The 57,671-nt window shown below is 64.6% G+C and carries 50 protein-coding genes and 2 pseudogenes (2 of these 52 cut by a window edge); 26 read left to right on the top strand and 26 right to left on the bottom strand.

Features of this window, described 5'->3' with window-relative positions; translation table 11 throughout:
• A protein-coding gene (locus BM349_RS17210) for a hypothetical protein (RefSeq protein ID WP_091708705.1) crosses the window boundary here: on the top strand, positions 1-97 show its 3' portion. The gene continues 356 nt to the left of window position 1, outside the view; only the last 97 of its 453 coding nucleotides appear in the window; its start codon lies beyond the left edge, outside the window; it ends in the stop codon at positions 95-97.
• A 233-nt stretch (positions 98-330) separates the two neighbouring features.
• On the opposite strand, the gene BM349_RS17205 is transcribed toward BM349_RS17210, so the two are convergent.
• From BM349_RS17205 to BM349_RS18640, 7 genes and pseudogenes are all read right to left on the bottom strand, one after another.
• Positions 331-1,011: a hypothetical protein gene (locus BM349_RS17205; RefSeq protein WP_139230975.1), complete on the bottom strand. Its 681-nt coding sequence runs from the start codon at positions 1,009-1,011 to the stop codon at positions 331-333.
• Positions 1,012-1,646: 635 nt separating this feature from the next.
• A pseudogene (gene rpsB / locus BM349_RS17200) lies at positions 1,647-2,399 on the bottom strand (30S ribosomal protein S2); the annotation flags it as partial.
• Entirely contained in the window at positions 2,399-3,175 is a 777-nt protein-coding gene (locus BM349_RS17195; protein WP_091708700.1) for a hypothetical protein, read from the bottom strand. The gene BM349_RS17195 and the pseudogene rpsB, both read right to left, overlap by 1 nt.
• Before the next feature lie 268 nt (positions 3,176-3,443).
• On the bottom strand, positions 3,444-4,016 hold the full coding sequence (locus tag BM349_RS17190; RefSeq protein WP_175525349.1) for a hypothetical protein: 573 nt from the start codon (positions 4,014-4,016) through the stop codon (positions 3,444-3,446).
• 490 nt (positions 4,017-4,506) lie between these two features.
• Positions 4,507-5,271 (bottom strand): zinc metalloprotease, encoded by a 765-nt coding sequence (locus BM349_RS17185; protein WP_091708694.1) that lies wholly within the window; start codon positions 5,269-5,271, stop codon positions 4,507-4,509.
• Between the two features lie 441 nt (positions 5,272-5,712).
• Positions 5,713-6,834: a hypothetical protein gene (locus tag BM349_RS17180; protein WP_139230973.1), complete on the bottom strand. Its 1,122-nt coding sequence runs from the start codon at positions 6,832-6,834 to the stop codon at positions 5,713-5,715.
• An 83-nt stretch (positions 6,835-6,917) separates the two neighbouring features.
• On the bottom strand, positions 6,918-7,238 hold the full coding sequence (locus BM349_RS18640) for a hypothetical protein (RefSeq protein WP_139230972.1): 321 nt from the start codon (positions 7,236-7,238) through the stop codon (positions 6,918-6,920).
• Positions 7,239-7,381: 143 nt separating this feature from the next.
• Here BM349_RS18640 and BM349_RS17175 point away from each other — a divergent pair, with 143 nt between their 5' ends.
• The 4 genes from BM349_RS17175 to BM349_RS18625 all read left to right on the top strand — a co-directional run bounded on the left by BM349_RS17175 (position 7,382) and on the right by BM349_RS18625 (position 9,791).
• Positions 7,382-7,885: a DUF1990 family protein gene (locus BM349_RS17175; RefSeq protein WP_091708690.1), complete on the top strand. Its 504-nt coding sequence runs from the start codon at positions 7,382-7,384 to the stop codon at positions 7,883-7,885.
• A gap of 144 nt (positions 7,886-8,029) precedes the next feature.
• Positions 8,030-8,629, top strand: a complete 600-nt coding sequence (locus BM349_RS18635) for a hypothetical protein (protein WP_139230971.1) — start codon at positions 8,030-8,032, stop codon at positions 8,627-8,629.
• A 171-nt stretch (positions 8,630-8,800) separates the two neighbouring features.
• Positions 8,801-9,178 (top strand): hypothetical protein, encoded by a 378-nt coding sequence (locus BM349_RS18630; protein WP_139230970.1) that lies wholly within the window; start codon positions 8,801-8,803, stop codon positions 9,176-9,178.
• 160 nt (positions 9,179-9,338) lie between these two features.
• On the top strand, positions 9,339-9,791 hold the full coding sequence (locus BM349_RS18625) for a hypothetical protein (RefSeq protein WP_139230969.1): 453 nt from the start codon (positions 9,339-9,341) through the stop codon (positions 9,789-9,791).
• A gap of 100 nt (positions 9,792-9,891) precedes the next feature.
• On the opposite strand, the gene BM349_RS17160 is transcribed toward BM349_RS18625, so the two are convergent.
• Positions 9,892-10,635, bottom strand: coding sequence for a hypothetical protein (locus BM349_RS17160; protein ID WP_139230968.1), 744 nt, complete (start codon positions 10,633-10,635; stop codon positions 9,892-9,894).
• A 393-nt stretch (positions 10,636-11,028) separates the two neighbouring features.
• Between BM349_RS17160 and BM349_RS17155 the strand changes: the two genes are divergently transcribed.
• Entirely contained in the window at positions 11,029-11,967 is a 939-nt protein-coding gene (locus BM349_RS17155; RefSeq protein WP_091708681.1) for an IS481 family transposase, read from the top strand.
• Here the strand turns inward: BM349_RS17155 and BM349_RS17150 are convergent.
• The 6 genes from BM349_RS17150 to BM349_RS17120 all read right to left on the bottom strand — a co-directional run bounded on the left by BM349_RS17150 (position 11,962) and on the right by BM349_RS17120 (position 16,741).
• Positions 11,962-12,321, bottom strand: coding sequence for a WapI family immunity protein (locus BM349_RS17150; protein ID WP_091708679.1), 360 nt, complete (start codon positions 12,319-12,321; stop codon positions 11,962-11,964). The two genes, BM349_RS17155 and BM349_RS17150, sit on opposite strands and share 6 nt — an antisense overlap.
• A 134-nt stretch (positions 12,322-12,455) precedes the next feature.
• Positions 12,456-13,955, bottom strand: a complete 1,500-nt coding sequence (locus BM349_RS17145; RefSeq protein ID WP_091708677.1) for a hypothetical protein — start codon at positions 13,953-13,955, stop codon at positions 12,456-12,458.
• Between the two features lie 179 nt (positions 13,956-14,134).
• Positions 14,135-14,425 carry a hypothetical protein gene (locus tag BM349_RS17140; RefSeq protein ID WP_091708675.1) on the bottom strand — a complete coding sequence of 97 codons (291 nt, stop codon included), beginning with the start codon at positions 14,423-14,425 and terminating at the stop codon, positions 14,135-14,137.
• A gap of 409 nt (positions 14,426-14,834) precedes the next feature.
• Complete coding sequence (locus BM349_RS17130; protein ID WP_091708673.1) at positions 14,835-15,359, bottom strand: hypothetical protein; 525 nt, start codon at positions 15,357-15,359, stop codon at positions 14,835-14,837.
• 208 nt (positions 15,360-15,567) lie between these two features.
• Positions 15,568-16,326, bottom strand: a complete 759-nt coding sequence (locus BM349_RS17125) for a YidC/Oxa1 family membrane protein insertase (protein WP_091708671.1) — start codon at positions 16,324-16,326, stop codon at positions 15,568-15,570.
• Positions 16,327-16,429: 103 nt separating this feature from the next.
• Complete coding sequence (locus BM349_RS17120; protein ID WP_139230967.1) at positions 16,430-16,741, bottom strand: DUF6412 domain-containing protein; 312 nt, start codon at positions 16,739-16,741, stop codon at positions 16,430-16,432.
• A gap of 178 nt (positions 16,742-16,919) precedes the next feature.
• Between BM349_RS17120 and BM349_RS17115 the strand changes: the two genes are divergently transcribed.
• From BM349_RS17115 to BM349_RS17110, 3 genes are all read left to right on the top strand, one after another.
• Entirely contained in the window at positions 16,920-17,288 is a 369-nt protein-coding gene (locus tag BM349_RS17115; RefSeq protein ID WP_091708667.1) for an SdpI family protein, read from the top strand.
• Between the two features lie 1,147 nt (positions 17,289-18,435).
• A complete protein-coding gene (locus BM349_RS18620) occupies positions 18,436-19,026 on the top strand; it encodes a hypothetical protein (RefSeq protein WP_139230966.1) in 591 nt (196 codons plus the stop codon).
• 459 nt (positions 19,027-19,485) lie between these two features.
• Positions 19,486-19,887, top strand: coding sequence for a hypothetical protein (locus BM349_RS17110; protein WP_139230965.1), 402 nt, complete (start codon positions 19,486-19,488; stop codon positions 19,885-19,887).
• A gap of 321 nt (positions 19,888-20,208) precedes the next feature.
• Here the strand turns inward: BM349_RS17110 and BM349_RS17105 are convergent, their stop codons facing one another.
• From BM349_RS17105 to BM349_RS17090, 4 genes are all read right to left on the bottom strand, one after another.
• Positions 20,209-20,751, bottom strand: a complete 543-nt coding sequence (locus BM349_RS17105; protein ID WP_139230964.1) for a hypothetical protein — start codon at positions 20,749-20,751, stop codon at positions 20,209-20,211.
• 199 nt (positions 20,752-20,950) lie between these two features.
• Positions 20,951-21,523 (bottom strand): hypothetical protein, encoded by a 573-nt coding sequence (locus BM349_RS17100; protein ID WP_091708661.1) that lies wholly within the window; start codon positions 21,521-21,523, stop codon positions 20,951-20,953.
• 233 nt (positions 21,524-21,756) lie between these two features.
• A complete protein-coding gene (locus tag BM349_RS17095) occupies positions 21,757-22,338 on the bottom strand; it encodes a hypothetical protein (protein WP_091708659.1) in 582 nt (193 codons plus the stop codon).
• Positions 22,339-23,001: 663 nt separating this feature from the next.
• Positions 23,002-23,406, bottom strand: coding sequence for a hypothetical protein (locus tag BM349_RS17090; RefSeq protein WP_139230963.1), 405 nt, complete (start codon positions 23,404-23,406; stop codon positions 23,002-23,004).
• A gap of 279 nt (positions 23,407-23,685) precedes the next feature.
• Here BM349_RS17090 and BM349_RS17085 point away from each other — a divergent pair, with 279 nt between their 5' ends.
• On the top strand, positions 23,686-24,675 hold the full coding sequence (locus tag BM349_RS17085) for a hypothetical protein (RefSeq protein ID WP_175525348.1): 990 nt from the start codon (positions 23,686-23,688) through the stop codon (positions 24,673-24,675).
• A gap of 139 nt (positions 24,676-24,814) precedes the next feature.
• On the opposite strand, the gene BM349_RS17080 is transcribed toward BM349_RS17085, so the two are convergent.
• The 4 genes from BM349_RS17080 to BM349_RS17065 all read right to left on the bottom strand — a co-directional run bounded on the left by BM349_RS17080 (position 24,815) and on the right by BM349_RS17065 (position 26,821).
• Complete coding sequence (locus tag BM349_RS17080; RefSeq protein WP_091708651.1) at positions 24,815-25,276, bottom strand: SRPBCC family protein; 462 nt, start codon at positions 25,274-25,276, stop codon at positions 24,815-24,817.
• Positions 25,276-25,608 (bottom strand): ArsR/SmtB family transcription factor, encoded by a 333-nt coding sequence (locus BM349_RS17075; protein ID WP_091708649.1) that lies wholly within the window; start codon positions 25,606-25,608, stop codon positions 25,276-25,278. The genes BM349_RS17080 and BM349_RS17075 overlap by 1 nt, the downstream gene beginning before the upstream one ends.
• On the bottom strand, positions 25,583-26,257 hold the full coding sequence (locus tag BM349_RS17070; protein WP_091708647.1) for a DUF998 domain-containing protein: 675 nt from the start codon (positions 26,255-26,257) through the stop codon (positions 25,583-25,585). Before BM349_RS17070 ends, BM349_RS17075 begins: the two co-directional genes overlap by 26 nt.
• A gap of 150 nt (positions 26,258-26,407) precedes the next feature.
• A complete protein-coding gene (locus BM349_RS17065; protein WP_091708645.1) occupies positions 26,408-26,821 on the bottom strand; it encodes a nuclear transport factor 2 family protein in 414 nt (137 codons plus the stop codon).
• A 371-nt stretch (positions 26,822-27,192) separates the two neighbouring features.
• On the opposite strand from BM349_RS17065, the gene BM349_RS17060 reads away from it, so the two are divergent.
• Positions 27,193-27,546, top strand: a complete 354-nt coding sequence (locus BM349_RS17060; protein ID WP_091708643.1) for a PASTA domain-containing protein — start codon at positions 27,193-27,195, stop codon at positions 27,544-27,546.
• A gap of 129 nt (positions 27,547-27,675) precedes the next feature.
• Here BM349_RS17060 and BM349_RS17055 read toward each other — a convergent pair whose 3' ends face one another.
• Complete coding sequence (locus BM349_RS17055; protein WP_091708641.1) at positions 27,676-28,053, bottom strand: hypothetical protein; 378 nt, start codon at positions 28,051-28,053, stop codon at positions 27,676-27,678.
• A gap of 375 nt (positions 28,054-28,428) precedes the next feature.
• Here BM349_RS17055 and BM349_RS17050 point away from each other — a divergent pair, with 375 nt between their 5' ends.
• The 9 genes and pseudogenes from BM349_RS17050 (at position 28,429) to BM349_RS17010 (ending at position 43,849) form a co-directional block, all read left to right on the top strand.
• The gene (locus BM349_RS17050) at positions 28,429-29,130 is read left to right on the top strand and encodes a hypothetical protein (RefSeq protein WP_217645693.1); all 702 of its coding nucleotides are present in this window, start codon (positions 28,429-28,431) and stop codon (positions 29,128-29,130) included.
• A 133-nt stretch (positions 29,131-29,263) separates the two neighbouring features.
• Positions 29,264-32,164, top strand: a pseudogene (gene recC, locus BM349_RS17045) (exodeoxyribonuclease V subunit gamma); the annotation flags it as partial.
• 1 nt (position 32,165) lies between these two features.
• Positions 32,166-32,666 carry a hypothetical protein gene (locus BM349_RS19120; protein WP_368086683.1) on the top strand — a complete coding sequence of 167 codons (501 nt, stop codon included), beginning with the start codon at positions 32,166-32,168 and terminating at the stop codon, positions 32,664-32,666.
• Positions 32,663-35,926 carry a UvrD-helicase domain-containing protein gene (locus tag BM349_RS17040; protein WP_091708633.1) on the top strand — a complete coding sequence of 1,088 codons (3,264 nt, stop codon included), beginning with the start codon at positions 32,663-32,665 and terminating at the stop codon, positions 35,924-35,926. Before BM349_RS19120 ends, BM349_RS17040 begins: the two co-directional genes overlap by 4 nt.
• A 44-nt stretch (positions 35,927-35,970) precedes the next feature.
• Positions 35,971-37,824, top strand: a complete 1,854-nt coding sequence (gene recD, locus BM349_RS17035; RefSeq protein ID WP_217645692.1) for an exodeoxyribonuclease V subunit alpha — start codon at positions 35,971-35,973, stop codon at positions 37,822-37,824.
• A 454-nt stretch (positions 37,825-38,278) separates the two neighbouring features.
• Complete coding sequence (locus tag BM349_RS17025) at positions 38,279-38,914, top strand: hypothetical protein (protein WP_091708631.1); 636 nt, start codon at positions 38,279-38,281, stop codon at positions 38,912-38,914.
• A gap of 19 nt (positions 38,915-38,933) precedes the next feature.
• The gene (locus BM349_RS17020; RefSeq protein WP_091708629.1) at positions 38,934-40,097 is read left to right on the top strand and encodes a helix-turn-helix domain-containing protein; all 1,164 of its coding nucleotides are present in this window, start codon (positions 38,934-38,936) and stop codon (positions 40,095-40,097) included.
• 396 nt (positions 40,098-40,493) lie between these two features.
• On the top strand, positions 40,494-42,164 hold the full coding sequence (locus BM349_RS17015; RefSeq protein ID WP_217645691.1) for an ATP-dependent nuclease: 1,671 nt from the start codon (positions 40,494-40,496) through the stop codon (positions 42,162-42,164).
• The gene (locus BM349_RS17010) at positions 42,161-43,849 is read left to right on the top strand and encodes a UvrD-helicase domain-containing protein (RefSeq protein ID WP_091708624.1); all 1,689 of its coding nucleotides are present in this window, start codon (positions 42,161-42,163) and stop codon (positions 43,847-43,849) included. Before BM349_RS17015 ends, BM349_RS17010 begins: the two co-directional genes overlap by 4 nt.
• A 77-nt stretch (positions 43,850-43,926) precedes the next feature.
• Here the strand turns inward: BM349_RS17010 and BM349_RS18865 are convergent, their stop codons facing one another.
• The 3 genes from BM349_RS18865 to BM349_RS16995 all read right to left on the bottom strand — a co-directional run bounded on the left by BM349_RS18865 (position 43,927) and on the right by BM349_RS16995 (position 47,631).
• The gene (locus tag BM349_RS18865) at positions 43,927-44,067 is read right to left on the bottom strand and encodes a hypothetical protein (RefSeq protein WP_254773971.1); all 141 of its coding nucleotides are present in this window, start codon (positions 44,065-44,067) and stop codon (positions 43,927-43,929) included.
• Positions 44,068-44,376: 309 nt separating this feature from the next.
• Positions 44,377-46,434, bottom strand: a complete 2,058-nt coding sequence (locus BM349_RS17000; protein ID WP_091708620.1) for an SIR2 family protein — start codon at positions 46,432-46,434, stop codon at positions 44,377-44,379.
• Positions 46,435-46,980: 546 nt separating this feature from the next.
• Positions 46,981-47,631, bottom strand: a complete 651-nt coding sequence (locus tag BM349_RS16995; protein WP_091709470.1) for a TetR/AcrR family transcriptional regulator — start codon at positions 47,629-47,631, stop codon at positions 46,981-46,983.
• Positions 47,632-47,813: 182 nt separating this feature from the next.
• On the opposite strand from BM349_RS16995, the gene BM349_RS16990 reads away from it, so the two are divergent.
• The 6 genes in view from BM349_RS16990 to BM349_RS16965 are tightly spaced (at most 50 nt apart) and all read left to right on the top strand, a layout consistent with a single transcriptional unit that may run on beyond the window.
• Positions 47,814-49,325 carry an MFS transporter gene (locus BM349_RS16990; RefSeq protein WP_175525347.1) on the top strand — a complete coding sequence of 504 codons (1,512 nt, stop codon included), beginning with the start codon at positions 47,814-47,816 and terminating at the stop codon, positions 49,323-49,325.
• The gene (locus BM349_RS16985) at positions 49,322-51,340 is read left to right on the top strand and encodes a hypothetical protein (protein WP_217645689.1); all 2,019 of its coding nucleotides are present in this window, start codon (positions 49,322-49,324) and stop codon (positions 51,338-51,340) included. Before BM349_RS16990 ends, BM349_RS16985 begins: the two co-directional genes overlap by 4 nt.
• Before the next feature lie 49 nt (positions 51,341-51,389).
• Positions 51,390-53,894 (top strand): family 78 glycoside hydrolase catalytic domain, encoded by a 2,505-nt coding sequence (locus tag BM349_RS16980; RefSeq protein WP_091708615.1) that lies wholly within the window; start codon positions 51,390-51,392, stop codon positions 53,892-53,894.
• Positions 53,891-56,329 (top strand): glycoside hydrolase family 2 TIM barrel-domain containing protein, encoded by a 2,439-nt coding sequence (locus BM349_RS16975; RefSeq protein WP_091708613.1) that lies wholly within the window; start codon positions 53,891-53,893, stop codon positions 56,327-56,329. The genes BM349_RS16980 and BM349_RS16975 overlap by 4 nt, the downstream gene beginning before the upstream one ends.
• The gene (locus BM349_RS16970) at positions 56,326-57,336 is read left to right on the top strand and encodes an SDR family NAD(P)-dependent oxidoreductase (RefSeq protein WP_091708611.1); all 1,011 of its coding nucleotides are present in this window, start codon (positions 56,326-56,328) and stop codon (positions 57,334-57,336) included. The genes BM349_RS16975 and BM349_RS16970 overlap by 4 nt, the downstream gene beginning before the upstream one ends.
• A 50-nt stretch (positions 57,337-57,386) precedes the next feature.
• On the top strand, positions 57,387-57,671 hold the beginning of the coding sequence (locus BM349_RS16965) for a glycoside hydrolase family 30 protein (RefSeq protein WP_254773969.1). The gene runs 1,671 nt beyond the window's last position; only the first 285 of its 1,956 coding nucleotides appear in the window; its start codon is at positions 57,387-57,389; its stop codon lies off the right edge, out of view.

Below are 57,671 nucleotides of genomic sequence, written 5' to 3'. Positions count from 1 at the left end.
GGGCCAGCCGCCGACCGGCTTCAGGCTCGGCGCCGATGACCAGGACTGGCTACACGTGCAGCGGGTGCGTCGGCGGCTCGGCCTCGCACCGCGGTAGCTCCTCGACGGGCGACACACGGTAGCCGGCGCGCCTCAGGCTCGCCTCCGTTCGGAGCGGGGATACCGCCTGCCGCCGCACGATAGCCCGACGCACCCTGAGAGAAACCCTCCTGGGTGCAATGCTCGTATCGGGATGGCGATCGCACGCACGGGCGACCGTCCGCCACGCTCCCCTATCGCGCGGCGCCCGCATGAGGATCGTCGATCTGTTCCACACCCCCGGCTACTTCGTCAATAGTCACTAACCTCGAACGGGTCGATGACAACTTGCAACCCATTCGTCTGAGTCTCCCTGGTTTCGCGGTCGGCGGCAGCCGCCGCGACAATCCCGTCCCATCCCGGGGGTGGCTCCGGAGCGGGACCTTTGGTGCCCATAATGACGCCAGGCACGTCGGCGAGGTGTCCCATCGCCACGCGCGTCCATGACCTCAGGTCATCGGCCTCCTCCCACACTTCCTCTGCCGTGCCGAGCCAGTGCGGCGAGATGATCCACAATCCACGGAGTCGGTAACTGCACTCCCGAAGCCCACTCGCGCAATCGACGATTTCTCGCATCGGCCGCGGCGAATGCTTGCGAAAAGCCGAGTGCACGTCATCGGTTCGCCCCCTACCCATCACGAGCAGGTCATGGACCAAATCGCGCCGGTACTGATGCCACTTCCGGGTGGTGTCGAGCAACTCCAAAGCGATCTCGCGGAGGTCATTCGGCACTTGTGGCATCGCAAATGCGTCGCGAAGCCGCGGCAGCAGCCTTCCGAACATGTGAGGCTGCTTCCCCGACACGAGATGAGCACGCTCCAACTCCCGCCAGACCACCCGTGCCTCGTGCTCGGCGAAACTATCGCTAATCACGATCTCGCCCGTGTAGTAGTTGAGCCGTTGCTCCTTGGGCACGTCCTCAAACTTCACCATGACCACACGCTAGAGCTCACCACCGGCGCGGCCTGGGAGACCTGCGGGCGCACAGTCCGCCTACTGATCGCCAGGCGGAGGGAATCCGGCAGTTAGCGCCAACTCCAGTCAGATTCCGCCTCGGCCGCTTCTGCTGCCGCCTCCGCAATAGCTTCCTCGGCACCTTCGCCGATCAACTCGCCTTTGAGGTCAGCTTGCCTCGGCAACTCCTGAGACGGCACGCCAGACGGCTCCAATTCCTCATGCAAGGAGCTGAAGAGCCGAATGATCCTGGTGCGCAACAAACTGGAACCTCTAGGATCCACCAGTTGAATCTGGTAGCCCTGTTCATCGCCCGATCTGCGAGTTGCTCGGATCACCACGGGGTGCGCCGTGTCTCTGCCAAATACGCTCGACCCGAGGACCCACTCGTCGGGGTCATTAAGTGTCCAGAAGGTGATGCCTAGCCGCTGTTCGAGCAATTCCTTGACTGAACCATCGATCGGTGACTCCGATTGGAAGAGGGTGACGATGGGCTCGTCGCTTACTTCAACGAGGTGGCTGAGCCAGGGCATCGGAACTCGGGCTGCGTCAGGGTTGGCGTGCTGGATCGGAACGTCGCCGATAACGTCCAACACACCTGGCGCAGTCGTCTGCTCCAGCAATTCCCGCTCCCAATCAGCCAGCGGCTCGGCCTCGGCCGACTTCACCAATGGATGGCGGCGCTGAATGAGCCCCTCCGCGGCAGCGTCGGCGATGATGCGGGTGAGCAGAGCCACCGAGCGGATCGCGTCGTCGTTGCCGGGAATCGGGTATTGGAACTCATCCGGGTCGATGTTCGTGTCGAGAATGCCGATCACCGGGATGCCGAGCTTCGTCGCCTCGTTCACCGCGAGGTGCTCGCGCTTGGCGTCGACTACCCAGATCGCCGACGGGGTCTTCGACATGTTGCGGATGCCGCCGAGCGACTTCTGAAGATTGTCGAGCTCGCGCTTCTTCAGCAACAGCTCCTTCTTGGTGAAGCCGCTGTCCGCCGGGTTGTCGTAGTCGAGCTCCTCCAGCTCCTTCATGCGCGCGAGGCGCTTGGAAACCGTCTGGAAGTTCGTGAGGAGGCCACCGAGCCAGCGCTGGTTGACGTAGGGCTGGCCGACACGAGTCGCCTGCTCGGCGATGACTTGCTGCGCCTGCTTCTTCGTTCCGACGAAGAGAACCGTGCCGCCGTGCGCGACCGTCTCCTTGACGAACTCGTACGCCTTGTCGATGTACGTCAGCGACTGCTGCAGGTCGATGATGTGAATGCCGCTACGCTCCGTGAGGATGAAGCGCTTGACCTTCGGGTTCCACCGGCGGGTCTGGTGTCCGAAGTGCACGCCGCCGTCGAGGAGCTGGCGAATGGTGACGACGGCCATCATGAGCCAAACGCAGGCGAAAACAGGATCCAGTCGTCATCGTTCCGGAAATGGCTCGACAACTCCCCGAACTCATCTCGAACATCCGGGGGCCCTCCCCCGTCGAAGACCGCGACAGTGACCGGCCGGCCCGCAAGTTCGCACGCGTTCGCAGCCCACTGCGCGAGATACGCCAGCTGTGACGAGTACTCCTTCTTGACGAAGTTGTAAGTGGGCTTGTTCACGCGCAGATCTGTCGGCTCAACGCCTCTTCTCCGGATCTGTGCCCGGACCTTCTCCACCAGAATGAAGCTAGAAATCTGGACGTCGTAGTCGCTCGCCTCGTTGTGCACTCCGACGCGATAAAGGGCATCGAAGGGCCTGGCCTCCGGCCGATGAGCGCGATCTGGCCAGTGCTTCGTCAAGCCCTCGACAATCGAGTTCAAAGAGTACGCAGACAATGGGGACTTCGCGCCATTCGCCTTGAGATACTCATCCTCGATCTCGTCCCGATCCCATGGCATGGACTTGTGGTGGCCAGAGAAGAATTTCACAGAGCTGCCTTGGATCCGCACATCGGCATCTGTCGCCCCCTCATCATGCAGGGCGCCGCGCAATGATTCGACAAACTCCTGGTAGACGCCCGCGCTCATCCCCAGCGGCAGAGTTCTGCTCTTCATCGCATTGGCCTGGTCGACGGTGAGACCAAGGAATTCCAAATCGTTCAGCGTTATCGCGTACCCTGCACGGTCGACAATCGACGGCACGCCGTTGGCGATCCCTGTACCCCCAGTCATATGCGGATAGTAGCGCAACGATACCCATCGGCCGCCTCCCGATCTGCGCACGCGGGCCCGCGGAGGGTCGGAGCTCCTTTCAAGTGACAGGCGACCTCGTTCAACAGGAGGAGAGATTGCGGCGGACCACCCTCGGCACGGTTAGGTCCCGTCACCGCGCACCGCACGAACAAGGATGCCCTCCGCACGCGCCCGCGCCCGCCCCCGTCCATGAGCGAGCGGTGCGCGAGTAGGGATGCCGCGGGGCCGGCCCACGAGCCGCGGTTGATCAGGGAAGGATGGATCGCCCGACGCGGTGCTTCATGAGCACCTCAGCGGATGGCCACGTTCCTAGCCCCGGGAAGTATCGGCCGGTCTCCTGCAGCCACCGGTCGAAACTGGGGATCCGAACTCTGCCCGCGCGTCGCGTGGACGACTCTTCGCGCCAATAGCCGACACCGGCGAGTACGAGGCTGAGATAGTCGGCGGCGAAGTCAATCCAAACGCGGTCGGGATTGAAGAACTCGCGATAGTCGTCGACCGAGATTCTGTCAGCATGGCCAAGACCATTAGCTTCGCCTAGCGCTGCCCGCAAGCTGCCTTCTAGGTGCGCCCACTGCCGCGGCATCGCGGAGCGCTCAGCCTGCACGGTCGTCATGCAATTGATGCCGGCCGTCGCCCACGTCGCGGTGTCCGTGGCGATGTCCCACTGCTGCAGCAGTCGACTGATCGGTAGTAGCGAATGGATGAGTGCCGTCCCGCTGGCATGGCGGCGGCTCCACCGAAGCTGTGACTCCGTCATCTTTCCTGAAACGAGCGCAGCCGAGAGGGATCCCGCTGCGGATATGACGTCTGTCATCATGACCTCCCGAGCGAATCCTGCATCGGACTTCCGACATCTGCGTCGCGTCGCGTCAGAGCAGCATGGAGTAGGAGCGACATCGCATCGGCACCGCTCGCGGAGGCGCCTTCCACGTGCATCGCTCGTTTAGGGATCGTCCAAAGCCGACAACCGCGCTGCCCATGGCGGCCTCATCCGACGCAATTGCGGCACGGTGGCGTTCAGCCCCGTCTGGGACTGGAGAGCCGCCGACGACGTGTGCGCCCACCTCGAGCGCAATCACATCCCGGTCAATCCGGTGTACGCGCAGCTTCGTCACCTCGGTGCTCCCGACTACCCTTTGCGGGTCTCGGTGGTCGTCGACGCGAACTCGCGCGGCTACGGGCGCATCACTCGGCTCCGGCACGGGTGGCCCGACCTGTTCGACCGGCTGGTTCAGGAACTGCCACGGCTGCGCGAACTGACCGAGACGGCCAAACCTCCTGAGCGACCTGACCCTCTGGAGAACCGGTCACCACGGCCACATGTAAGTGACGTGTTGGCTACCGCGAATCCAGTACTGCTGGTAAGCGACAAATTTTGATCTCGGCGGGACTTGAGAGTCGCTATTCATCACGTTGTCCTTGCTCGGAAAGTGCGAAGTCAAGCTCAGATCGAGAACATGCCCGATTTCATGAGCGAGTGTCACTCCGTCTGCATCCGCCTGGTTGTTGCGGGTCATCCAATCCTTGCCCACGTAGGCGTACGAGCCGAAGAAGCCAGCTACTGCGCACCCCCCGTGGCCGCCGACTGTATTAACAATGAAGACGGTGATCGGAGAGCCGATGCCGGCAAGGGCTCCCCCGATGTTCTCTACGCGGTGATCCCTGAACCACGCACCTACCTCGTTGAACTGGCTGGTGACGAAGTCAGACTTGTCGCCGCAGGGAGGGAACAGCACGTACTCCGGAGCCGGTTCCGGCACGACGGTGACGATAGGGCCACCCCCCGCGCCGACCATGCGGATCTTGGCTTCGGCCCAGTAGATATCGACAGCGGTCTGCACCGCCGTTTCGACATCGTCTCGTGCGGCCACCAACGACAGACCGTTGGTGTTCGGGTCTCGCTGAATCAGAATTTTCACACTCAGCCGTAGTTTCTTGGCGGGCATGATACCGATAAATGTGGGCAACTCCAGGACGCCTCCGACAAGGTGCCAGAAAGCGCCTTTTGCAAACGACCACAACCCGGATGCGGCACCCTTAACACCGTCCCAAACGTCACCGATGAAGCTCACGAGCGACTCCGAACACACCGATGCGGATGGTTGCGCCGTTGGCAGAAGCGGTGTTGCTCTTCCGCGTCGACGCCGACCTCGAACTTCACTGGCATCGGTGCCTCCCATGTTGGGACGATTTGGGCGCCTTCTAGGATCGCCCATACCGGGCGGATCGCGCATCTCCCCGATTCGAGCCAACCCTCAACGCCGCCTTGCAAACCCTCGAGTACCAGGCGAAACCCAACCTGAACACTGTCCGGTGAGCGATCCGATGCGAGCCCGCGCACGGATGAGGATCGCAATCACACCCGCTGACGGCGCCCGCGCCGGACCTCCTACGTGCAGGGGCCGATTAGGGATCGTGCGTGGCGAGTCGGTCATTCTCGGGCTCAAGCCGGCTACGGTTTGATAGGTCGCGGCCGGTTCCGTTTGGTGGAAGGACGTCTGGTCGATCCAGGGTCACGAGTCTGGCGCACGCCCGAGCAGCGAGTCGGGTACGACGTTGAGAATGCCATCGCCGGGCGGACGGGTGCCGGCATCTCCTGCAATCCAATCGTGCGGGAGTCGAATCGTGGTTCTTTCCCCGCCGAGTCGAAGGGGGTACACCCCGAAACGGTCGAGCACCTGCCACTGCAGTGAGAGAACGGCGCCCTGCACAACTGCCATCCCGTTCGCCAACGGCGCGATGGCGGGCCTCCAACCCTGGCGCCGAGTCGTCGATGCATCCCGCCAGACTGCCTTGTTGAAGAGCACGTCACGTGCGGCGAACAGGATCCTTGGAAGCACTGGAATGACGTCAGATGCAACTGCAAACTGCTCCCGCCGATCGGCATGGGTTGCCAGGTGGCGCAAGTTGTCGAGCCAAGCCGAGACCTCATCAACGGAGACAGCCAACACTTCATACTCCGAGAGGAACTCCGACAATGGACCGACGAGCGCATGCGGTCCCAGTCCGAAGGCTCGCTCAAAGAGTCTGCAGAGCTCTCGAAACTTGCCCGTCGGGTGATCGGATGACAGCGCCTCCGCCAAAAGGCGAACACCGTCTGACCGATCGCTAAGGTCGATCGAAACCAGATCACGGAGATTGGGGCTTTCACCTCCGTCCCGAGGGCGGACTACCTGCCAGTTGCTGTCGAGGCGAAGCTCACCCAAACCGTTGATGAACGCTCTGTCATCACCAGTGAGGTCGAAGAAGCCAAACTCGGGCTCGAACGACGAGACAGCCGGCGCTTGTCCGCTCGCGATCGTAAGCAAGTCCACAACCTCGGCAATGACAGCTTCGAGAGCGCGGATTTGTCGCAGCGGGACGAGGCCATCGCCGTTCACATCGACCAGCGCGTTTCGCTCGGATTCCATAGAGGCTAGGACAATGAGACGGTCAGTAGTGTTCGGCTCTGGATCAAGAGAGACAACTATGCCGTCGGTCTCGAGCAAGAGCTGCCCCTCTTGCGCGTGGAGAAGATCTCTCACCGCTGTGCCTTTCAGGGTCACGAGCGCAAACCTGGCTATCCGCATGACGGAACCGTATCCCTTCGGTCGGTGACGGCCGTGGGAGTCGAAGGCGCCGCGTTCATTGATCACGACGGCTCATCTGGTAGCACAAACGCGCAGTGCCCGTCGAAGGACCGGCCGGCGGGCAGTAGGCCGCGTATGGCTGGGACCGGCTAATGGACTGGATCGTTGAGCAGTTCGCCGAGGGCGACAAGCCGAACGGATACAGATTCCAACCCGGCGTCGGCGGCGCGGACGCTTAGCGTCGCGCAGGTCAGATGCATCACACTCCGCAACGCTATGCCGTCCGCCCCGCGCTCCCAAGTTCGCGATCCGGCAAGATCCGCTTGCAACTGATCTACGTCGACGAGAACGTTCCAAGCCTCAGGACTAACCATCAGGTGGGATTCACTGATTGGCGGCAGGCGGTAGCCGTCGAGCAGAACCTCTGCCGACCGGTTGCTCTCGCGCGCCATGCGTCGAAGAACGCTCACATGAACATGATGTCAGCGGCGCCGGTGCCTCTACGTTCGAGGACCGCGTTGTGGTCGCCAGGCCGCGGCGCGGCCAGCGCATCTGAGCGCACAGCGACCTGACGACAGATTCTCTCTTCGCTCCGGGCGCTTAGCCTGGGCGGATGCCCATCGTCACATACCCGGAAGTTGGCGCCACCGCTGGCGTGCTGCCGCCCGGGTATCACCACTTGCGAGTGGAACGCGTAATCGGACACGGTCGGGAAGCGTTCGAGCAAGCCGCGGACGATCTACTCACCGGAGCTGTTCAGCGTCGTGCCGGCGCAACCGTTCACCTCTCCGAGGTGCCGCTCCGGCAAGGCACCCAGGTGCAGATGAGATTGCGGGTCGGCCCACTCCGGTTCAACATTCCCTGTGTTGTGGTCTGGGCCGAACGGACTGCCGACTCATGCGGCTTCGCCTACGGCACCCTGCCCGGTCACCCGGAGCGTGGGGAAGAGCGCTTCGAGGTCCGCCTCACGCCGTCCGGCGAAGTGACCTTCAGGATCGTGGCGTTCTCTGCACCAGCCCGCTGGTTCACTCGCCTCGGCGGCCCGGTGGCTCGACTGGTACAGACGAAGACCACCGACCGCTACCTTCAGGCCCTCGACCAGACCACTGCCCGTTGAGCTACGCCCACCCAGCGACGGAGTGTGCCGCGTCTTCGGCTGACCAGCGGTCGCGCGCCCGCCAAATTTCGTCCCGAAACGAAGGCATGTCGCAGTGCCGGGAGACAATGGGAGTGCGCAACGGCATCACGGCTGGAGGCAATCTTGAAGGTATTCGAACTGGCGAACCTCTACGACGTCCCAGTTAGGGACGTCCAGCTCGAGGGTCGATTCATAGGGTTGAAGGATCTGCGGCCGAACTCAGACCTCGCCCAGTACCAAGCCGATGAGATCGGCAGGCGAATGATCCTCAGGTCGAAGGCCCGTCGGCCTTCGATTGCGCCCAAACTTGACACGCCGCGAACCGAAACCGAATTCCGTGGCCTGTCTCCCATCGAGCAGCGAGTTATGGCGATTCTTGAGCGGCCGAACCGCACTGATGAGAATCCAGTCGTCTCACACATCAACCTGAAGTTGCTGCGCGAAGGCCTCGGCATGAGCCTGGAACTCGCTGCTGGAACCATCGGAGTCAAGGCTGCAGACCTTGGACGATGGGAAATCGATCCTTCAACTCCACCGTGGCAGGTGTGCGACCTCCTGGCTTCGTACGCCGTCCACATGGCGGCCATGTGGGGTTTTGCTCAGTTGAGACTCAATGCGCAGAACTTTGAGGAGATTGTTCGCGTTCCCAAGCCGTCAGATATACCCGTGTCGACGGCCCCTCAGCGCAGAAGACCTTCGCGACAGTCGGCGAGGACTCGATAGACCCGAAGCGACTCTAGAGGTTCGCAAATTTGCCCCGCGGGCCAACCCCAACAGGCCAAGGATGTTGGTGAAAGACCACATATGAGCGTCCGCTCGCCCACCGCTATGTGCGCGAGTCGGGTCCGTGTGCGGTAGCCACAGTGGTCCGTTCCGTTGACGTACGATGACAGCGTGTCGCGCCTTCTGTTGATCTTGTGCGGCGGCTTTGCATTGGGTGCAATCGTCTGCGCGATCCAGTATGTGTCGATTCGCACGGGCCGTTTTCGTCGCAACCCTTATTTAGGACTCCCCGGGTATGCACGCGAGTCCGATCAAGTATGGAAGCAAGCTCACGAGGCCGCGGCACCTTGGATTGGACGCGCAGGTGTGGTTGCCGCCATCGCCGCAACCATTGCGGGCGTGGGCATCGCAATCGATGCCGGGCTTGATGGGTGGGACGCAATCACTGTGGCCAGCGCCTTGATCGGCGCGGTTGCGGCCGGGCTCTACCTGTTCGGCGCGAACACCGCGGCCGACGAAGCCACCAAGAGAATGAGGCGACGCCGCTAGCTCCTCGCCCCCGATCGTCCTGCGCCGACGCTGAGCTACTCACCTACCGGACTGCGGGGTCGGCGAGCAATCCCACGCTTTGCCGCCCAAACGCTCGCAGACGGACCGGCTTGCGGCCGTCCACCGAGCCCTATTGGGCGCACTGGATAGACTCCAGCGCGTGACGATCGTCAGCGCGTTTGGCGAAGAATGGACACCAATAGACGCGCACCTGTTCGGACCCGAGGGCCCACGAGTGCTGGCATACCTCACTGCCGTATGGAATTGGACAAGGTCGGACTGGGACAGCGCCTGGGTTGCCGGCAAGGTGGCCGGCGGTTTTGACGACTGGCGCCGCGCCAAAGCAGAGGCGTCGGACTTGGCGTCCAGAAACGGGCGCGCCGAGGCAGCACGCTTTGCTGTGGACATCGCAGGATGGCCAACGGGGAACTTGGCGGAGTGGGCCAGCGACGCCGACCCCGCGCGGGCCGGAGCACTGGCGCTGACCGCATTCGACCTGATGGAAACGGCCCGATTCCGACGGCTGTTCGACCCTGTCTATTGGGTGCTTATCCAGGATCCGACGTACGAACTCGTAACTCGGCTCGTCGATCAGCGACCATTCTCAGAGTAAGCAGTCGACCTCTCGAACCGCTCGCTTTCGTGCGGACAGCGACCGACCTATGGGCTCGCAGGCTCCTCCTGCGCATCGCGGCGGCGGCGGCGTGGCCGAGCTATTCGTCGTCGGCAGGCAAGTGTGGGGCTCCGATCAGGATCCGAAGTCGAGGTGCCGGCGCCCGGATGTGAATTTGGCATGGGATTACTCCCACAATCGTTATCCCCTCGGGTCGCCGCTCAATCGATTCAAGGATTAGGACGCCAGTGCCCGCCTCATCGTCCACTCCAAACTCCGTCGCGCCGTCGATTGTGAGACATACCGGCGTCCTGACGTCTCGGATCTGTCCCCGGTAGCGATGCCGCACCTCGCGTGTCCATCGCCAACCGTGGGGCACGTCCGGATCCATGAGCGCAAGGCTCTGCCGCCAGTCGAGACGACGGTGGATGACGAACCTGCCCGCAGTGAGTTGCGCCGACTCCAGACTGAACTCAGCATCGTCGATCTCGTCGACGTCTCCTTCCCTCCAGCCCTCTGCCGACAAGGACTCTTGCGCTGGATCTGTCAGGGCAACTTCCCTATGCCTCCTTTCGCTGACGGCACGCTGTACAACTGCTTCGTCGGTCGACCACTCGATGTCTAGAGCCGTGGTGATCAGGTCGATGAAGCCGCCTTTGTCAGGCGGTCGGATGTCGTCATAGGCGCCGTCATCCATTAGGTACGTGCCATCCAGCGTGAACAATTGCCGGTGGGGAAGTTCGAGGATGTAGCCGAGGATCCGACCAGTGGCGTCGTCCGGGTTACGCGTCGGATCCGCGTAAACCCACTCTCCCCGGTGCGGACCTCGCCCGATCTGACCCACGACGCCCTGGTACGGCCAACGGGTCGCGGGGGGGACTCGAGGATCAATGGGGATGCCCTCGCCCTCCGGCGTTTCGCGCGTTCCTCTCCGCCGCATGACGCAACACTATGACCAGTCCGAACAGCCGCTAGCTGCCCAGGGGCCACTAACAACCACCCTGCGTGCGGGAGGACCCGCTGAGAGCAGGTTCGCGCGCCCGGAACGCGCCCGCTACCGGGGTGGGTGCGCGGTGAGATCGCTTTCCCATGCATTGGCGGCAACACGTAGTGCGTCCACCGACGTGCCGATTGTGAGGACGCAACCCGGCCCCCATCTTGTCTCGTCGGAGGCGCTAGGTCTAAAACTGACGGACGTTGTTGACAGTTGGGTCTTCCTGATGGGAAGGAAGACTGCATGTCGTCGTCTGAACGCGAGCTCGAGCGTCGAGCCAAGCACAAGCTGGCCGTGCTGCGTCATGCCGAGGAAGTCTCCGGCAGCGTCGCGGCCACGTGCCGCTACTACGGGATCACCCGGACCTGTTTCTACAAATGGCGCCGACGATACGAGGACGAGGGCTTCGAGGGTCTCAAGGACCGCTCCAGCGTCCCGCATCATCAGCCGAACAAGACCGACCCGGAGGTGATCGAGAAGATCCTCTGGCTGCGGCAGCAGTACCACTTCGGCCCGCACAAGATCGCGATGTATCTGAAGCGGTATCACGACATCACGATCAGCCCGTCCGGGGTCTGGCGGATCCTGAACAAGGTCGGCATGAGCCGGCTGCCGGCCTCGCAACGCTACAAACGCACCCAGACGCGGTGGAAGCGCTACGAGAAGCAACGACCCGGCCACCAGCTGCAGGTCGACGTGAAGTTCATTGAGCCGCTCGGGCAGACCGGCCGGAAGAAGCGGTACTACCAATACACCGCGATCGACGACTGCACCCGACTCCGGGTACTGCGCGCCTACCCGCGCAACGACCAGAAGATCGCGATCCAGTTCATCGACCACGTCCTCTCGAAGCTCCCATTCCAGGTCGAGCAAGTCCAGACCGACAACGGCCAAGAATTCGGCCAGGCGTTCCACTGGCACCTGCTGGACAAGGGCATCAACCACGTCAAGATCCGCCCCCGCACACCACGCCTGAACGGAAAGGTAGAGAGATCCCACCGGATCGACTCCGAAGAGTTCTACCGACTCCTCGAAGGCGAGGTCATCGACGACGCCAACCTGTTCGCCGAACGCCTCCAACAATGGGAAGACCACTACAACTACGATCGACCCCACGGAGCCCTCGGCGGACAAACACCCTACGAACGACTCAAACAGAAAGCACAAGACCCGCTGTCATAGCCCTCCGTCAGTTGCACAGCTAGGCGCAGCCGCCTCACCCCTGAGCGTGACGACAATGGTCGCCACAAATCCGTCGTTCGAGTTGGCGTCGAACGCGAGATTCGGCTCGGTGAAGTCGATGCCTTCGGGAGTCGATTCGACCGTGCGTCGAAACCAGCCCAGCAGCTCCTGCGCTTCCCAAGTGGTGAGGCATGGATCCCGGAAGACCCATGACTCTGCACCCCACCTCACCCGCCCGGAGATCTGCAGCCAGTTCTCGTCCCAGCCGCCCGTCGAGGCGGAGGACGAGTGGCCGAACTGATAGCCGTCGACGGAAAGCTCGACGAAGTCCCCAGTCGGCGATGAGAGCAGCACGCATCAAACTCTAGGAGCGAGCGCGGCATGCGCCATCCACTCGGCTCCCTCTCGCCCCCGGCGGCAGCCATCGCGTGCGCAGAGGGACCGGCTCTAGTGCGTGGGGCGGGGGTCACCAAGTCCGACTGGCGCCTCTAGACGTCAAGTTGGCCGCGTGCCTTCGATCCCGACGGCTTATTGTCATGGCGGCAGTCGACAACAACGACCGAAGGGTCGTCGTCCCGACCGAGGTCGAGGAGTACCCGTGCCACCTGGCTGGCATCTCGAGCCGTGTAGTTGAAGATGACGAAGATGTGGTGCTCCGTGTCGCTGGCCGCGGCGTACGTTTGCGCCTGACTTTGAAGGTTCTTCTTCAAGCTCGAGGATCCACCCAGCTTGAACTCGATGACCGTCTTATCGGATTTCCCGGCGCTGATCACGAAGTCAGCTGGGCCCCGCCCGTTGTTGACCTCGCGATCCATTGAATAGCTCGAGTCAACCCAGAAGGGCACGAACATTCGCTGGATGTCTTGCTCCTTCGCTGACGGTCCCCCGGGTTTGTTGAAAAGCGCGTATCCATCTTTGCGTTCAATCCAGTGCTTCAATGCCGTCAGGAGGCGATGAGCCTCCTCATAGCTCGTTCTCGCCTGAGACGACTCAGCGAGCGCCGCCCGGAGCACCCGCTGGACTTCCGGGGCTGCCTTGTTGAAGACCTCGAGGACCTGCGTGACTTCGCGAGTGCTCCTTTGAACAGCGCCGTCACCTTCGGCCTCCCGCAGCGCGATGTAGTAGTCGATGAGGTCTGGGAAGCGCTCAACGGTTGCACGAAACGCAGTCTTATAGTCGGCGGCTGACGGTCTATCGCCGAGCTGCTCGTGGAAGTAGCTGTTTACCTGTCCACGGAGCTCGTCATTTGGGATCGCGTCAGGGATCCGTTGGAAGCCGTGCGCAAAGTCGTCCGGACTGATCCAGGTGTCGCTCTTCGTGAGGATGTCTCGCGGTGTCAACAGCACATAGTCGCCTCGGTACTCGGGGAGCGTGAAGGTGCCAGGCATCCACCTCCCCAATCGATACGAAAACAGGTCGTGATTCACCGACCTTTCCTGCAGCAGGGACGCATCGATGTGCTGCAGGGCGAACGCTTGTGTGTACTCAAGGAGATAGTGGTGGATGAGGTTGACAGTGAAGTCGCTGATCGTGTCACGACCCACCCCTGGCGTGACGATCGCCACCTTCTCGAGATGACTCGACTCAGTGAGCACCTCGCTGCCGAAGTTGCGAAGAGACTTGAGGAACTGCTGGTTTAGTGCACGGGCGAACGAAGGACCGAGCCCTCGGCCTTCGTTGGTGCCGAGACTAAATCCCAACCAGTTCTGCTTTATCTCGGGGAATCGATAGAGAGCATTCATCAGTCCCTTGTCCAACGTCAGGGACGCACGAGACTTCAGGAAGCTTAGGTAAGCGACTATGCCCTCGTGAAGCTCCTGGTACTCCGGCTTCTCGCTGTAAAAGAGCAGGAACGGGTCCACGAACAACGGAGTGTCCGTGGAAAGGCTGATGTCGACAGCTCCGTAATCATCGATGGTCTTGGGCGCGACTCCAAAGTAGTCGCTGAAGAATGTCCCGTCGCCAGCAATTGCCTCCATCTCGCTCATGGTACTAATCGACGATGTGCGTACTTGCGCGAGCCGCGAGTTGACTCGCAGTCCCAGCGCACCAGTCGCGTATGCGCGAGGTGTCCGGATCTGCGGCACTCCAAACACGAGATGAGACACATCCGGCGTATCGCACGATGGAGGACCGACCTGCAGACAGGTTTGACCCCCGTGATTGCCTAGTTCTCTCCGACGTTGCGGTTCCGCTCGTTTCTGAGGTCGCGGCGACGCACCGCGGGAGCGACGCGTTCGCGAATCTGACGCAATTCGGCCCTCTCCTGGGACTCCCGCGTCTCGCGCTTAGCGGAAACTCGCCATATGACCAGGTAAACGACGAATGCGATCGCCAGGCCACCGACGATCCCGAAGACCTTTGCGAATACCGGTTCGGGACCGAACGCTATGACCAGCGCAACGAACGCGATAGGTATCCCGACGAACCTGAGGAAACCCCCAGCGAGATTATTCATTCGCCATCACACGCCACCTGCCGCTGACCGTTCGAACCTGATCATAGGTTGTTCCGTCTCATGAGTTCGCGCCACGGCGGTGAGGCACCGATCAAAAGGGAAGTGCGGTCGACGCCGCACTGCCGATTGATCGCAAAGCGGCCGACGCGAGCGACTCGTTGAAAGGCTCGAGGAGCGTGCGGGACTCGAACCTCCGTTCACGGCTTTGCAGGCCGCTCCCTAAACGCTCGGGCAACGCACCAATCAATCTCGACTGTACGTTTTCAGCTCGTCAAACGACTGGATGTGTCAATCACAGCGCGCGTGACCGGTCTGTTCTCGCGCATCGTCGCATTTCAGAGTGCACCTCAGACATGCTGGGTCCTCCGAAAATTGCGGCGGAGGCGGCGACGAAGCGGGTCTGGGGTGATTAGGTGGCGATCGGGGGTGTCATCCGACGATGACGGCGCGTGAGGTCGACGGCGCCGAGCGTGAGCGCGGCGAGGAGAGCGAGCAGGCTCGTCAGATAGAGCGGGAGTGCCCACGGGGAGTAGTCGGCGCCGCCGATCATGTACGTGTCGGCAAGGCCCATCCCGGCGCCAAACGACGCGATGAAGTATGCCGGCGCTCCGAAGGCCAGCAGCACGAGGTACCCGAACATCGCGGCCGTGCGGGTCACGTCGCGGCGCACGGCGATCAGCACGAACAAGAGGATCGCTAGACCGATACCGAGGCCCAAGACACCGACTGCGACAGGGGCGTTCAGCGACTCGCCGACCGCTGCCATGTCCGCGTGAATTTGGTTGAGGTCTATGCCGGGTGCCGCGGCAAGCGGGTTGAGGACGAGAATCTGCAGCGCGGCCAGCGCAGCGTACGCGGTCACCAGAACCGTGCCAGCGGCCGAGATGAGCACGGCTCTGCGATGATCTGATGTCCTGCTCGGCGACGGGGTCATCCATCAAGTGTCGTGTCTCGTCGTCTCACGCACCATCTGGGTCCACGCGCTCCGCTCGACTGATGTTCGGTACCGGGTCCCTCTTCGAAGCGGAGGCGTCCAGCGCGATGAGCACTTCGCGAGGTGGGTCGCCTTGGGGCGACCCACCTCGGCTCGATGGCGCTCTTGCGGGGACCGCGCTGCGAGCCGCACTGGACCCCTCGGCTACTTATACGTGGCCGGTGGAGGGTTCGGTGGGAAACTTCCGTCGCAGGATCACCCTTTGAGCGAGTGTCCACGCGACCGTGACGAGGAGGTAGAGTCCGGCGGCGAGCGGGACGAACACGGCTGCGACCGCAGTCCCGAACTGCAGGAGGCCGACCCAACGGAGAGTTCGCTGCCCACCTGGAGTGGAAGCCAGGGTGGTGGGATCCGGTCGCAGCAGCCGACGCGTGACTTCTGCGACGGCCACGATCAGAAGAATGACGACGCCGAAAACGGCAACGGCCGGTAGCGTCAGGGATCCATTTCCGATCGAACCGATGAGGCTGGATCCGAGGGGAACACCGAAGAGCTCCTCGGCAAGGAGGTCGTTGGTGTGCCCTGCGATGACTGTGTGCAGGAACAGTGCGTAGACGATGCCGACCACAGGGGCTTGGAGCAGCACGGGCGCGCAGCCCGCGAACGGTGACGCCTTCTCGTCGGCGTAGAGCTTCATCGTTTCGCGTTGCAGACGTTCGCGGTCGTTCTTGTGTCTGCGCTGGAGGGCGTGCAGCTTGGGCGCGAGACGCGCACGCGTCTGATCAGCCTTAACTTGCGCGATCCCGGTAGGGATCAAGATCGTCCGCACCACGAGGGTGAGGATCACAACGGCGACAGCAGCGGACGCGCCGCCGGCGATCGGTTGCAGCAGTGACGCCAACCCCATGAGCAGCGCGTACGCCGCATCCAGGATCGCCGCGATAGGTGGGAATGAGAACAGGTCCATGAGGTGTCCGTCCGTCGATGTCAGAGGTGGTCGCAGAACGGCCACGACAGACATCGACGAACACAGACATCACCCCGGAACAGGGTGAAGGAGCGTCGACGCGCTACGCGGCCAGAGCCGCGATATCCGGTGCGCGCGAACGCGAATGCCCCGCAGCATCCGGATCACTCTGCGCGACCGCCACCGAAACGTCGATCGCTCCGCGCGGTCGGACGAGCGAGGCCCGCACCGACCTCGGCGAATCCACGGCGCAGAGCAGGACGATGACCACAGCCGACGCCAGCACGACAACCCACATCGATGCCGAATCACCCTCAGCAGCACCGATGACAGCCGACGAGAACAAGAGGACCTGCAGCCAGGAAGTCAGAACGTCGATCACCGCCCCTGTCACCTCCCCGCCGAATGCGCCCACGGTAGCACCCACCGGTCCCCGACCGGCGGCGAAGCGAGAGGCTCGTCGACCATAGGCCACCGCTGTTCGGTGAGGGACCGGCTCTCGGTCATGAGACGGCTTCTGTCCGCCGGCCCGGCGGAGTACTCGTACGTGTAGCTCCGACACCGATGGACGCGAACGAACTACGCTCGCCCTGATGGATATCGCGTTAGCCGGCTGCATCGGGTTCAGCATCGTCGCCGTCCTGGCCTGGCTGATCGTCATTCTCATCCGGTTGGGACGCTTCCGTCGCAACCGGTGGCTGGGGATCAACACCGAAGCGACACAGGCGTCGGACGAGGCATGGGACAGGGCGCATGCTGCAGCCGCGCCGTGGATACTCGGCGCTGCGATCGCCGCGACGGCCGGCGCGCTCCTGTGCGGCGTCGCGCTCGTGGTTGGCCCGGAAACATCTGTCGGCACCCTCTTCGGAGCAGTCGGATTCTTCCTCGGGGTCGCTGGCGTCGCCGGTTTCTCTCTTCGAGGCTTCAGTCTTGCCCAGCGTGCAGTGCGTATTGACTACTGACGCGGGCGACGCTGTCGCCGCCACAGGCTCGGCTATCCCTCGTTTCGGCTCCATTGAAATCGAGGGGTGTTAGTGGCCTTCGCACTGGAAATGCCGTTGCGCATCCTTGCCGCCGCTGGGCTCGTCGTCGTGGTCTCGGTGGCTGCCGCTGGGATGATCGCTCTCTCACCCGCCGAGTGGTGGGTGTATGCGGGGCTGAGCGCAATCGCGGCCGCTGCCGCGTGGCTTCTAATCCGGGTGTGGGGCATTCGGGTCAGCTACGACGCAACGCATCTGAGGGCGGTGGGGGCAATGTGGTCGCGCCGCATTCCGCGCGGCCACATCATCGCAGTCGACCGCGAACCCGGGAACGCATGGGTGACCTGGCGAAGTCCTTCGGGGCGCATTCGTATGACCCCGCTCACGGCAGTATGGGCAAACAACTGGGGCTGGCTTCCCGAGACAGGAAGAACGCGTCGGCGCGAGTTCTTGGCACACCTTGCGAGGTGGGCTTCCCGCTGACCCACGAGCACGTCTTTGGAGCGTGCCCCGCTCTCGCTGCGGGACCGGATGCGTCACGAATTGCGCTGCGGTTGAGGCGATCAGTCTTTTCGGGGCGGATATCGGAACCCACGGAACCGGAACCACGGACCTCTGCCACTCTCCGCAGCAAGAAACCCCGACCGAAGCCGGGGTCCCTTGTGCTCTGCCATTTGAGCTACGCCCCCATGAGTGGAGGCGACGGGGCTCGAACCCGCAACTCTACGAACGTTGTCTTGACAGTAGCGCCGATGATCGCTCCGCGCGACTAGCGTTGCGCCGCCGCTTGCAGCGGAAAGTCGGCTCCCTCCCAGACACACAGCGGCGTCGCATCGGTCTGCGTCGATATCGCCCGGATCCCCTAGAACGGTGGGCAGTCCCAGCCGAACGGGGCGAGCAGGACCAGGTAGCTCAGCACTCAGAAGCCGGGAACCGCAAACGCGGCGACGCCGGCGCTCGCGCGGGTGAAGGGACCCCGCATCGCCACAGCCACAAGTACACCGGCGCACATCAGGCTCATCGCGACGATCGCGGGAAGGGGTGACGCATGAGACTTGGATTCCGGGGCATGACGCTCGACAACGCGGCGGAGGTGCCGTGCCGTAAGAGCGTTGGGCGATGATGAGGTGTGCCGAATAGGAAGAAGCTTCGCAGGTCGCTCGTGACCGCGACCGGGAGCGGTGAGATCGTGCGACTTGACCGAGTCTCCCGGCCCGGACAGCAGTTCGCTGGCTTCGTTGTGGCGGTGGGTCGGCGGTGGGTGCTCCTGGCGCGAGTGATGGACGGCGGCTTCTTCGACGGCCACGTCGCCGTTCGACTCCGTGAGATTGCCAGGGTCCGTCCGGATCGCTCATTTGAGAGGGCGTTTGCCCGAACTCAGCCCGAGTGGCCACCCGCGCCACCCGACGTATTGGGTGTTCTCGACTTGGATTCGACTGCCGGCGTGCTCACCTCGCTACTGGAACCAGGCGCGATCTTCGGCATTGAGCAGGACAGAAAGTACGACGCGGTCTGGATCGGTGTCCCTCACAAGCTCACGAAACGCTGGCTGTACATATGGGAAGCACGACCTGACGGGACGTGGCATGACGAACCACGCGGCTACCGGCGGAATCGGATCACTGTGGTCGTGATGGGCGACCACTATCAGGTAGGTCTGTCTGGGATCGCGGGACCTCCGCCTGAAGGCGCATCAGACGCATCCTGGGCCGCTCGTTGATCCAACCCTTCGAAGCGGATCCAATCTGCGCTCGGACTCGCACGCTGGGCGCCCCGGTTGCGGACTGCAGGAGCCAGAATCTGGGTCGGCCGCGGCTGCCGCCCGACTACCGGCATCAACCCGGTGGAGGTCCCGAACGTTCATCGAAGCCGATAATCGTTAGGTGAGCGTCCTGATCGTCGTCGTAGGAGTACTCGCGATGGTCATGGGGATCGTCATGGTGCGCGATCGGAAGCGAGCTGCGGAGAGGATGGCCAGAGTTCCAGGGGCAAGACCCTGGAGCAGACCGTCAGTCTGGGCTTCGTCCGGCCTACTCTTGCTCGCGAGCGGTGCGTTGGCTGCGGGCGTCGCGGTATCTCGTCTAGCGGGTTGGCTGGGCGACTAACGCGCTAGGTGGTCAGTCCCGTTGGCCCGCTGCAGGACCGTTCCTCGGCCGGCGAGCGACCATATACTCCACGGGTGAGGCAACCCGCGCGCGACGAGACCCGCGATCTGGTTGGGCGGCGTCTCTATTCAGTGGTCTTCGTCGAGGACTACATTCAGTTGCTGTTCGATCCGGATCCAGACCAGGACGGCGCTCCTCCTCATCTGGACTTCTTCGTCTTGCCGACGGTGGTGCTAGCGCAGAGTTCTTTCGCGCCCACCGACGAGCGTTGGGCGCGGGCGCTCACCGCACTGATCGGCTCCACGGTCCTCGCCTTTCGAACAAGTCCAGAGGCCGGATTGGAGCTTCGACTGGACACCGGCACCGTTTCGCTGCAGGCCAATCCGGAATTTGATGCCGCGGTCGAAGTGGCGTTGCTGGATGTGCACGGGACCTGGGACGTGTGGCGGCCAGGCGAGCGGCCCTTCAAGCGATAGCGGCAGTCAGCAGGAGAGCATTAGGACCGGGTCTCGTCCCCGGATGCTCACGCCGGGGGCTTCGTACCGCGCCCACGCGAGCGGGCGGAGCTCTCGGAGTCCCAACCTGTCGTTCTGGAGGCACGTGCCCTCCCCTCACGCCCGGGTAGCGACCGTCTGCGGGCCTATACGGCCGATTTCGACTGTCGTCACGAACGGGACCGCGACGCTGATGGTGAGGACATCAACCACTCCCAACGTCCGGGCCGCGTTGCCCAGACCCGGCGCTCTCGCCGCACGGGATGGCTCGCCTACCCGGCTCCCAGCGGTTTCGGAAACCAATCATCCATTGGGCGCATCCTTGACACGGCTATTCAGGAAGTCAGCCAGGCGTGAGCCGACACGCGCGCCGGACATTGTCGCCGGCAGCGGCACATCGCGTCCGTCCTCAAGCGCGACCTCGATCATGCGAAGGCGCAGGTTTAGCCAACCATCCACCCCCGAGAATCGGTTCCATACTCCGGAGTACGGCAAGTCGATGAAGGTGATTACTTCGGAGAATCGGAATTCAAACGTCGAGAAGTAGGACCGGACGAAAAGCGAGTCCTCGGTCGCCCAGGCCTTCACCGGCAGTGCGCATACCGCCACTGCAATCGGCAACACGGCGAAGACGACCGCCATAACGACATTTCCCGAAGCGACCCACCCCGCCCACACCACGACGAGGAACAGGATGGCAACGACTGCGTTGAAGATGCGTGGCAGTCTCCCGACGCTCTTCAACTCGTCGTTCAGCGAACGCAGCGACGCTACAGAATTCACAGCGCGCGCGCTCCTTCTCCGACCTATCTCGCTCGAACGCAGGTACCGCGTCAGGCCAGTCACATATTCACGATAGACGCCTCAGGCAGCCACCCCGCCCTGGCAAGGAACCTCGTGAACAACGCTGACTGGCACGTGGCAGGACCCGTCTGCGGACGGGGCGGCCGGGGCGAGTGCACGAGTGCAACAGGCCTCGGCGCACAGGGCGGGCGCGGGCGGTGCGGTTCTCTCGCTAGAGAGGTCCGCGCTGGTCTTGGTTTCGCTATTGCGGGTGCTCGCCAGTACGCGCGGAAGGCGTCGACGTCGCGTTGGGTGGATCGATATCGATCGCTTCGCTGACCGGGCTGGTGTCCGTCGCAGCCTCAGTGATCACATAGACGACCCAGCCCACCATCGCGACCAACCCTCCGCTGACGAGTACTGCTCCCAACGGGCTCACATCAAGGCCGCACGGCCCATCGCCGAAACGGGGGACACCCTCCAGGGGCACGCCTTCAGTCCAATAGTCGTAGATGGTGTACCCGAGACCGAGGTAGGGCGCCACCCAAGCTGCAGCGCCGAAACCGACGCAAAGCGCCGCTGCCGCGGTTCCACCGCCACGGCCCGTGCGCTTCAGCCAGAGCGCGCAGCCCACCACCCACAACAACGCAATCAACGTGGTTACGACAATGGTCAGCCGATGATTCGCCCACACTTCCGCCCGCACCACGCCCGAGTCGATTACCGCCCACCCACACGCGGGAACGGTCGACACGAGCAGCGCGGCCGCGGACAGCCAACCGAGCGCTGCTGTCCCGATCGTCCACGCCAGGATCCACGGCCACGTCCGTGTCATGCCGCACCCGCGTCCACCGGCCACCCCAAGGATCCGTGGAGTGCGGCGAAACAGGAATCGCCCATTGACCCCCTCCGTCGACCCGCGCATAGGCGAACGCAAGTAGCCAACCCAGCCTAGGTTCTGGCGTGGCAGAAGACGGTCGCCGCGGTTCGAACAGCGATCGGCGAACGCGCGAGCATGTCGAACGCGGGGACACCGGTCAGACGCGCGCCGCGCCCACGAAAGGTGCCTCAGCTGGACTCTTCGTTCCAGCACTCGGGCCCGCGCTGTGTGGTGAGCACAGGAGACCAATACGCACATGCGCTTGTTTCGTTCCACCGCAAGATCGCCCAGTGGTCGTCGTGTGGGACGACGTCGTAGGAGTACTCAACAGTGACGTGTTGCGGTTCCGACAGTTGGATGTCATCGGGGTCGCGTTGCACCGTAAAGCGCTCTTGGGTCGTCACGGTGTATTGATAGTCCGGCCCGCGGATGTCGGTGACCGCGAATTCAATGTCGGTGACGGTCCGAGCGAACGCGCGTGCCCTCGCCTCGAAGGTCGCGCAATCGGTGATACCCGCGCGCTCCTGCTCGCGCTGGGTGGTTATCGCGAGGTAGGTCGCACAGTCTGCGTCGCGCCAGGCATGTACGAACGCCTCGACTGTTTCGGTGACTTCGCGCTTGTCCACCTTCAAGAACTCCGGCTCCGTGAGAGGGGCCCGCGCGGGAGCGACAGTCGCCGCGACGACCACAGCCATGGCTAGGACGGCGAGAACAGCGAAAACAGTTCCCCACACCCAGCGCAACCTGACGAGGCGAAGCTGCGCTCCCATCGCTCTCCTCTTCGAGCGGAGACCCGGCTCCGTCGAAGTCACTTTACGCAACGGAGGGAGCTTGCCCCGAACGGACAGCGACCGACTTCCGAGCGGGGCGAGCAGAGATTCGACGAAAGGGGCATTTAGAGCGCGAGAAACGGCGAGTGATTGTCCACGGTGTGGCCGCGCGCTCGACGGCGTTAACGTTGTTCAGTGTCCGGGCCGACGATCTTCATTCTTGTCTGGAGTGTGTTGGCGATCAGCGCAGGGCTCTGGGCTGCGATCAATCCCGAGGCGATGTGCGGATCGCTGAGAGTCAGCGCAGGCGCCGACAGCCCCCACCTCACACCCGCCCCTTCCGCATCTGGTGGAACCGAATCGGTGGCTTGGTCTTCGTCGGAATCGGTATCACGTTGATCGTGCTAGTAGTCCTTGGGATCATGCCACCGCGATAAGTTGGCCTCTGGTCATCCGCGGGCCAATGAAGCAACTCAGCATTGCTGGCGGGATCCGGGCATTTGAGCCGCTTGCAGCCGTTCGCCGGCGCGTAGACGCACCGTCGTCCGGGCGGCGCCGGTGTCCCGCGGCGCAAGCGCTCGCCGGCACGCTGAGGACGATGCGAAGGCAATGGATGCTGCGGATCAACGGGCGACTCGCTCCCAGGACGTTCGCGAGCGCCCCTCATCCCTTTCGGAGGCGAGCCAAGAGCTGATCGCGCCCATCGCCGCTGACCCAACGGAGGTCCACGTCAGTCTCGGTGCGACCCGACGCGTCCGGCACGGTGGTCGGGTCGAGGCGAGCAAGTGCAACGGTGTACTTGCCGGCGTCAAGTTGCGCGAACTGTGCCTCCGGACCCACGTTGTCGCCTGCGTATGATTCCACGGCGCCGTCGGGTCGTATGAACCACTCCTCCGTTTCGACCCACGCGTCCCGCGCCTTCGACACCCGCCACCATCGACTCGGACTCCACTCGAAGCCACTGACCGAGGCGCGAACATACACGTACCCCACGGTGCGGCCCGAGACCAATAGTTCGCCGAACTGCGAGTCCCATCGATGGGGCGGTTGCTCAGGGTCGTTGCTCATCGACTGACCTTACCGAGAGCCGATTGGCTCGCTCGGTGAGGGACCGGCTCGCGTACGCTACAAACCCGGCGCTCGTAGCCTCCGACGCGGCGTCCCGGCAGTTACGTCGACGCCGCGCCGAGTCAACTGCAGGCTGAGGGCGCCGTCCAGTCGATACACGACGGCGAGCGGGCGAGTGCATAGAGTGACGGCGTGCGCTTTCGGGCTGGGAGTCAGGTGTCGGGTGTTGTTCTGCGGTCGCTGGCGGTGACGGCCAGGACGCGTGTGGAGACCTTCCGGATGCTGATCGATGGCAAGTCCATTGAGACGTGGGACCTCCCGAGCGAAGATGAGGCGCCGCTTGGACAGTTTTCGTTCGCCGGTGTCGTCGGGCAGCCGATACTTCTCTGGGACGCGCGAGCCCCCGTCCTGGACGCGACTAAGACCCTGACCTTCTTTGCAGGGAACGTGAACGGCTATGCGCCGCCGGAGTGGGTGGAGATCATTGCAACCGCGACAATCCCGCTCTCGGAGGGTGAATTCTGGTCCGTCATCGACACGCTCGGGCGTCGAACGTGGGAAAAGACGATCGACCACGCTGCCGCGGTCCTCGCCGGGCGCGGCGAGATGTTCGCGCAACGGTGGGAGCAGTCCGCCGCGTTGAAAGCGCTGCCGCTAGCTGACCTGTTCCGCGCGGCGGGTGTCGAATTGCAAGATCAGCTTCACTACATCGGCGCAACCCTCGGCCAAGGCGCCGACGCATACGCGCGCGTGCTCGAAGATCCCACGATGTTCGACGGCGCATGGCTCGCGGATCTCTCCGCCCAGGTCCTCTTTCTCGGTTCGCGCGCCTTGGACCGCTTGGCGCCAAGATCCCAACACATCGCTGTCCGGACGTCCTTCACCGACCGACACACCGAGATCATCGCGGCATCGGTCGCCGAGGCCGAGGCGTATCGCGTGTCCCTCGGGTTTCCCCCCGGCCGCCGCGAACCCCACTATCGGATCGCCCGCACACTCGTCGAGTGCGAGGACGGCTACCGGGAGCGGCTGTTCCTCTTCGACGGTCACGGGATCGACGAGGGTAACGTCGCGCGTGTCATGGCGATCTCGGACTCCTTCGGCGGGAGAGCGATCGCAGGCCCGGAGTTCAGCACCGCCGCGGGTCTGGGCGATCTCTTCAACGATGAGGTCTTCGAGATCAAGCGCCGCAGCACTCTCGCGATCGACGACTACCTCCGACGCTATGTGTCGACACCCGAAGAGACGACACAGCCACCAGCCCAGTAGGCACGCGAACAAAGGTCACCCCCAGAACTGGAACCCGGATGCTCCGAAGACGCAAGGGTCCATGCGCCGATCCCGCACGGTCAAGGACCGCCCAGCGTTCGTTACTGTGTCGGTCTGCGGCTGATGGTGGCGCGCGTGGTCACCGGTTCTGTTGAACGTAGGCCGTGAGACGGGCTAGCGCTCCGTTCCATACTTCGTCGACGAAGAAGTCTCGGATCTCGGGCATCGGGAAGCCTGTTTGCACGATCGTCATGCGGGTGCCGTCGCCTTCCGCTGCAAAGTCGATCGCGATGCGCGTGGTCATGGTCATGCCGTCGGGGCTCGTTCCGGTGGACTCGGTCACCAGCCGGCGCGGTCGGTCGATCTCGAGGAACGTCTGTGTCTCGCGGAACAGCGTGTCGACATCCGGACCCCACACGGCGGTTTGCGTGCCGCCGATGCGGAGGTCGACCTCGATCTCGACGATGCCGGGTCGCTCATCGAGGATGCTGAACCAGATCTTCTGCTTCTCGGCGTCGGTGTACGCGTCGAACACCTCGTCGGGGGACGCGGGTATCACGCGGGAGATCCGCAACTCCAGCGGCGTGGTCGTGTCGGCCATCAGTGCGTTCCTTTCAGCGCGGTGAAGTATGCGTCGAGTCCGTCGAGGCGGCGTTCCCACAAACGCTGGTAGTAAGTGATCCACGCCATCGCATCATCCAATCGTTCGCCGCCGAGTCGGCACTGCCTGGTGCGGCCGATCTTCTCGGTCGTCACCAGCCCGGCGTCTTCGAGGACTCGAAGGTGCTTAGCCATTCCGGTGACAGTGATCCCCGCGGCATCCGCGAGCACGGACACCGGCGCCGGCCCGTCCCCGAGGCGCTGCAGGACGTTACGACGCGTGCCGTCCGCCAGCGCGGCGAAGGTTCTATCGAGTTCGGCTTGTTGAACCATGAGGTTCAGGATAGGCCGCCACGCTCACCGTCCGCAGGTCGCGCAGAGCATGCGCCGCGAGCGCGGAGATCAGGCCCAATTCGATCGCCGAGCTGATCACGAGGCGGATCGCGAGGCTCTCCGGGCTGCCAAACGCGGCGATGACCAGCGCCGCGACGAGGGCGGTGAAGCACACGACCGCCCACCCGCGATTCCGGTTGCGCGCGAACAGCACGATGAGCACCACGGCCGCGGCCGTGAACGCGAGCTGAGTGAGCACGAACCCGACTTGATGCACCGCGCCGTGCCAGGACATCTCCGGCGCACCCTCAGGCGCGCCCGCGGGAAAGCCTGCGCCGGCGTCGGTGACGAAGATCCCGGCGATCACGAGACCGCACCCCATCACGATCACGAGCGCCCCCGCCCACCGCGCGAGCCTGCCCGGTCGGAGGGTTCGCCCCAGCCCGATCCCGCCGCCGACGATCAGCAACCCGGTGACGATGAAGTTCGCGACCTGCACCCAGCCCCCATCACCCAAAGCCAGCAGACTCATCGGATGAAATGTCGGCCGGAACCCGTCGCGAGTGAACGCTTGGAAAGCCCACACCACGACGAACAATGGCGTCGCGACAACGGCACCGGTGAGCAGCATGCGGGTCGAACCGTTCATAACGCCTCCCAAGACTGAACTAATCGGTTCAGTATTGCATAGTGAACCGGATAGTTCAATCTCTCTGTGACAGCGTTCCTCCGACGTGACATCGGCAACCGTGCCGCGCGCTCAGCCGCCGTGGCGCGTACGCGGACGCCGTTGTCCGAGTCAGGGCGACTCGAGCAGAACCGTGAGGGCGGCGTTGTCGACCACGTGCCAGTGCTCGGTGATCCGCCCGTCGATCAACCGATAGACATCGGCGAATCCTGCGCCCTTGTCGTCGACTTCCAGACGTGAGAGCACCGACACGAGGTCGCCCGCGGCGATGATCACCGACGGCGCATACCGGCCCGACGGGACAGCCTGCCACAGTGCGGCCAGCTTTGCGACGACCCCCGCAACCCCATTGTCATCACCCGCCGGATCGTGGTCCACGAAACCGGGATCAAGGAAGCTGTCGACGGCTGCCGTTTCGTGGCTCGCGCCGAGCACCTCGCTGAAGAAGCGAACAACCACCGCAGCGTTCGAACGCGCAATCGCGGAATCAGCCACAATCACCGGCGCACTGAGGTCCATTACCATCGAGTTCCCTCCCTTGATCCGGCCACTACCTAGGGCCGATGTTCCGATGTGTCCCGCCGGCCCGCTACCTCCGGTGGCGGCGGAGGTAGCGGCCCGCCCGGAGGAGTGGCCTGGAGCGCGGAGAACACGCACATGAGAAAACTCACCGCAGCTCTGGCGACGCCGCCCGCGACTCCCGCGGCACGCCTCCACCGCTTGCCGCCGCTCATGACCCAATCGTCGCCGCTCCACCCACCGATGTATAGGCAACGCGGTCACGGGTCAAGCATCGGTCGACTGAGCCGCGCGCGGGGCTACCGCGCTGCGCGCGGACGGCGGATGTTGGCCTACAAGCGTCGACTCAGCGGGTTGGGAGGCGTACCGTCGGGTCCATGGCCGAGCGAGCAGCGGACCGCGTCACGGTGCCCGACGTCGTCGACATGCCCTTCCACGTCGGTCGCGACATCGCATCGGCAGCCGGCGTGACACTGGCCAATCCTGACCCCGATGGACCACCCATCGGCGCTCTGGCGTGGCCGGGACTGTTCTACATCACCTCTCAACGCCCTGAAGCCGGCACCCTTCTCTACCGATGGGACTCGGTCGTCGTGGAGATCGTGGAGCACGGCGATGCAGAGTCGAACGCACTCCGTGATAGCAGCGGACCGCCACCTCAGGACACGGCGCACGCCGCGCCGGCACACGACCTGCACATCGACCTCACCGACCGCCCCGACAACGCCTAGGCAGACGTTACGCGGAGCGGCCGACTGCGAACGTTGAGCGACCGGCTTCCGGCCGCTGTGGTCGAACCGACGGAAGCCAATAGTGCTGGCCGGTCCGTTGCTACGAGCGGGTCGCTGCGCGCCCATCACTCACGATTCGCAAGGAGTTGTTGTGACCTGTCCGTTCGGGTAGATCCAGAGCCCGTCGGTGTACTCGGAGAGCCCGTCAGTGTCGAAGACGCCGAAGATGAACTTCAAGTCATCGAGCGATTGCCCGCCGTAGACGTGCACCTGAGTGAAGTCCTCCGTGATGGGCACCGCTTTTGATTCCGAGTAGGTCACACCTGGTGGCGGCTTGGTCACGGAGAACTGTGTGCCCGGGGCGACTCGATAGGACCCTTCGCCGCCAGCGGCGATCTGAAGCTCGCCGTCCAATTCGGTTGTCCGGTACTCGATAGACAACGCCCTCATGCGCGCAGTCGGCTTACCGCACCACTTGAACGTCAGATCCCCGTCGATCACGGTCATCGCAAGAGGTGTGTCCGTCGGCCTTGTCGGAAAAGGGAAGGGCAAACACGACGCCATCGAGATCGCGAGAAGGCCGCAAGCCACCAGCGCCAGAAGACCCCATAGCCGTCGATCGAGCGCTGAGCTCAAACGCACACCCCTCCCCGGACATAGACCTTGACATCGCGCTTCTCAGGACCTGAGCCACAGCCGCACACGCTATTGACTGGTCGCAAAGGTAGCGCGAATCCGCTCACAGCGACGGCTTGGAATTCCCTCTGTGCACTTGCACCGGTGAGCGACCGGCCCACGGGCCGCGGGGTGCGTTGCAACTTCTTCCGGCGGCACATCTTGGACCTTGGCGGCGAGTTGCGGCGAGCGTGGCACCATGTGTTGGTGGGAATCACGAAGCGGCTTATCTTGCGCGCGGCTGTGTTGATCCCGATCGGGGCGGTGCTGATCTGGACCGGCTTGGTGGTGTTGTCGTTGGTTCCCGAGCTGACGATCGACAACGTGGACGAGCTGCTCGATGACCGGCGATACGTGGTTCTCTCTCGATTTTGGCCCATCCCTTTCGGGCTCGGTGTGTCCTTCCTCCTCGCTGCCGGGCTGCTCGCGTTGCGTTCGTGGCGGATGTCGCTGATCAAGGCCGCGAATCCCTCGGCAGTCATTTTGGAAGTCGTGGTGTCGAAGAAGAGCAAGAAGGAGTTTGCCCATTCCGCCCCGCTGCTGAGTTCCGGATGGTCGCACGTTCTGATGATTCGCGAGGACTCGGTGTCTCTGTGGTCTGGGCCGCCGCTTCGACAGAAGGAATACATCGATGCCGCCAACGTCCGAACACTCGAGTACGTGGACACGCACGAGCGCGGGGCCGTGAGCGGTGGTCCAATCATCCTGGAGTGGACGGACGTGTTGGAGTGGAAGACTGCAGATACCGATCGCCGACTGGAACTCGTCCCCATCGGTGGGGGTCCGCTCGGCAACTCCGCGCTCCCGCCGCGGATGACCGCGGACGCGATCTGGCGAGCAGGTGCACTGATCCCCACATCGCTGACAGACGGAAACCTCGGCGGATCGCGAGGGTCGGCTCAGTCCTAGACGAGCCGACCGCTGAGGCACCGGCTTGCGGGCGGACTCACCTCTACTCAAAGTGGGCGGCCGGGATGGTTCGGTCCGGACAAGTGTTAGACGCCAACTCAGCACCCATTACTCTCACAGGTAAGGGGTGAGCATGTTTGTCGTGCATCGAGCAGAGACCGGGATAGTGCTCGCGGAGGAGCTCGCGCGGTTACTCGCCGACCCCCTGGAAGATCCCTTTGCGCCCGAGATCGTCGCCGTACCTGCGAAGGGCGTGGAGCGCTGGCTGACGCAACGCCTTTCACTGCGCCTAGGGACGTCCGGATTCGACGTCATCGCGCCCAGGGACGGGGTATGCGCGAATGTCGCCTTCCCCTCCCCTCGGCAAATGCTCGATGATGCAGCCGCCGAGAGCTCCCCCATGATTGGGCAAAGGTTGGCGGCCTGGGCGCCATCACGTCTGACCTGGTCGGTCCTTGCCGCTCTGGACGAGAACCTCGACGAGGACTGGTGCCGACTGCCGCGCCAGTACCTGTTTCCGAACGGCGCAGGCCAACGAGAAGTGCCGGATCGACGGTTAGGTTTCGCGGCTCAGGTTGCTCGGCTGTTCGACGCGTACTCCCACTCTCGGCAGGAGATGCTTAAACGGTGGGCAGCCGACGAGTATGTCCTGTCGGAAGGTTCGCCGATTGCTGCTGCTGAGCGGTGGCAACCTCGACTTTGGCGAAGCGTGATGGACAAGCTCGGGGGCACATCTCCTGTCGACCTGCAAACTCAGCTTGTCGAAGATGTGAGGGCTCACCCCGAGCGGGCAACGCTGCCGCGCCGTCTGAGCGTGTTCGGCCCGAGCCGGGTGACCCGACGCGACCTCGAGATGCTCTACGCCCTCGCAGAGCACCGGGACGTGCACGTATGGCTGCACCACAGTTCCCCTGCTCTGTGGGAGTCCGTCTGCCGCTCAGCCGTCGCTGTGCGCCGATCTGAGGACGTCACGTCCCTCTCCAATCCGCTTCTACGCAGTCTGTCGCGTGACGTTCGTGAACTGCAGATGCTGATGCGCACCTATGCGCCTGCCCACACGTCGATCCACCACCCCTCACCCGCGCGGACCGGGAACACCGACCTGCTGAGAAGGGTTCGGGAGGACCTAGCCAGCGACATCGTTCCCGAATCACCCACCGTCCTGGCTGCTGCAGATAGCAGTGTCCAGGTGCATGCCTGTCACGGTCGCACCCGGCAGGCGGAAGTGCTCCGCGAAGTCGTGGTCGGATTGTTGGCGGATGATCCCACTCTCGAACCACGAGACCTCCTGGTCATGTGCCCCGATATCGAGACCTTCGCGCCGTTGTTATCAGCGGTGTTCGGGCCCCGATCCCCGGGTCTCGAGACACACCCGGCGGAGCAGATTCGAGTGCACATCGCCGATCGTGCCCTCCACCAGTCCAATCCCGTGCTTGCCGTCCTGGACGCGCTCCTCCAGTTCGGCACGGCACGCCATACCGCGAACGAGGTGCTCGAGTTCGCTGAGCTGCCGGCGGTTGCCCGACGTTTCCGCTGGGATGACGAAGCCCGCGAGCAGCTGCGCGCGTGGACGCGCGCATCGAATGTCCGGTGGGGACTAAACGATGCGGATAGGAGTCAGTGGCAACTGTCCATGGTCACTGACGGCACCTGGCGGAGAGGAATGGACAGACTGCTGCTCGGCGCCGCATTCGATGCAGCCAGTGACGACGCACCCACCGTGGCGCAACTGCTCCCCGCGGACGACATCGACTCCGCTGACCTGGACCTGCTGGGACGGTTCGCCGAGTTCCTCGACCGGGTCGATGCCGCACAGACTCTGCTCACACAACCGCACACCGCGGCGGAGTGGGCGGACATCCTTCGCCAGGTGACGATCGGCCTGACGTTGCCGGACCCGGACGCGCCGTGGCAGGGTCTCCAACTTCGCGAGCTACTGCAGGAGGTGCTCGTCGACAATGCTGGCGGAGCCGCCCCACGTTTGATGTTGACCTTGCAGGAGGTCCGCCCGGCGCTGCGGGAGGCGTTGGCGGGACGTCCGACCCGGGCCGGGTTCCGTACCGGCGCTCTCACGGTGTGTGAGCTCGTACCGATGCGGTCTGTTCCCCATCGTGTAGTGATTCTGCTGGGGCTGGATGACGGGGCCTTTCCTCGTCAAAGTGTCCGCGAAGGAGATGATCTGCTCGCCCGCGACCCGTGGATCGGCGACCGCGACCCTCGCAGCGAGGATCGCCAGCTGTTCCTGGATGCAATCGGCGCAGCCAGCGAACGGCTCATCGTCATCTACACCGCGCACGATCAACGCACCGGCGCCCCGGTACCCCCAGCCGTTCCGTTGAGTGAACTATTCGATGCCCTCGACCGCACCGCGATTGGCGCCGACGGACGATCAGCGCGGGAAACGGTCACTACCCACCATCCGCTACAACCTTTCGATGCGCGTGCATTCATCACTGGGGCCTGGGCGACCGCGCGCCCGTTCAGTTTCGATCCGCGCGCATATGCCGGTGCGATCTCGTCGGCGCAGGATCGTTCTGCCCCTCCCCTGTTGACAGATGAGCCATTGCCAACACTGGCGCTCGCCGATGTGGCGTTGGAGGACCTCGTGGCATTGCTGTGCCATCCTGCACGGGAGTTTCTGCGTCAACGACTGCAAATCAGTACCACCGAGGTCGATGAGGGACTGGAAGACACTCTCCCGCTTGAGCTGACCGCTCTTGAGCAGTGGGCGTTGGGGGATCGGGTGTTGCGTGAGCTTCTAATGGGGAGTGACACCGCCCGGATCCGTGACCGTGAGCTCGCCCGAGGTACCCTCCCACCTGGTCCGCTTGGCACCCAAGTGCTGAGTGTCGTCGGGTCCCGCGCAGAGGCGATCGCCCGCGCTGCCGACGCACCGCTTCTCGAAGAGGCGGAGTCCTACGAGATCGACGTCGACCTGAGAGACGGAACCCGGCTACTTGGCACTGTCAATAACGTGCGCGGTACCTGTCTCACCGGTATCGGGTACGGAGCCCTCAGTCCCCGGCACCGGTTGAGTGCGTGGCTGCCAGCTCCTCGCCCTGACCGTGACCTTCCCGAACCAGCCTTGGCAGGCCGTAACGCTCGGTCTCGACCGAGACCGGACGCAATGCGCCCGCAGCACACTGCGGCCTGTCAGCGCCGAAGTAGCAGGCCGGCTCATCCGCCAATATGTCGCCCTATACCGGGACGGGTTGCGGGCGCCTCTCCCAGTTTCCCCGCGCAGCTCCGAGGCGTACGCTGCGCGGCGCTCTAATGGGACGCCACCGCCTCTCGCCCGCTCCGAAGCTGCACGACAGTGGAACGACGCGTGGAATGTCCCAGGGGAACAGTCTGACGATGCTCACACGCTGCTGTTCCGCGCTGCCGCACCGTTCGAGGTGCTGCTACGAGAAGCCGCCAGTGACGACGACTACTTTCAAGGTTGGCCTAGGGACGAGGAGGGCGACCGCTTCGGCGTGCTGAGCAGACGCCTGTGGGGTCCGCTACTGGGATACGAAACCCGGGACACCATATGACCGCACCCTCACACTTCGATGTCAAAGGACCGCTGCCCACGGGGACGTCGGTGTTGGAGGCGAGCGCCGGAACCGGAAAGACGTACACCATCGCTCGCCTGGTGTCTCGCTACATCAGCGAGGGGCACGCTCGGATGGACGAGCTGTTGGTTGTGTCGTTTAGCGAAGCGAGTTCTCGGGAATTGCGAGACCGGGTGCGTAGCCGGCTCGTCCAGGACCGTGATGGGGCGATCGGTGTCGCGCGCGATCGGCTCGAGCAGGCACTGGCCGATTTCGACGGGGCGACCGTGACGACCACCCATGGGTTCTGCTATGCGATGCTCCGTGAGCTGGGGACTGCGGTGGACCACGACACCGACGCATTGCTGGTCGAGGACCTCTCTGCGATCGCCGCGGATGTTGCCGACGACCTCTACCTACGCAAGTGGGGGTTCCCCGGTGCGGAGACCGCAGCTCTCGCCCCCGCAGAATTCCACGAACTGACGCAGCAGGTCACCCGTGATCCGGTCACCACTTTGGTCCCCCATCCCGGTCAAAACGTGCCGGCCGACGTGCAGCTCCGGGCGCGGATCGGCACTGCGATACGCGGGGAGGTCGCACGACGGTTGCGCGCCGGACGCCTCCTCACCTACACCGACATGGTCACCCGCCTCGACTCGGCGCTGCACGACACGCACACCGCGGACGTCGCAGTCAGTCGCCTGCGGGCACGGTATTCGATCGTGCTGGTCGACGAGTTCCAGGACACCGATCCTGTGCAATGGCGCATCCTGCGAACCGCGTTCCACGGCCACTGCACCCTGGTCCTCGTGGGTGACCCGAAGCAGGCGATCTACGGGTTCCGTGGTGCCGACGTCCAGGCATATCTCGACGCTCGTCGAGCCGCGACGACCATCGCTACCCTGCCCGCGAACTACCGCAGTGATCCCGGCGTGCTCGACGGTCTGGCCGCCTTGTTCGCCGGAGCCGCGCTGGGCGACCGAGCCATCACCGTCCCCAGGGGGTCCGCAGCCGTCGAAGGCCGCATGATCGACAGCGGCGCTCCGGTCCGGCTGCGGATCGTTCCTCGTGACGGACACCCGCTGACTGGTTCCGGCGACATAAGAACCGACGCCGCCAGGACTACGATCCGTGACGATGTGGCCCGGCAGATCGTTGACGTCCTCGGCGCCCCACTACGGCAACGGGACGGCATCGTACGAGAGGTCAGTCCCGGCGATATCGCCGTGATCGTCCGCAACAACGCAGAAGCAGAACAGATCCGAGACCGTCTCCGTCGTGCGGGTGTACCCGCTGTGGTGTCCGGACGTTCCAGCGTTTTCACCACCGACGCAGCTGCCACCTGGCAGTACCTGCTGGACGCGCTCGAACAACCCCACCGCACCGCCCGGGTGCGACGCCTGGCGGTCAGCTCGCTGGTCGGATGGACAGCAACCACATTGCTCGAGCACGTTGACACGCTCGCTCTGCACCTGCGGCAATGGGAACCCGTCATTGTCAACAACGGAGTCGGTGCCCTGTTCGAACACGTGCAGTCCGACATGCGCGTCCAGGAGCGCCTGCTCCGCCAGCCCGACGGGGAGCGGCTCCTGACAGACCTTCGACACCTTGCAGAAGTCTTGCACGAGGAACAGACCCGCAACGCCCTCGGCCTGGCCGGGCTCGCGTCCTGGCTGCGCCGGCGACGACGCAACACCGATGACGCCGCCATCGAACGCAGCCGCCGCCTCGAAAGCGACGCCGCCGCCGTGCAAGTACTCACATCCCATATGAGCAAAGGGCTGGAGTTCCCCGTCGTGCTGGCTCCCTCGCTCTGGGACCACCGGCCGCGGCCCCAGACATACCCGCGCTTCCACGATGGTGGCGAACGGTTGCGAGACATCGGCGGGCCCTCTGGTCCCGACAACGCCGCGCACGTACAAGCGAACAAGGAGGAGGATGCGAACGAAGAGATGCGTCTCGCGTATGTCACCCTCACTCGAGCTGCCGCCCTCGTGATCGCATGGTGGGCCCCCACCCAAAACAGCTCATCCGGGCCTCTGACCCGGATCCTGCTGCACACCGACCCGACACGCGTCGCACCGTTCTCGATAACGATGCCCAGTGACAGCGATGTCCTCGCTCGAGCAGAGGACCGCGCTACCACCAGCCGCGGCGCACTCCACGTCAGCACGATCGCATCGCAGACCCTAGATGCGCCTCCTCAGTGGGTTGCGCCCGCGCCGGATGCGGTGGAGCTTCGTCTTGCGTCCTTCGACCGGCCCATCGATCGTGGGTGGCGTCGGACGTCCTACACGACACTCACCAACTATCCAGCCCAAGCGCATGCCATCGCGAGACCCTTCGCTGACGATCTGGATGCGGCACTCAAGAACGACGAGCAAGACATCGCCGACACGTCGCTCCTGTCCGCGCCGGCCGAAGACCCCGACGCCGACCTGCGCCAGTTCCCGACTCTGTGGGCAACACTGTCCAGTGGAACCGGATTCGGAACCCTCGTGCACCGGGTGCTCGAGCAATACGAACCAGAGTGCGACCTCGCCGAACTGATCACGTCCCTATCCCCCGGTTACAGGCACACCGCGACGCTCAGTGAGGCGCTTCAACACGCCCTGAGCACGCCGCTGCAACCGCTCTTGGACAGCTCCTGGTCCGCGATCAACGCAGGCGACCTGATGCGGGAAGTGGGATTCGAACTCCCCCTCGCCGGAGGTGACATCCCCCACAGCGCAGCCGCTACCCTTGCCGGGCTGGTCGACCTGTGGCGTCAACATGTCCCCGATGGAGTCCTGGCCCGGTACGCTGACACGCTCGCCCGGCTCGCCACCGAGGACGCGGCGCCCACGCTGCGCGGCTACCTGACCGGATCGATCGACGCACTCCTGCGCATCCGTGCGGACACGGCCACCGACGAGCGGTATGTCGTCATCGACTACAAGACCAACCGGCTCACCCCCCGAGATGAACCGCTCACCGCCTGGCACTATCGACACACCGCCATGGAGACGGCGATGATCGACGCCCACTATCCGCTGCAGGCCGTGCTCTATTCCGTCGCTCTGCACCGCTACCTGCGGTGGCGGCGCCCCGGCTACGATCCGGACCGGCACCTCGGCGGCGTCCTCTACTTGTTCCTCCGCGGCATGAACGAAACGAACCCGCTCGACCACGCCGGCTTCACCCCAGGCGTGTTCACGTGGAAGCCACCCGTACGCCTGATCACCGAGTTCTCCGACCTGCTTGCGGGAGGCGATCAGTGACATCCCTACCGTCGGTTGCAGATATCGCGCAACGGGCGACTGGCGTGCTCGCCGCGTTCCACCAGCAGGGGATCCTCACCCCGGCCGATGTGCATGTGGCGTCCCGCCTCGCCACCCTCCTCCACGAAACCGACGAGGGCGTCATCCTCGCCCTCGCGCTCGCTGTTCGCGCCGTTCGCCACGGCTCTGTACTCATTGATCTGTCCTCGATCGCGCAGACTACCTCCGCTAGCGGCGACGCGGAGACTTCGGATAGTCCCGGCGTCCCCTGGCCCGAACCGGGCGCATGGGCGGCCGCCTGCGAGGCCAGTGCTCTCACAAGCGGGACTGAAGCCCCGTTACGCCAGCAAGGGACACGGCTGTGGCTGACCAAGTATGACGCGCAAGAACAGCGTGTCGCCGACCAGCTCCGCGCGAGGACTCGAACACTGCCCGACGATCTCGACCTCGCAGAGTTGCGTGCTGGCCTCGACCGACTGTTCCCTGATCCCGCCGATGCTGACCAACGCCTCGCCGCGGCGATCTGCGCGCTCCCCCGGGTATCTATGCTCGCCGGTGGCCCCGGCACCGGCAAGACCACGACCGTGTCCCGGCTGATCGCGCTCCTTCGCGAACAGCGCCCACAGTGGCGGATCGCGCTCGCAGCGCCGACCGGGAAGGCGGCGGCCCAACTCGGCGAAGCTGTCGCTCGATCTCGGAAGACACTCCCTGACGCGGACCAGGCCCGCCTCTCCGGCCTCGACAGCACCACCTTGCACCGGCTACTCGGTTGGCGCCCCCGACCGCACTCTGGGTTCCGGCACGACCACACCGACCGGCTTCCGTTCGATGTCGTCGTGATCGATGAAGCCTCCATGGTGTCGTTGACCATAATGGACCGGCTTCTGGACGCCCTGAGCCCCGCCACACGACTCATCCTCGTCGGCGATCCCGATCAGCTCGCGTCCGTGGAGGCCGGTGCTGTGCTTGCCGACATCGTCGGCGACACCGCTCCGGGACTCCGCACCGCCCCGTTCCTCGCAGCGCTCGAGACGGTCAACCCCAACAGTGGATCGATCCCAGCGCAACCCACGCCGGCGCACTGCCTTCGCAACGGTAGCGCCCAGTTGACTATCAACCACCGATTCGACGCGTCCTCCGCGATCAGCGCACTGGCATCAGCAATCCGTGCTGGGCACATCGGCGACACCCTGGATATCCTGCATGCCGGCGACACCGGCATCGAATTCGTGGAACTTGACGACAACACCCCGCCCAGCGGAGAGGTGCTCGGCGTCGTTCAAGCCGAAATCGAAGCATGGGCCGAGGCCCTCCGTACCGCGACGCTACGCGGCGACCGCTACCAAGCACTGCAGGCGTTGGAGAGTCAGCGGCTCCTGTGCGCGCATCGCCGCGGCCCGCGCGGCGTGCAGCACTGGGGCGCCCTCGCCAAACGATGGGCAACGTCCGACGCGTCCAGCTCAGGTTCTCCGAGCCTGGACGCCCACCATTTCGGTGAGCCGCTCATCTTGACCGCCAACGACTACGAAATCGGCCTCTTCAACGGCGACACCGGCATCGTCGCCCCACCACCCGATCAGCGATCTGACGCCACACAGGCATGGTTCGACCATGGTGGACAACCCGTCACCGTTCCACTTGCCCGTCTCGGCGCCGTACAGCCTGCGTACGCCATGACGGTACATCGTACCCAGGGCTCCCAGTTCAAACGCGTGACCTTGATCCTCCCTACGGCCACCTCGAACCTCGCGACCCGCGAGACGCTGTATACCGCCGTTACCCGCGCGGTACACCACGTCCGTGTGATCGGCTCGATCGAGTCCATCACAACTGCTGTCAACACACCTATCGCGCGCGCCACGGGTCTCCAGACGCGACTTACTTTCGATGCGAGCTGACCCCCGTCTGTACGACATCGGGACCGGCGGGCGGGCGACTTCGACCTGGTTGATGTCTGAGGCTGGCTGGAGAATGTCGAGCATGTCTCGGCTCTATACAAGGAATGGTCGTCCACTCCAGCACAGCGGCGGTCAACTCTGGGCGGGATCCGGAACCTACGTCGGCACGATCCGGGGGAAGTACGTCTTCGACACCTCCGGCCAGTACGCCGGAACGGTTGATGGGGATCGCGTGGTCTACCGTGCTGTCGACTCTGCGCGCATCGCCAGTCCGACCATCGCTGCGCCTCGCGTGGGACTCGCGGTCGCTCCCGCTGTGCCTGCGGCGATCTTGGGCGAGGAGCCGCAGTTCCCGAGTTAACGGCGCCGACACGCCGCTCCTAACTCGAAGTGGCATTCCTTTCACTCGATGCGCTAGCCTTGAGATCCGGCTGCCGCGCGAGAGGAACCACACATGGCGATCCACACCCCGAAGACCCGCGAGGAGCTCGCTGGCTACCTCTCCCCGCTGCGTCTTGCCGCTGAGGTGTTCGAGCACGCCGTGGCCGCCGGCGCTGCTGAAAGCCGCACGTACTCCAAGGGTGCACCGAAATCTGCGCCGAACATGACGCGCTGGTTCCGCACGGTGGAGTACTTGCACGACGAGCTGATGCTGTTGAAGCTCGACTGGAAGCGTTCTGATCCCGAGAACCTTCCGTACTTCTCGCAGGCAAAGCTCAACCTGGGTCTCATCACGAGCAGCGGCGACGAGTTCACTGGTGTGGCTTGGGGTACCCCCAGCACGAAGAATCCCAAGGGATCCGCGTTCGCGAAGCGTGTCGACGCGAACGGCCTGAGTGCCCTGATCCCGCACCAGACCGCCGACGGCGCCGAAATCGACGTGAAGTATCTCTGGATCCTGCTCTACAACGAGCGCGACGGCATGGTGTACCTGGAACTGTCCCGCCCGAAGTCAATGGCCGGCAAGCAGATCGACAGCTGGCTCGAACGCATCATCTTCCCGCCGTTCGACCTCGCGCTCGGTGCCTTCGCGTTCGACGAGACCGAGGCGGACGACGAGGACTTCGGCTTCACCATCGCCCGGCGCTGACGGGACATAGGTGCCGACGATGAGCACGACCTTTATTCCGGAGCGCCTTGAGATGGCGCGCGCAATCCGACAGATGACAGGGGTCGAGCTGGCTGCCGCTACGGGCATCACCGCGCCGTGGATCTCCCAGATCGAGAACGTAAAGAAGACCCCTGGCTCGGAGCTCGTCCGCGAGTTCGCGCGCGCCCTGAACTTCCCCATCGAGTTCTTCTACCGTCCCGTGAAGAGTCAGCCTCCGCTGGACGCATTCCACTTCCGAGCAACCTCGAAGCTCGCCAAGAAGGATGAGGCCACGGCGCGCAGCCTCTCGACGCTCGCCATCGAGCTATCAGACTGGATCGAGGCGACGTACCACTCTCCGCCGCCGAATGTCCCAGAGCAGCAAGACCTGATCGGGTCAGACGACGAACTTGCCCCGGAGCAAGCCGCGGAGGCTGTTCGTGGTGCATGGGGACTCGGCGTCGCGCCCATCAAGAACCTCTTGCAGCTGCTCGAGTCCAAGGGGGCGATGGTCTACTCGGCTGGCGGGCCACTGCAGGCTATCGATGCCTTCTCGTTCCGCCACGGCGCGACGCCGGTCATCTTCCTCAACGTCCACAAATCCGCAGAGCGCCTTCGGTTCGACCTGGCGCACGAGCTCGGCCATTTGGTCATGCACGGCGGATCTCTGAACGTTGAACCTGGCAAGGAGAAGGAACAGGCCGCCAACGACTTCGCCAGCTCGTTCCTCATGCCGCGCTCCGACGTAATCGGCGCCATTCGCGGCAACAACCTCATGCTCGAGGACGTGCTGATGTTGAAGCGCCGCTGGCGCGTCAGCGCGATGGCGCTCAACTTGCGTGCGCACCGAATCGGCGTCATCTCCGACTGGACTTACAGCACGCTCGCCAAACAGCTCTCGATGGCCGGCTTCCGCCGCGGTGAACCGGGATCGGATCTACGCGCCGAGTCATCGAGTCTTCTCACCCAAGTAATGAGCGACATGCGCAGTCGCGGTCAGGGCTTCTCAGAGCTCGCCCGCCTGCTTGATGTCCGGGCGCAAGACGTCCAGGACCTCATGCTCGGGATCGTCACGTTCGCCATCCAGGGTGAAGGCATGGTCCGCTCGAGGAGCGCGGCCGATCTTCGCGATGCTTCGCTCACGCCGGTGGCAGACCTCAACGCGCGGCGAGGAGCACGCTAGTGTTCCGGGGCACCATCGATGCGCGGGAGTTGACCAACGCGAGTATCTTTCCTGGATACCTCTGGATCGACCGATAGAGGGCAGGGGTCGCTGTCGGGAGTGCCCTGGCCGGCGCGCGTGTAACCTATCGAGCTGACGCGGTGAATCGCGTCAATTGCCACGGTCTCTGATCGTGCTCGAAACGGCCGCGCCGTGCGGCAGGTTGCGCGCTGCACCTTTGCTTTCGTCGTGTTTGTCGCCACGACGAAGCAGTTGCTCACGGAGCACGCGCTGAGCGCCTTTGGGCTCACGCCAGCCTCTTGAATGGCGCGCTGATGTCCATCTCACAACTACTCGCCTTTCACCTCGGCGAGCCCTGTCCTTCATCACTAGGGGCGTCTACAACAATTGGCCGAAGTGCCGCGCGATGCGGTCTGGGCACGCGAGCTTCTGGCTCGCCAAGGGGAGAATCACGGCACCATGCGACTGAGCAAGCTGCGCATCGATAACCACAACCGGCTGACGGATGTCGAGATTGAGGTGCGCGAGCACCTCGTTCTTGTCGGTGCGAATGACGTCGGCAAGAGCTCGGTACTCCGCTGCCTTCAGCTCGCGCTCGGAGCCTCCGCGGCGCAGCTTTACGCACAGATCACGAGCGAGGACTTCAGGGACGCGAACCAGGATCTCGTCATCGAGGTCACGCTCGTTGACTTCTCCAAGGACGAGGAGGCTGCGTTCCCTGACGAGATCAACGCGGATCCGAACGGCGGCCCGTCGACGATGACCGTCCGAGTGACCGCCTCCGTCGACTCCGAAGATTCACTGAGCATCGAGCGCATTGCGGTTGGATCTGGCACTCGTCGCCAATTGTCGCGAGTGCAGCTCGAGACGATTGGCTGGCGATTCCTCGGCGCGACATCGCAGTCGCGGGAGCTCCGGAGTGACCGTCGCTCCGCCCTCACGGATCTTCTCGCAGCGGTCGAACTTGGCGTCGAGCAGGCTGACTTCGACAAGGCCGTCGAGACTCTGACCGACACACTTGCCGACTCGAAGGTCCTCAAGCAGGTCCGCCAGGACCTCGCCTCCCAGCTGACCAAGGCTCTCCCGAACAAGGTCAAGACGAAGGATCTCGCGTTCGTTCCTGGATCGAGCGCAGATAAGGACGCGCTGAGCGACGTTCGGCTGCATGTGCAGAAGGACGGCGCCCTTCGCGACCTGGCGGCTCAGTCCGACGGAACGCGCGCTCTTTACGCCATCGCGCTGTACGACCTGACCAGCTCCGGCGCCAACGTGGTGGGTATCGACGAGCCCGAAATTCACCTTCACCCCACCAGCCAGCGCAGCCTGGCGCGCCTCCTGAAAGCCAGTGGCAGTCAGAAGATCCTCGCCACCCACTCGCCAGACATCGTCGGCGCATTTAACTCAGACTCAATCGTGCTGGTGCGCCCTGGCGGCCGGATCGTTCAGCCGAACGCTGGGTTCCTTTCACAGGACGAGCGCACCACGGTCCGATGGTGGGTCCGTGACCGCCTTGAGCCGCTCACCGCAGCTCGAGTGATCGCTGTCGAAGGCCTGGCCGACCGCATCATCGTCGAGCGGGCCGCAGAGCTCACCGACCGCACGCTCGACCGTCTCGGGGTCTCGCTCCTCGAAGCCAACGGATTCGGGGACATGGGAGCCATCGACACACTCTTCGGCAAGGACGGCTTCGATGTCCCCGTCTCGATGCTGATTGACGAGGACGCTGAGAACAAGGTCGCCAAGCGCCTCGGTGTCGCCGTGGCTGATCTCAACACCAACTTCGTGTGGGTCTCACGCCTCGATCTCGAGGATGAGTACGTCCGTGCTATCGGCGGAGGCGCGCTCGCGACTGCGCTCCAGGCATCCACTCTTTTCAAGCCGAACGAGATCGTGTTCCTCAAGGCTTCTGGGCCGGGCGGAACCTTCACGGATGCCGATGTGGCTACGTTCTGCCGCACGAAGAAAGTGCAGTCCGCGCTTGTTGCAGTGACTCTCATGGGCGAGACCGACGCTCGCGCCATCACCAGCATCGAGGGAATGCTCGCGCAGATCGAAGCCGCGCTGTGAGCGTCGAGCCCACCGCTCTCCAGCTGCAGGTTCGCGACACCCCTGATCTCGGCCTGCTTGTCGTGGCACCCGCCGGCTGCGGGAAGAGCGAGGCGCTCGCTCTCCGGGTTCAGGGCATGATTCGTCGTGGTGTCGCCGCCGGCCCGCGTCGCATTCTCGTCGCGACCTTCTCAAACCGCGCAAAAGACAACATTCGCGAGCGCCTCCGCAGCTATCTGACTGCGGCCGAGCTCCGCGACAAGGTAACCGTGATCAACTTCCACGGATTGGCTTCGCGTCTCTACCGCTCCCATGCCGCGGCGATCGGACTCGACCCCGAGTGGGAGCTTCCGGAGAACGATTGGGTTAAGGAGCAGTGCCAGCGTATGGGGCTGATCTATGGCCAGATCTCGGCCGTGGACAAGGCGCTTCGCCAGGCGAAGCAGGACATGGTCGATGACGACGAGGTGATGCGGCGTCTTGAGGCTCTAGGAAACCAGGATGCGATCGAGGTGGAACGCGTCCGCATCAAGGACCAGCAGCTGACCTACGACGACCTCCCTCGGATGGCCGAGCTGATCCTGGCCAACGACGCGGTCGCCGGTCTGTACAGCGCCCACTTCGCGGCGGTCGTGGTGGACGAGTTCCAGGACCTCACTCCGCAGCAGCTCCGCATGATCAATCGGATCGGGGCTGGTCGCACGACGTATGCGGGCGACCTCGCCCAAGGCATCTACGGATTCACCGGCGCAAAGCCGGACGAGATTCTTGCTGCGATCGTGGCCGAGGTGGCCACGGTGGTTGAACTGACCGAGTCGCACCGCTCCTCGCCCGCGGTGCTTGCGGCTGTCAACGCGCTCACCCCACTTACTCTCGGCTCCGAACTCGCGTGCGCTGCGCCGGATACCTGGCCTTCTGGCGGGATCGCCGCCGAAGTTCACCACCAATCTGCGGACAGCGAGGCCGAGTGGCTAGTGAAGCTGGCGAAGGCGATCATGTCGCGCGCACCCGGTCAGCGGATCGGTGTGATCTCTCGTATCGGCTCCCGCCGGCGATTCGCCGATGCCGCTCTCGCTGCGGAGTCAGGGTTCGAGGTGCATCGCTGGGACGACGGCGTCCTCGACACCGAGACGGCCCGTCGCGTTCGGTCCACGCTTGCGAACGTCGACAGCGCAGCGGTGCTCACGTCGAAGGATCCCATTGAGGCTCTGCGCGACCTGGCCGACTTCCACGAGCTCCAGGATCCTGCCGACCGACTCGCGCTCGCTGATGCGCTTGGCTGGATGCTGGAACTTCTCACACAGGGGCTCGCGCCCACTGATATCGCCAAGCGAGTTCGGGTTGGCGACAACTCCACTCTGCTCACCCGTCCCGGCGTTCACCTTCTCTCTGGGCACGCTGGCAAGGGCCAGCAGTTCGATTGGGTGTTCACGATCGGTGTCGAGGACGGTAACGTGCCATTCTTCGAGGCGAAGACTCCGGAGGCCCTCCTCGAAGAGGCGCGGGTGCTCTCCGTCATGATGTCCCGTGCCCGTCACGGTGTGGTGCTGAGTCACGCGACTGCCGTTCCCGCGCTGAGCGGCACCGTCTGGTCGAAGGATCCGTCGCGGTTCCTCACGGCAGGACTTCGGGCCCAGCTCACGGATGCCGCGGGTTTGGTCGAGTGGTTCAAGGCCGCAGATTGGGAGGCCGTCGCAGGTCGCTGACGGTCCCCGCTTTGGTGCCTCCATGACGCAAGAGTTCGAGAACCCGTGGGCCTAGTGCGCAGTGCTTCTCATCTCAATCAGGATGACCCGATGCCGATGAGGCCGATGCCGATAGCCGTGAGTCGGGTCATCGGGTCGCTGAATAGGATGCGCGCTCCGAGCGCCGTCAGCGCGACGCCCGATGCCGCCCACACGCCGTAGGCAATCCAAATGGGCATCCCCCCAATAAGTGCCAGCGTCAGCAGTGGGAGCGCGACTGCGTAGAACAAGCCGATAGACGATGCCTGGCCCGATTGAAAGGCGCCGAGAAAGGATGACGTTGTTTGGGTGTGCTGGAACCGAGCGAGGCGGTCAGGGTCATCGCGATCGCACGCGACGGTCCCGCTTCCGTTCGCCGCCCGCATGGGATCCCTAGCTGCGCCGACATATGACGCGAGTTCGCGATGTTTGTCTGAAGGTCGTCGATTGAGGCAGCAAAGCCGAGGAGCTGGCCCTCTTGGGCTGCAGGGGGCGAGACTGCAGCGGCGTTACATTACGATTTGCCATAGGTCGGACAGAGCTCCTCCGTTCGCCCTGTCTGCCTCGACGTGCCAACCTGATCTGCTCCATGCCGCGGCCAGACTGGCAGCTAGGGGTCTACCACTAGCGATCGCAGCGTTCGATCGCGCTCGCGCCGCGGGTAGATCCGCTCCGATCGCTTCGAGTTCGGCCGCGATTTCGCGGAGTTGGGCTGCGTACCTGTCACGGACAGGCCCAGGTACCGTTTGTTGCGAGGCAGCCGTTGTGAGAATCAACTTTGCGGCGAGTCGGCCGGTGGCCGAGCCTTGCCATCGCGTTCGGGCGCGTTCGATGCGCAGCGCCGCGCGGACGTGGTTCCGTGCGCTTGCCAGGTTGCCGCTTGCTCGAGCCACCTCTGCTTGCTGCAACTTCCAGAACATGTGAGTATCGGCCCTGGCAGCGGCGCTGGCCTCGAGTCGTCCCAGTTCGGTACGCGGAGGTACTCCTCCCGCCGACGCACCGTAGAGAGTCAGCTGGATCCAGCAGTGTTGATTGGCGCCGACTGCAACCGCGCCGTTCGCGGCCAGACGCGAAAGCTGTTCAATTAATCGAGGCTCCGGCCCGTTTGTAACTAGAGAGAGCTCCAGGAGCTTCCACTCGAGCGCAGCGGCTTGGCCGGCATCGGAGTAGAAGGTCTCTTCGAGGTCCTCGGCGAGCATGTTCTTCGCCTCGTCGACGCGGCCGAGCACTTTCAATACATCTGCGTGCCAAGTGAGCAGGTTGACCCAGTTCCCAAGACCCACTTGCGCCTTCGTGAACGACCTTCCGAGTTCTCGGAACGCAGCTTCGGCATCGCGGAGTTCACCCCGGGCGCTTTGCCGTTGAACCAGTCGGGTTCGGATCAAGAATTCAGTCGTCCCATTTGCTCTACGCGCGAGAGCCATGTCGAGCGGGTCCGCGAGCCAATGTAGGCGCGTCGCGGGAAGGGTCGCCGCCACCTCGTTGGCCACGGACTTGAATTGGGCACTGTAACTCCTGGTCACCGGCCAGAGAAGCGACACAAGCGCCTTTCCTCGGCGACCTTCTCGGCGCAGCACCCTTGCCCGCAGCTTGGCTGCTGCAATCCGCGCCTCCCGCTCTTCCGACGGAATCTTCACCTTCCGCAAGATGGCAACGGCTTCTTCGCCCATTCCTTGATTAGCGAGAACAGCCGCCACCGCGAGCGTGCGTCGCCACTCGACGACCTTGCAGTACTCCTCGACTATCGCGACCGATGCACCTTCGACCCCGCGACTGGCAGCGATCGGGCCAGCTGGATCGGCCGTCCCCGGGGCGACGGTGTCGAGAAAGTCAGCGATGGTCGATCTGCGCTCGTCAACATCGGTGGTTGAGTGGTCGCGAAGCGCATCTAGCAGTCGTCTCGCTTCAGGCTCTAGCTCCTTCGACCGCGCAGCAACCGGGTCCGATGGATTTTCACCTTCGCTCGGATACACCAGCCATGTAAGTGATGCCGGCGGGTACTTCAGGAGGAGCGGCTGGATGTCACGGTCGCGTGCGCTGTACCCAGCGACCACGACGTGCTTACCCAAGAGGGCGGAGGCGAAGTCCGCCTCAACCGCCGGGCCGAGTTCAGCAAGGTATTGGGAGATGGTGGTGGAGATCTCGTGGGGCGCGTTCCAACGTCCGTGAAGGTGTGTGATGTCGATGCTCTGGTGTTGCGCATCGGCGGCCTCTTCGAGAAGCGTGTCCATGTTGACGGTGAAGTGTCGGACGTCTGGGAGACCGGCGAGTCTGGAATGGTTCCGGTTGAACGCGTTGGATTCGACGGCGATGTAGGCGGTCACAAGCACCGTTAACGGCATGCCATGAGGCCCCATCGTCATGACATCAAGCAGCTGCTCCAGCCTCAGTCCCTTTTCGGTGATCTTTTGAGAAATCGCCTTTGTGGCAAGCGCAGGTACATCGACGGTCATGGCCAGCGATTCCCACGCTGCCACGGCCAACTCCTCACCGCTTGGCAGCTTCGACGGCGCATCGAACGAGATCCCAGCGCCTGTGATCACTGTCTGGATCTCCAGTTTTCCCACTTATGTCCTCTCTGGCTGCGGGCGCTAGTCGCTCGATCTTGGACAGTATGGCGCGGCCTCAAGGGTAATGGGGCCGACATCGGCGCGCTCTGAGTCCGCGATCGCAGGCCACGCAAGGGCGGGCGAGAAAGACGCCGCTGAACGCTCGAGAAGCCGAGCGCTGCGAATCCCCTCACGCGAACTCCGCGACACCCCTTCGAAGCAGTAGCGGTCCCCTCAACGGGAAGACTGTGAAAGATCCGATTACCAGCGTCCGGTGACGGATCGGCGAGAGATCCTGACAAGGTGGGTGACGTTTCTCGAGGACGCTACGACCAAGATCGAAGACTTGACCTTCGTCTCGCGGGTGCCGCAGCGACTGTTCGACTCTGTCAGTGGCCATCCCCAACTCCGAAGACCCACGGTCAAATCGGCCCCTACCGCGACCTCTCTGTCCTCTACCAATTTCAATCCCTCGAAACCCTGTGCCTCTTCGGGACGTGATTGACAGCGGGGTTCATCCGGTCGAACGGAGACGGAAATGCGTGCGGCAATTTCCTGCGTCGGTTAGGACCGCAGTGAGTTGCTGGTGGCGCTGAGCATCGCTTGAATTTCCATCAGGTTCTGGCCTGTGAGTCGCTGAATGGCGTCGACGAGAACCGGCGCAACGTCGAAGGTGGGGTCTGACATCCAGACCTGCGTCAGTCCGTCCCACACCGCGATCACTTGCCGGGCAGTGGTGACCGGGTCCAGCCCGGGGTGGGCGCGACCGGCCTGTTGGCTGTGCACGATCAACCGGGCGAAAAGGTCCACCTGGCGTGCTGTGCGCTTGGCGAAGTGCGCGGCAGCGGGGTGGTCGGGTGTTGCTGATTGGCCGCGGAGCATCAGGAAGAGCCGGTTTCGACGATCGTCCAGGTCGACGGTCGCCAGCTCGCCGAATGCTTCCGCGTCCAGGATCGTGTCTTCCTTGTACGCCCCCGACTCTTCGGCTTGTGTGTCTTCAATGCGCTCGAGGGCGGCCACGAGCAGGTGATCCTTCGTTGGGAAGTGGTACAGCACAGTGGTCTCGCCGACGCCTGAGCGCTTTGAGACCAGCGCTGTGGTGACGCCTTCGTGACCGATCTCGTCCACCAGTTCGAGCACAGCCGCGGCGATGGCTTCCCTTCGCTTGCGGGTCGGCGCGTAGGGTCCGCGCTTCGCGGTGGCTGCCGTAGTCATGCTCTCACCGTAGCTCGGAAGCAGAGCGATCACCAGGATTCAACCTGCAAATGCCCCGATAAAATGCTTGCCTACGTTTGAACCTTGTGGTTTACTCAGTTTTCACGACCCGCATTCTCGTCGTTCACCGTCCCGGCCCCACTGCGGTGAACGTCCTCCAACGAAGGAAGTTGATGACAAAGATGTCCACTGCAACCACAGATCGCGCCGCTCGGCGGGCTGCGAAGAAGAACTCCCCGGAACGGCTCTCCGCCGGTGCCACCCTCGCGTGGACGACCACCGGCGCTTCGGGCGCCGTGAACGTGATCGTCCTCAGTTACGTCGTGTTCTACGGCACCGACGTGCTCGGGTTGAACCCGGCCCTGCTTGGTGTGCTGGCGCTGCTGAGCAAGGTCCTTGAGGCTGTCGCGGTCATCATCGCCGGGTGGATCGTCGACCGGTCGCCCGAGACCCGGTGGGGCAAGGCGCGCCCGTACGAGCTGTCCATCGTCGGCGTCTGGGCCGCGACCTGGATGCTGTTCTCCACCCCAGACATGAACGACGTCGGCAAGGCTATCTGGGTCTTCGTCGCGCTGTTCTTCGCGAACGTGGTCTTCACGTCCCTCCTCGGCGCCAACGACGTGCTGTACCTGGCACGGGCCTTCCGCGGCCGCGTCGTGTACGCCAAGGTCGCCAGCCGCACCGGATTCTTCACCGTCCTGGCCGTCGTCGCATTCAACGTCGCCCTGCCGATCCTGATCGCACAGGCGGGCACCAGCGCGCCGGCGTGGTCGATGATGATCCTGTTCATCGCCGTCCCGATGGCGGTGATCGGCCTGGGCCGGTTCATCTTCGTGAAGGAGAAGTACCAGACCGAAGCGGCCGACGTCCCCAAGGTCACCTTCCGCGACATCATCGGCGTCCTCAAGTCCAACAAGTACATCTGGATCGTCGCCGGAATCACGTTCGTCTCCACCGTGGCCAGCGGCACCGGCGTGATGATCTACTACTTCAAGTACCTGGTCGGGGACATCGCGCTGATGAGCGTCGTGGCCCTCATCCCGCTGCTCGTGCTGCCGTCGCTGCTGATCTTCCCGTGGCTGATGAAGAAGATCGGCGCCAGCCGCACCATCACCTTCGGCGCGATCGCCGGAGTCCTCGGCGGCATCGTGATGATCTTCGCCGGCGGCAACCTGCTGCTCGTCTTCCTCGCCTCGATCCTGTCCAGCCTGGGCATCCTGCCGGTCACGTTCCTGGCGCAGGTGCTGATCCTCGACAACGCCACCTACAACCAGTGGTCCGGACGGCGCCGCATCGAGAGCACGATGGGTGCGATCACCGCGTTCTCCCAGCGACTCGGAAACGGCATCGGCGCCGGCCTGACCGGTGTGGTCCTCGGACTCACCGGGTATGACGCGGCCCTCGCCGAGCAGCCCAGCTCGGCTATCACCGGCATCGTCGTGGTGGCCGGTGTGGTGCCGGCCGTGCTGTGGGTCGGCGTGATCCTGGTCATGCGGCCCTACCGCAAGTTCGAGCAGATGCTGCCCACCATCACCGAGGAACTCGCAGTGGTGCTCGCCGGGGACCCGGACATCGACGCACCCGCGGTGGAAGGTGAGCACGGCACCAAGTTCGCCCCGGAGCCGGTCGCGGCCGACACCGACGCGGGCACGTCCGCCCCGGCCTCCTCCTCGCCGAAGTCGTCCGACTCATGACGATCACCGCCACCGCGTCGCTGACGGGTGTCAGCTGGAGCCCCGACGCTGAGGATGACGCGTTCCAGCAGCCGTACGTCGACATCGACGAGGAGCGGGACTGGCCCGTCCGCCACCGGTACGTGCACGGCGGCTTCCACGACAACGAGACCCGCTTCTCGCTGTACCTGCCGCCCGCGGGGCAGTTCGAGGGCCGGTTCTTCCAGCACGTCACCCCGGTCCCGCAAAGCGAGAACCTCGCCCAGGACCAGAGCCGGAACGAGAACCCGGTGCCGTTCACGATCGCCAGCGGCGGGTACTTCGTGGAGACCAACGGCGGCGGACCGAGCGTCGCCAACCCAATGGCGGGGGGCGACCCGACCATCGGCGCCTACCGGGCCAACGCGGCCGCGGCTCGCCTGTCCCGGCAGATCGCCGAGCAGGTGTTCGGTCCGCAGCGGATCTACGGCTACCTGTACGGCGGCAGCGGCGGCGGGTACCGCACCATCGGCGCGTCCGAGAACACCCAGAACGTGTGGGACGGGTTCGTGCCCTACGTCATCGGCAGCCCGATGGCGGTCCCGAACGTGTTCGCCGTCCGCATGCACGCGCAACGCATCCTGCGCGACAAATTCCCCGCGATCGTCGACGCGTACGACGTCGGCGGCGACCCGGGGGCGCTGGACCTGTCCGACGAGGAACGAGCCGCGTTCGAGGAAGTGTCTCGGATGGGCTTCCCCGTCACGTCGTGGTTCGGCTGGCAGAGCATGGGGATGCACGCGTTCAGCGTGCTCTACCCCGGCATCATGATGGCCGACCCCACCTACGCCGATGACTTCTGGACTGTCGACGGATACCTCGGCGCGGACCCTGCCGCGTCGGTGCATAGGGACAGGATCCGGCTGCACTCCCGCATCACGGACCTGCTCACCGAGACAGGCAGCGCCGAAGATCGGCCCTCCGGTGGGGTGGACGAATCCTTCAAAGCAACCACCGCCGGCACCTCCGCCGTGACCGGTGTGCGCCTGAGTGACGCACCGTCCGGTTGGGCGCTCGGGGCCGAACTGCACGTCCTGACCGGGGAGGCGGCGGGTGGCACCCTTCGGCTGTCCGCCGTGGACGGCGACAGGGTGCGCTTCGAGCCCGGTCAGGTCCTCGACGCGCTCCGTGTGGGTGATGAGGTGCTGCTGGACAACTCCAGCTTCCTCGCCGCCCAGACCTACCACCGTCACCAGGTCCCCGCGGACGGCTACCCCGTCTGGGACCAGTTCCGTCACGGAGACGGAACCCCCCAGGCTCCGCAACGGCAGATGCTGCTCGGCCCGCTGTTCGCCTCCGCGGCCGCCGGCACCGTCCAGACCGGCCACATCAGCGGGAAGATGATCGTCGTCGCCTCGCTGCTGGACCGTGAAGCGTTCCCGTGGCAGGCGGATTGGTACCGCACCCAGGTGAGCGCCTTCTTGGGCGATACCGTCGATGACCGGTTCCGGCTTTGGTACACCGACAACGCCCTGCACGGAGACGAAAGCGGCATCCAGGAACACGAGACGCACACCATCAGCTACGTCCCCGTCCTGGAAGCTGCCCTCCGCCAGCTCAGCGCCTGGGTCGAGCAGGGAATCGAACCGGCAGACAACACCGCCTACGAGATCCTCGACGGGCAGGTCCTCGTCTCGGACACCGACCCGAACCGCGGTGGCGTGCAACCGGTCGTCACCGTGACGGCGAACGGATCCGCCCATGCCACCGTTCGCCCCGGTGAGCCCGTCGAGGTGCGCGTCGAGGCGACCGCAGCAACCGGGGCGGGAGTGATCGTGCAGCTCGCCACCGACCTGACCGGCGCGGGCACACTCTCGGACCCGTTCGACGTCGAGCCCGCCATGTCGGTGACGGTTGACCGGACCACCGCGTTCGACCAGCCCGGCACGTACTTCATCGCCGCCCGGGTCACCGCCCAGACCGGCAACAACGCCACCGTCGACCCGCACGCCCGCGTCATCAACATCGCACGCGCCCGCGTCACCGTCGCCGACTGAACCGCACCGCGTGAGCGATCACGCCTCCCCACCGAAAGAGACTCGGTCGATGACCACGCCTGCATTCATCAGCACCGCCGACTACGCACCCGCCGGCCCCGCGGTGTACTTCCGCCGTGACTTCGCGGTCGCGTCAGACCTGGTGCGGGCGACGGTCAAAGTGACCGCCCTCGGCATCGTGGTGCCCCGGCTGAACGGTTCCCGGATCGGCGACGAGGTGCTCGCACCCGGGTGGACGTCCTACACGCACCGGGTGCACGTCAGCGAGTACGACATCACGGACCTGACCGAGGAGGGCGCGAACACGTTCGGCGCCATCGTGGGCGAGGGGTGGGCGGTCGGCCCGCTCACCTGGGAACTGAACCGGGAGAACTACACCGACCGGCCGGCGCTGTGGACCGAGATCACCCTGCACTACCCCGACCGTGTCGAGGTCATCGGCAGCGATGACAGCTTCCACGTCGGGCAGGGAGCGGTGCGGGAGAACGGCATCTACGCCGGGGAGACCTTCGACGCACGGCTCGAACTGGCCGGGTGGGACCGTCCCGGATTCACCGGTGACGCCTGGGCGCCGGCTGTGCTGGTGCCGTGGGATCTGGACACCCTGCAAGTGACCAGCGCGCCACCGGTGCGTCGCATCGAAGAGCTCGCGCCGGTGACGATCTCGACCACCGGCTCCGGGGCGAGCATTATCGATTTCGGGCAGCTGCTGTCCGGGTGGGTGCGTTTGACGGTCGACGGGCCGGCGGGCACGACGATCACGTTGCGTCACGCCGAGCTGCTCACTCCCACGGGCGAGCTCGAGCCGGAGACCCTCCGACAGGCGGCCGCGACGGACAGGTTCGTCCTGGCCGGGACCGGGCAGGAGGGGTGGGAGCCGCAGTTCACCTTCCACGGGTTCCGGTACGTCCAGATCGACGGGTGGCCCGGCGACCTGCAGCCGGATGCGATCCGGGCGGTCGTGGTGCACACCGACATGACCCGCACCGGGTGGTTCGATACGTCAGATCCGTTGGTGTCGAAGCTGCACGAGAACACGGTGTGGGCGATGCGCGGCAACTTCGTCAGCGTCCCCACCGACTGCCCGCAGCGCGACGAACGCCTCGGCTGGACGGGCGACCTGAACGCGTTCGCACCCACCGCGAACTACCTCTACGACACCCGCGGGATCCTGACCTCCTGGCTGCAGGACCTCGCTGCGGAACAGTTCGCCTCCGGCGACGTGCCCTGGGTCGTCCCCGATGTGCTGCCCACCTCCTCCTCACCCACATCCGTGTGGAGCGACGTCGCGGTCAGCCTGCCCTGGGAGCTGTACCAGGAGTACGCCGACCTGGACATCCTCCGCGCCAGCTACGACTCGATGGCCACCTTTATCCGCCAGGTCGAAGGCCTCCTGGACCAGAGCGGGCTGTGGAGCGACGGGTTCCAGTTCGGGGACTGGCTGGACCCGTACGCACCCGCCAACAACCCTGCTGGCGGAAAGACCGACCGGTACCTGGTCGCCAACGCGTACCTGTGCAAAACCACCCGGGAGATGACCCAGACGGCACGACTGCTCGGCCACACCGAGGACGCGGAGCATTTCGCGGCACTCCACGACCGGGTGCTTGCCGCGTTCCACCACGAATACGTCACCGCGTCCGGCCGTGTCGTCAACGAATCCGCCACCGCCTACGCCCTCGCGATCGTGTTCGACATCCTCACCGATCCGCAGAAGCAGAAGGCCGGCGAACGTCTCGCCGAGATCGTCGAAGCGACCGGCTACACGATCTCCACCGGGTTCGCCGGCACCCCGCTGGTCTCCGACGCGCTCAGCAGCACCGGCCACCTGGACGCGGCGTACAAGCTGCTCCTCGAACAGCAATGCCCCTCCTTCCTGTACCCGGTCATCATGGGGGCGACCACCATCTGGGAGCGGTGGGATTCGGTGCTGCCCGACGGGACGGTCAACGCCACCGGAATGACCTCCCTCAACCACTACGCGCTCGGCGCGGTGGCCAGCTGGCTGCACCGCGTCGTCGGCGGGCTGTCCAGACTCGAGCCCGGATGGAAACGCATCCTGATCGCCCCGCAGCCCGGTGGGGCACTCATGTGGGCGCGGACCAGCCACATCACCCCGCTGGGGCGCGCCGAGGTGAGCTGGCAGGTCGAAGACGGCGAGGTCGTTCTTGACGTGACCATCCCGGAGGGTGCGGCCGCGACTGTCGTCCTCCCGCTGCACCCGGACGGCGCCACCGAAGAGGTCACCGCGGGAACCCACGCATGGCGGTACCCCGCGCCGGTCGGCTACGGCCAGCGGGCGCCGTTCACCATGGACACCCCGTTGAAAGAGATCGCCGCCGAGCCGGACGTGTGGGCGCGGGTTGTCGAGGTCTTCAAGATCTACTTCCCTGGCGTCCCGATCGACGCGGCCGGTTCCCACCTGGCCGCGATGCCGCTCAGCGCCGTCCTGGAACGTTTCCCCGGCGGCGACACCAGCGGGATCAGCCGCGATCTGCACGCGGCGATTGCACACCGTGAGGCGACCCTTGACCGGACGGAGATTCCTGTATGAGCGTCCGCACCCTGTTCACCGACGGATGGACCTTCCGCCGCGCGGACAGTGACACCTCGGCCGCGGTGCGGCTTCCGCACGACGCCATGATCTTCGAGACCCGGTCCGCCGACGCGGGAACCGGCAACCACGGCGGGTACTTCCCGGGCGGCTCCTACGTGTACGCCAGAACCTGGACAGCGCCGGCGGATGCCACGCAGCGCACCTACTCGCTGTTCTTCGAAGGCGTGTACGGTGACACCCGGGTGCTCGTCAACGGCCGCGAGGTCGCCCGCTGCAACAGCGGCTACCGAGAATTCACCGCACCGCTGACCGGGGTCGCCCCGGGCGAGACGGCACTCATCGACGTGCTGGTCGACAACACCCTGGTGCCCAACAGCCGGTGGTACACCGGCTCGGGCATCTACCGCCCCGTATGGCTGGAATCGGCCGGCCCGGTGCGGATCGCCCCCGACGGGGTGCACGTGGTCACCCATTCCATCAGCGGCGACGCGACCGTGGATGTCACCATCCGCGTCGAGGGCGAGCTTCCGTCCGGCGCGACGGCAACCGTGGAGTTCTCCATCGATGGGGAGCGCGTTGCCCGCGAGCATGCGGCTACCGCCACCGGCGGAGTGTTCCGCATCCCGGTCACGATTCCCACCCCCCGCCTGTGGTCAGCGGACGCCCCGCACCTGTACGAGGTCCGGGCCAGCATCGCCGTCGATGGGGACCCGGTCGACCAGGAGCAGCTGCGCACCGGTCTGCGCACCGTCACGGTGGACGCACGGCACGGGCTGCGCATCAACGGCGCCACAGAACTCCTGCGCGGCGCGTGCGTGCATCACGACAACGGCATCCTCGGTGCCGCCACCTTCGCCGCCTCAGAAAACCGGCGGGCGCGGATCCTGAAAGCGGCCGGGTACAACGCCATCCGCAGCTCCCACAACCCGCTCTCGCGCGCGTTCCTGGACGCCTGCGACGAGATCGGGCTGTACGTGATGGATGAGCTCACCGACGTGTGGCTCAAGCACAAGACCCACCACGACACCGCCGACCAGTTCGCGGACGTCTGGCCGGCAGATGCCGCAGCGATGATCCAGAAAGACCGCAACCGTCCTTCGGTGATCATGTACTCGATCGGGAACGAGATCGCCGAGACCGCCACCCGGGACGGCATCGACGCGGCGCACGCCATCCACCGATACTTCGCACAGAACGACCCGACCCGACCGACGACACTGGCCGTGAATCTGCTGTTGAACCTGATGTCCAGCCGCGGATCGTCCCCGTTCGAACGGGAGCAGTACCTGGGCGAGAAGAAGGCAGCCAAAGACAAGAAGGAAGCGACCAGCACCGCGGCGAACATGCTCACCGCGAAGCTCGGCCGTGTCATGGAACTCGCCGCCCGCCTGCCCGCTGCCGACAAAGCCAGCCGCGGCGCCTTCGGCACGGTCGATGTCGCCGGCTACAACTACGCGTACGGGCGGTACGCCGCCGACCGGAAGCGCTACCCGAACCGGGTGATCGTCGGCAGCGAATCGATGCCCGGCGACCTGCCCGCGATCTGGAAACGGGTCACCACGGTGCCCGGGGTGATCGGGGACTTCATGTGGACGGGGTGGGACTACCTCGGCGAATCCGGCATCGGCACGTGGAGCTACGGGTCAGAGCCCGGCAGCATCAACAAGCCCTACCCGGCCCTCACCGCAGGCCCCGGCGCGTTCGACATCACCGGGCTGCCCGGCGCGCCGGCGCTCCTCGCCCAGGCGGTCTGGGGCACCGCAACCACGCCCGGCATCGCCGTCCGACCACTCGGCACCTCCGGGGAACGAGCCAATAGGACACCATGGCGCACCTCCGACGCGGTCCCCAGCTGGTCGTGGCGGGCACTGGCCGGGCAGGCGCAGATCGAGGTGTACTCCGCAGACGACGAGGTCGAGGTTCGGCTCAACGACCGGTCCCTCGGCCGCAAGAAGGCCGGCGAACGGGTCGGGTTCGTGACACGATTCCGCACCCAGTACGAACCGGGCGAACTGGTCGCGATCGGCTACCGCGACGGCGAAGAAACCGGACGGAGCACCCTCCGCTCCGCGGGCACCCCCACCCTCAGACTTCGCCCCGAAACCACGGCGCTGCAGGGGCCGGACGACCTGGCCCACGTGTGGATCGAGCTGGCAGACGAGAACGGCACCGTCGACATGAGCACCAACGACACGGTCACCGTCACCGTCGACGGCGCCGGTACGCTCGCCGCGCTCGGCACCGGCGCAGCAGCCACCACCGAAGCGTTCACCGACGACCAGCACAGCACCCACCGCGGCCGCGCCTTGGCGATCATCCGCGGCAGCGACCAACGAGGTTTCGTCACGATCACCGCAACATCCGCACGGCACGGGTCCGCGACAATCATCCTCAGCCCGGCAGACACCGAACACGAAGGAGTCCCCGCGTGAGCGAAGACCTCACCCTGACCGGAAACAGCACCATCGACGCGTGGCTGCACCACCCAGTCGGCGCGCAGATCGTGCGAGGCATCGCTGAGCAAGCCGGGATGGACGAGCACGCCCTGCGCGTCCTGCGCAAAGTACCGCTCGGCCGGCTGATCGCCTCTTCACCCAACGCGCCCGCCGGTCTCCTCGACAACCTCGTCAGCCAAGCCAACGGCGGACGAATCCCCGCCGACGCAGACGCCGGAGGGCTCGCCTGGGCGGAGCGGATCACCCCCGGACGATTCGACGGAAAAACGGTGATCGTCACCGGGGCGGCATCCGGAATCGGCCGCGCGGTCGCCTCCAGGGTCGCCCGCGAAGGCGGCACCGTGGTCGCCGTCGACATCTCCGCCGACCCGCTCACCGCCCTGCAGCACGAGCTCAGCGACCACGACCTCCGCCCCGTCGTGGGAGACATCACCACGGAGCAGGGCATCGCAGCCATCGTTGACACCGCTGCAGGCCGTGTCGACGCCCTCGCCAACGTTGCCGGTCTGCTCGACGACTTCAGCCCGCTCCATGAAGTGGACGACTCCGTTTTGGAGCGGGTCTTCAACGTCAACGTGTTCGGGCTGATCCGCCTCACCCGCGCCGTCCTGCCGTTCATGATCGAGGCCGGCGCCGGTTCCATCGTGAACATCGCCTCCGAGGCGGCGCTGCGCGGGTCCGCAGCCGGTCTGGCCTACACCGCGTCGAAGAACGCTGTCGTGGGAATCACCAAGAGCACCGCGTTCATGTACGAGCCCTACGGCATCCGCACCAACAGCGTCGCTCCGGGCGGCACCCTCACCGGCATGCGCCCCACCCGCACGAACCAGTTCGGGCAAGACCGGGTCAACAGCCACACCGCGGATGTCCCCATCGCCGTCCCCGAAGCTCTCGCCGCCTCCATCACCTTCCTGCTCAGCGACGACAGCGTGAACATCAACGGCGTCGTCCTTCCCTCCGATGGAGGGGAGTCCGTGTTCTGACCCACCCTTACCAACCCCCGTCGGTCCCACCTCTGGCACCCATCGACGGGGTGGTTGCCGACGGCGTGCTGATCGCAGAATCCGCCGTGCGCATGGCCACGAAGAACTTCCTCCTCCGGTCAGCGCTGCGCGACCACCTCGACTACAACCAGGCCAGCCTGTCCGCGTTCACACGGACAGAACTGCGCCACCTCGCCGACGAGAACCTGGCCAGTGCAGATCGGCTGGCCGCCGTGGACCGTCCCCCAGCCGAGTCAACGAAGCACAGCGAAGCGCAGCGAATGCACTACGCCGCGCTGCAACGAGCACCCGACGTGCACCGCCGCCTCGCCCAC

It is taken from the genome of Microbacterium sp. cf046 (assembly GCF_900114345.1).
Lineage (GTDB): Bacteria > Actinomycetota > Actinomycetes > Actinomycetales > Microbacteriaceae > Microbacterium.
Note: the sequence above shows the minus strand (reverse complement) of the source record. Positions and strands in the feature narration are given on the sequence as shown.

Excerpts from the sequence above, each read along its gene's own strand:
- BM349_RS17205 (WP_139230975.1), bottom strand. The coding sequence starts at position 1,011 with ATGGTGAAGTTTGAGGACGTGCCCAAGGAGCAACGGCTCAACTACTAC.
- BM349_RS17195 (WP_091708700.1), bottom strand. The coding sequence starts at position 3,175 with ATGACTGGGGGTACAGGGATCGCCAACGGCGTGCCGTCGATTGTCGAC.
- BM349_RS17190 (WP_175525349.1), bottom strand. The coding sequence starts at position 4,016 with ATGATGACAGACGTCATATCCGCAGCGGGATCCCTCTCGGCTGCGCTC.
- BM349_RS17175 (WP_091708690.1), top strand. The coding sequence starts at position 7,382 with ATGCCCATCGTCACATACCCGGAAGTTGGCGCCACCGCTGGCGTGCTG.
- BM349_RS17155 (WP_091708681.1), top strand. The coding sequence starts at position 11,029 with ATGTCGTCGTCTGAACGCGAGCTCGAGCGTCGAGCCAAGCACAAGCTG.
- BM349_RS17145 (WP_091708677.1), bottom strand. The coding sequence starts at position 13,955 with ATGAGCGAGATGGAGGCAATTGCTGGCGACGGGACATTCTTCAGCGAC.
- BM349_RS17140 (WP_091708675.1), bottom strand. The coding sequence starts at position 14,425 with ATGAATAATCTCGCTGGGGGTTTCCTCAGGTTCGTCGGGATACCTATC.
- BM349_RS17130 (WP_091708673.1), bottom strand. The coding sequence starts at position 15,359 with ATGACCCCGTCGCCGAGCAGGACATCAGATCATCGCAGAGCCGTGCTC.
- BM349_RS17125 (WP_091708671.1), bottom strand. The coding sequence starts at position 16,326 with ATGGACCTGTTCTCATTCCCACCTATCGCGGCGATCCTGGATGCGGCG.
- BM349_RS17115 (WP_091708667.1), top strand. The coding sequence starts at position 16,920 with ATGGATATCGCGTTAGCCGGCTGCATCGGGTTCAGCATCGTCGCCGTC.
- BM349_RS17100 (WP_091708661.1), bottom strand. The coding sequence starts at position 21,523 with ATGACACGGACGTGGCCGTGGATCCTGGCGTGGACGATCGGGACAGCA.
- BM349_RS17095 (WP_091708659.1), bottom strand. The coding sequence starts at position 22,338 with ATGGGAGCGCAGCTTCGCCTCGTCAGGTTGCGCTGGGTGTGGGGAACT.
- BM349_RS17090 (WP_139230963.1), bottom strand. The coding sequence starts at position 23,406 with ATGAGCAACGACCCTGAGCAACCGCCCCATCGATGGGACTCGCAGTTC.
- BM349_RS17085 (WP_175525348.1), top strand. The coding sequence starts at position 23,686 with ATGCTGATCGATGGCAAGTCCATTGAGACGTGGGACCTCCCGAGCGAA.
- BM349_RS17080 (WP_091708651.1), bottom strand. The coding sequence starts at position 25,276 with ATGGCCGACACGACCACGCCGCTGGAGTTGCGGATCTCCCGCGTGATA.
- BM349_RS17075 (WP_091708649.1), bottom strand. The coding sequence starts at position 25,608 with ATGGTTCAACAAGCCGAACTCGATAGAACCTTCGCCGCGCTGGCGGAC.
- BM349_RS17070 (WP_091708647.1), bottom strand. The coding sequence starts at position 26,257 with ATGAACGGTTCGACCCGCATGCTGCTCACCGGTGCCGTTGTCGCGACG.
- BM349_RS17065 (WP_091708645.1), bottom strand. The coding sequence starts at position 26,821 with ATGGTAATGGACCTCAGTGCGCCGGTGATTGTGGCTGATTCCGCGATT.
- BM349_RS17060 (WP_091708643.1), top strand. The coding sequence starts at position 27,193 with ATGGCCGAGCGAGCAGCGGACCGCGTCACGGTGCCCGACGTCGTCGAC.
- BM349_RS17055 (WP_091708641.1), bottom strand. The coding sequence starts at position 28,053 with ATGACCGTGATCGACGGGGATCTGACGTTCAAGTGGTGCGGTAAGCCG.
- BM349_RS17040 (WP_091708633.1), top strand. The coding sequence starts at position 32,663 with ATGACCGCACCCTCACACTTCGATGTCAAAGGACCGCTGCCCACGGGG.
- BM349_RS17025 (WP_091708631.1), top strand. The coding sequence starts at position 38,279 with ATGGCGATCCACACCCCGAAGACCCGCGAGGAGCTCGCTGGCTACCTC.
- BM349_RS17020 (WP_091708629.1), top strand. The coding sequence starts at position 38,934 with ATGAGCACGACCTTTATTCCGGAGCGCCTTGAGATGGCGCGCGCAATC.
- BM349_RS18865 (WP_254773971.1), bottom strand. The coding sequence starts at position 44,067 with ATGCCCATTTGGATTGCCTACGGCGTGTGGGCGGCATCGGGCGTCGCG.
- BM349_RS16995 (WP_091709470.1), bottom strand. The coding sequence starts at position 47,631 with ATGACTACGGCAGCCACCGCGAAGCGCGGACCCTACGCGCCGACCCGC.
- BM349_RS16990 (WP_175525347.1), top strand. The coding sequence starts at position 47,814 with ATGTCCACTGCAACCACAGATCGCGCCGCTCGGCGGGCTGCGAAGAAG.
- BM349_RS16985 (WP_217645689.1), top strand. The coding sequence starts at position 49,322 with ATGACGATCACCGCCACCGCGTCGCTGACGGGTGTCAGCTGGAGCCCC.
- BM349_RS16980 (WP_091708615.1), top strand. The coding sequence starts at position 51,390 with ATGACCACGCCTGCATTCATCAGCACCGCCGACTACGCACCCGCCGGC.
- BM349_RS16975 (WP_091708613.1), top strand. The coding sequence starts at position 53,891 with ATGAGCGTCCGCACCCTGTTCACCGACGGATGGACCTTCCGCCGCGCG.